Annotated in this window: 52 protein-coding genes, 1 tRNA gene and 1 pseudogene (2 of these 54 only partly in view); 23 read left to right on the top strand and 31 right to left on the bottom strand. The window is 39.7% G+C overall.

The genetic code is table 11. The annotated features are described in order from the left end of the window. A pseudogene (locus tag ACP69Y_RS01350) lies at positions 1-27 on the top strand (endonuclease domain-containing protein); it begins 382 nt to the left of the window's first position. A gap of 51 nt (positions 28-78) precedes the next feature. Here the strand turns inward: ACP69Y_RS01350 and ACP69Y_RS01345 are convergent. Both ACP69Y_RS01345 and metH read right to left on the bottom strand, forming a co-directional pair. After that, positions 79-975 (bottom strand): DUF4145 domain-containing protein, encoded by an 897-nt coding sequence (locus ACP69Y_RS01345; RefSeq protein WP_425915487.1) that lies wholly within the window; start codon positions 973-975, stop codon positions 79-81. 83 nt (positions 976-1,058) lie between these two features. After that, complete coding sequence (gene metH, locus ACP69Y_RS01340) at positions 1,059-4,751, bottom strand: methionine synthase (RefSeq protein WP_425915485.1); 3,693 nt, start codon at positions 4,749-4,751, stop codon at positions 1,059-1,061. Between the two features lie 438 nt (positions 4,752-5,189). Between metH and ACP69Y_RS01335 the strand changes: the two genes are divergently transcribed. After that, positions 5,190-6,809 carry an inorganic phosphate transporter gene (locus ACP69Y_RS01335; RefSeq protein ID WP_425915483.1) on the top strand — a complete coding sequence of 540 codons (1,620 nt, stop codon included), beginning with the start codon at positions 5,190-5,192 and terminating at the stop codon, positions 6,807-6,809. A gap of 220 nt (positions 6,810-7,029) precedes the next feature. Here ACP69Y_RS01335 and ACP69Y_RS01330 read toward each other — a convergent pair whose 3' ends face one another. The 6 genes from ACP69Y_RS01330 to ACP69Y_RS01305 all read right to left on the bottom strand — a co-directional run bounded on the left by ACP69Y_RS01330 (position 7,030) and on the right by ACP69Y_RS01305 (position 10,470). Then, positions 7,030-8,580 carry a hypothetical protein gene (locus ACP69Y_RS01330; protein ID WP_425915481.1) on the bottom strand — a complete coding sequence of 517 codons (1,551 nt, stop codon included), beginning with the start codon at positions 8,578-8,580 and terminating at the stop codon, positions 7,030-7,032. Positions 8,581-8,818: 238 nt separating this feature from the next. Continuing rightward, positions 8,819-8,947, bottom strand: a complete 129-nt coding sequence (locus ACP69Y_RS01325; protein ID WP_425915479.1) for a hypothetical protein — start codon at positions 8,945-8,947, stop codon at positions 8,819-8,821. Between the two features lie 21 nt (positions 8,948-8,968). Next, a complete protein-coding gene (locus ACP69Y_RS01320) occupies positions 8,969-9,136 on the bottom strand; it encodes a hypothetical protein (protein WP_425915477.1) in 168 nt (55 codons plus the stop codon). 115 nt (positions 9,137-9,251) lie between these two features. Beyond that, the gene (locus ACP69Y_RS01315) at positions 9,252-9,422 is read right to left on the bottom strand and encodes a hypothetical protein (protein WP_425915475.1); all 171 of its coding nucleotides are present in this window, start codon (positions 9,420-9,422) and stop codon (positions 9,252-9,254) included. Then, the gene (locus ACP69Y_RS01310) at positions 9,410-9,580 is read right to left on the bottom strand and encodes a hypothetical protein (RefSeq protein WP_425915473.1); all 171 of its coding nucleotides are present in this window, start codon (positions 9,578-9,580) and stop codon (positions 9,410-9,412) included. The genes ACP69Y_RS01315 and ACP69Y_RS01310 overlap by 13 nt, the downstream gene beginning before the upstream one ends. Before the next feature lie 272 nt (positions 9,581-9,852). Then, entirely contained in the window at positions 9,853-10,470 is a 618-nt protein-coding gene (locus tag ACP69Y_RS01305) for a rhomboid family intramembrane serine protease (protein WP_425915471.1), read from the bottom strand. 159 nt (positions 10,471-10,629) lie between these two features. On the opposite strand from ACP69Y_RS01305, the gene nfuA reads away from it, so the two are divergent. Beyond that, positions 10,630-11,268 carry a Fe-S biogenesis protein NfuA gene (gene nfuA, locus ACP69Y_RS01300; protein WP_425915469.1) on the top strand — a complete coding sequence of 213 codons (639 nt, stop codon included), beginning with the start codon at positions 10,630-10,632 and terminating at the stop codon, positions 11,266-11,268. Positions 11,269-11,440: 172 nt separating this feature from the next. Continuing rightward, the gene (locus ACP69Y_RS01295; protein WP_425915467.1) at positions 11,441-13,495 is read left to right on the top strand and encodes a TonB-dependent receptor domain-containing protein; all 2,055 of its coding nucleotides are present in this window, start codon (positions 11,441-11,443) and stop codon (positions 13,493-13,495) included. A 39-nt stretch (positions 13,496-13,534) separates the two neighbouring features. Here ACP69Y_RS01295 and ACP69Y_RS01290 read toward each other — a convergent pair whose 3' ends face one another. Both ACP69Y_RS01290 and ACP69Y_RS01285 read right to left on the bottom strand, forming a co-directional pair. Next, positions 13,535-14,542: a hypothetical protein gene (locus ACP69Y_RS01290; RefSeq protein ID WP_425915465.1), complete on the bottom strand. Its 1,008-nt coding sequence runs from the start codon at positions 14,540-14,542 to the stop codon at positions 13,535-13,537. Positions 14,543-14,557: 15 nt separating this feature from the next. Next, positions 14,558-15,589, bottom strand: a complete 1,032-nt coding sequence (locus tag ACP69Y_RS01285; RefSeq protein ID WP_425915463.1) for an alpha/beta fold hydrolase — start codon at positions 15,587-15,589, stop codon at positions 14,558-14,560. A 309-nt stretch (positions 15,590-15,898) separates the two neighbouring features. On the opposite strand from ACP69Y_RS01285, the gene ACP69Y_RS01280 reads away from it, so the two are divergent. Next, positions 15,899-16,513, top strand: a complete 615-nt coding sequence (locus ACP69Y_RS01280) for a carbonic anhydrase (RefSeq protein ID WP_425915461.1) — start codon at positions 15,899-15,901, stop codon at positions 16,511-16,513. Between the two features lie 35 nt (positions 16,514-16,548). On the opposite strand, the gene ACP69Y_RS01275 is transcribed toward ACP69Y_RS01280, so the two are convergent. Beyond that, complete coding sequence (locus ACP69Y_RS01275; RefSeq protein WP_425916050.1) at positions 16,549-17,133, bottom strand: arylesterase; 585 nt, start codon at positions 17,131-17,133, stop codon at positions 16,549-16,551. A gap of 56 nt (positions 17,134-17,189) precedes the next feature. On the opposite strand from ACP69Y_RS01275, the gene ACP69Y_RS01270 reads away from it, so the two are divergent. Then, positions 17,190-17,918 carry an ABC transporter ATP-binding protein gene (locus tag ACP69Y_RS01270; protein ID WP_425915459.1) on the top strand — a complete coding sequence of 243 codons (729 nt, stop codon included), beginning with the start codon at positions 17,190-17,192 and terminating at the stop codon, positions 17,916-17,918. A gap of 1 nt (position 17,919) precedes the next feature. Further along, the gene (locus ACP69Y_RS01265) at positions 17,920-20,382 is read left to right on the top strand and encodes an ABC transporter permease (protein ID WP_425915457.1); all 2,463 of its coding nucleotides are present in this window, start codon (positions 17,920-17,922) and stop codon (positions 20,380-20,382) included. Between the two features lie 50 nt (positions 20,383-20,432). Here the strand turns inward: ACP69Y_RS01265 and ACP69Y_RS01260 are convergent, their stop codons facing one another. Then, positions 20,433-21,245, bottom strand: coding sequence for a rhomboid family intramembrane serine protease (locus ACP69Y_RS01260; RefSeq protein ID WP_425915455.1), 813 nt, complete (start codon positions 21,243-21,245; stop codon positions 20,433-20,435). A gap of 79 nt (positions 21,246-21,324) precedes the next feature. Here ACP69Y_RS01260 and mtgA point away from each other — a divergent pair, with 79 nt between their 5' ends. Both mtgA and ppk1 read left to right on the top strand, forming a co-directional pair. Further along, complete coding sequence (mtgA, locus tag ACP69Y_RS01255) at positions 21,325-21,999, top strand: monofunctional biosynthetic peptidoglycan transglycosylase (protein ID WP_425915453.1); 675 nt, start codon at positions 21,325-21,327, stop codon at positions 21,997-21,999. 112 nt (positions 22,000-22,111) lie between these two features. After that, positions 22,112-24,193, top strand: a complete 2,082-nt coding sequence (gene ppk1 / locus ACP69Y_RS01250) for a polyphosphate kinase 1 (protein WP_425915451.1) — start codon at positions 22,112-22,114, stop codon at positions 24,191-24,193. Positions 24,194-25,288: 1,095 nt separating this feature from the next. On the opposite strand, the gene oxyR is transcribed toward ppk1, so the two are convergent. The 4 genes from oxyR to rubA all read right to left on the bottom strand — a co-directional run bounded on the left by oxyR (position 25,289) and on the right by rubA (position 28,617). Continuing rightward, positions 25,289-26,194 (bottom strand): LysR family transcriptional regulator OxyR, encoded by a 906-nt coding sequence (oxyR, locus tag ACP69Y_RS01245; protein ID WP_425915449.1) that lies wholly within the window; start codon positions 26,192-26,194, stop codon positions 25,289-25,291. Positions 26,195-26,200: 6 nt separating this feature from the next. After that, entirely contained in the window at positions 26,201-27,148 is a 948-nt protein-coding gene (gene estB, locus ACP69Y_RS01240; protein ID WP_425915447.1) for an esterase EstB, read from the bottom strand. A gap of 56 nt (positions 27,149-27,204) precedes the next feature. Next, positions 27,205-28,383 carry an NAD(P)/FAD-dependent oxidoreductase gene (locus ACP69Y_RS01235; RefSeq protein ID WP_425915445.1) on the bottom strand — a complete coding sequence of 393 codons (1,179 nt, stop codon included), beginning with the start codon at positions 28,381-28,383 and terminating at the stop codon, positions 27,205-27,207. Positions 28,384-28,452: 69 nt separating this feature from the next. Continuing rightward, complete coding sequence (gene rubA / locus ACP69Y_RS01230; RefSeq protein ID WP_005179369.1) at positions 28,453-28,617, bottom strand: rubredoxin RubA; 165 nt, start codon at positions 28,615-28,617, stop codon at positions 28,453-28,455. A 530-nt stretch (positions 28,618-29,147) separates the two neighbouring features. Between rubA and ACP69Y_RS01225 the strand changes: the two genes are divergently transcribed. Then, positions 29,148-29,690, top strand: a complete 543-nt coding sequence (locus tag ACP69Y_RS01225; RefSeq protein WP_425915442.1) for an adenine phosphoribosyltransferase — start codon at positions 29,148-29,150, stop codon at positions 29,688-29,690. Between the two features lie 44 nt (positions 29,691-29,734). Here ACP69Y_RS01225 and ACP69Y_RS01220 read toward each other — a convergent pair whose 3' ends face one another. Then, a complete protein-coding gene (locus ACP69Y_RS01220; protein WP_131215502.1) occupies positions 29,735-30,241 on the bottom strand; it encodes a YqiA/YcfP family alpha/beta fold hydrolase in 507 nt (168 codons plus the stop codon). A gap of 300 nt (positions 30,242-30,541) precedes the next feature. Between ACP69Y_RS01220 and ACP69Y_RS01215 the strand changes: the two genes are divergently transcribed. Both ACP69Y_RS01215 and lysS read left to right on the top strand, forming a co-directional pair. Beyond that, positions 30,542-30,979, top strand: coding sequence for an SRPBCC family protein (locus ACP69Y_RS01215; protein WP_425915439.1), 438 nt, complete (start codon positions 30,542-30,544; stop codon positions 30,977-30,979). 124 nt (positions 30,980-31,103) lie between these two features. Further along, a complete protein-coding gene (gene lysS, locus ACP69Y_RS01210) occupies positions 31,104-32,630 on the top strand; it encodes a lysine--tRNA ligase (RefSeq protein ID WP_425915437.1) in 1,527 nt (508 codons plus the stop codon). A 387-nt stretch (positions 32,631-33,017) separates the two neighbouring features. Here the strand turns inward: lysS and trpS are convergent, their stop codons facing one another. Further along, positions 33,018-34,031, bottom strand: a complete 1,014-nt coding sequence (gene trpS, locus ACP69Y_RS01205; RefSeq protein WP_425915435.1) for a tryptophan--tRNA ligase — start codon at positions 34,029-34,031, stop codon at positions 33,018-33,020. A 198-nt stretch (positions 34,032-34,229) separates the two neighbouring features. Here trpS and ACP69Y_RS01200 point away from each other — a divergent pair, with 198 nt between their 5' ends. Both ACP69Y_RS01200 and ypfJ read left to right on the top strand, forming a co-directional pair. Then, positions 34,230-35,156, top strand: coding sequence for a DUF808 domain-containing protein (locus tag ACP69Y_RS01200; RefSeq protein ID WP_425915433.1), 927 nt, complete (start codon positions 34,230-34,232; stop codon positions 35,154-35,156). Between the two features lie 50 nt (positions 35,157-35,206). Further along, a complete protein-coding gene (gene ypfJ, locus ACP69Y_RS01195) occupies positions 35,207-36,109 on the top strand; it encodes a KPN_02809 family neutral zinc metallopeptidase (RefSeq protein ID WP_425915431.1) in 903 nt (300 codons plus the stop codon). Positions 36,110-36,157: 48 nt separating this feature from the next. Here ypfJ and ACP69Y_RS01190 read toward each other — a convergent pair whose 3' ends face one another. After that, positions 36,158-36,715, bottom strand: a complete 558-nt coding sequence (locus tag ACP69Y_RS01190) for a hypothetical protein (RefSeq protein WP_425915429.1) — start codon at positions 36,713-36,715, stop codon at positions 36,158-36,160. A gap of 235 nt (positions 36,716-36,950) precedes the next feature. Between ACP69Y_RS01190 and ACP69Y_RS01185 the strand changes: the two genes are divergently transcribed. Beyond that, positions 36,951-38,450, top strand: coding sequence for a cation:proton antiporter (locus ACP69Y_RS01185; RefSeq protein WP_425915427.1), 1,500 nt, complete (start codon positions 36,951-36,953; stop codon positions 38,448-38,450). A gap of 79 nt (positions 38,451-38,529) precedes the next feature. Beyond that, positions 38,530-38,865, top strand: a complete 336-nt coding sequence (locus ACP69Y_RS01180) for an MGMT family protein (protein ID WP_425915425.1) — start codon at positions 38,530-38,532, stop codon at positions 38,863-38,865. A gap of 71 nt (positions 38,866-38,936) precedes the next feature. Here the strand turns inward: ACP69Y_RS01180 and ACP69Y_RS01175 are convergent, their stop codons facing one another. Then, entirely contained in the window at positions 38,937-39,377 is a 441-nt protein-coding gene (locus ACP69Y_RS01175) for a universal stress protein (RefSeq protein WP_425915423.1), read from the bottom strand. A 677-nt stretch (positions 39,378-40,054) separates the two neighbouring features. Between ACP69Y_RS01175 and ACP69Y_RS01170 the strand changes: the two genes are divergently transcribed. Continuing rightward, on the top strand, positions 40,055-40,741 hold the full coding sequence (locus ACP69Y_RS01170) for a hypothetical protein (protein WP_425915421.1): 687 nt from the start codon (positions 40,055-40,057) through the stop codon (positions 40,739-40,741). Here the strand turns inward: ACP69Y_RS01170 and ACP69Y_RS01165 are convergent. The 5 genes from ACP69Y_RS01165 to carA form a co-directional block, all read right to left on the bottom strand. Beyond that, complete coding sequence (locus ACP69Y_RS01165; protein ID WP_425915419.1) at positions 40,725-41,351, bottom strand: CatB-related O-acetyltransferase; 627 nt, start codon at positions 41,349-41,351, stop codon at positions 40,725-40,727. The two genes, ACP69Y_RS01170 and ACP69Y_RS01165, sit on opposite strands and share 17 nt — an antisense overlap. A gap of 40 nt (positions 41,352-41,391) precedes the next feature. After that, complete coding sequence (locus ACP69Y_RS01160; protein WP_425915418.1) at positions 41,392-41,694, bottom strand: hypothetical protein; 303 nt, start codon at positions 41,692-41,694, stop codon at positions 41,392-41,394. Between the two features lie 104 nt (positions 41,695-41,798). After that, positions 41,799-42,275, bottom strand: coding sequence for a transcription elongation factor GreA (gene greA, locus ACP69Y_RS01155; protein ID WP_425915416.1), 477 nt, complete (start codon positions 42,273-42,275; stop codon positions 41,799-41,801). A 90-nt stretch (positions 42,276-42,365) separates the two neighbouring features. Continuing rightward, positions 42,366-45,596 carry a carbamoyl-phosphate synthase large subunit gene (gene carB / locus ACP69Y_RS01150; RefSeq protein WP_425915413.1) on the bottom strand — a complete coding sequence of 1,077 codons (3,231 nt, stop codon included), beginning with the start codon at positions 45,594-45,596 and terminating at the stop codon, positions 42,366-42,368. A gap of 14 nt (positions 45,597-45,610) precedes the next feature. Next, positions 45,611-46,750, bottom strand: a complete 1,140-nt coding sequence (gene carA / locus ACP69Y_RS01145; RefSeq protein ID WP_425915411.1) for a glutamine-hydrolyzing carbamoyl-phosphate synthase small subunit — start codon at positions 46,748-46,750, stop codon at positions 45,611-45,613. 309 nt (positions 46,751-47,059) lie between these two features. Here carA and ACP69Y_RS01140 point away from each other — a divergent pair, with 309 nt between their 5' ends. Next, a complete protein-coding gene (locus tag ACP69Y_RS01140; RefSeq protein WP_425915409.1) occupies positions 47,060-47,533 on the top strand; it encodes a hypothetical protein in 474 nt (157 codons plus the stop codon). A gap of 144 nt (positions 47,534-47,677) precedes the next feature. On the opposite strand, the gene ACP69Y_RS01135 is transcribed toward ACP69Y_RS01140, so the two are convergent. Together ACP69Y_RS01135 and yhbY are read right to left on the bottom strand one after the other, a co-directional pair. Then, a complete protein-coding gene (locus tag ACP69Y_RS01135; protein ID WP_425915407.1) occupies positions 47,678-48,217 on the bottom strand; it encodes a DOMON-like domain-containing protein in 540 nt (179 codons plus the stop codon). Positions 48,218-48,222: 5 nt separating this feature from the next. Next, positions 48,223-48,546, bottom strand: coding sequence for a ribosome assembly RNA-binding protein YhbY (gene yhbY / locus ACP69Y_RS01130; RefSeq protein ID WP_067868089.1), 324 nt, complete (start codon positions 48,544-48,546; stop codon positions 48,223-48,225). 195 nt (positions 48,547-48,741) lie between these two features. Here yhbY and rlmE point away from each other — a divergent pair, with 195 nt between their 5' ends. The 4 genes from rlmE (at position 48,742) to ACP69Y_RS01110 (ending at position 54,112) form a co-directional block, all read left to right on the top strand. After that, positions 48,742-49,392 (top strand): 23S rRNA (uridine(2552)-2'-O)-methyltransferase RlmE, encoded by a 651-nt coding sequence (rlmE, locus tag ACP69Y_RS01125; protein WP_131215462.1) that lies wholly within the window; start codon positions 48,742-48,744, stop codon positions 49,390-49,392. A gap of 132 nt (positions 49,393-49,524) precedes the next feature. After that, positions 49,525-51,414: an ATP-dependent zinc metalloprotease FtsH gene (gene ftsH / locus ACP69Y_RS01120; RefSeq protein ID WP_425915403.1), complete on the top strand. Its 1,890-nt coding sequence runs from the start codon at positions 49,525-49,527 to the stop codon at positions 51,412-51,414. A 137-nt stretch (positions 51,415-51,551) separates the two neighbouring features. Continuing rightward, entirely contained in the window at positions 51,552-52,409 is an 858-nt protein-coding gene (folP, locus tag ACP69Y_RS01115; protein ID WP_425915401.1) for a dihydropteroate synthase, read from the top strand. Between the two features lie 1,388 nt (positions 52,410-53,797). Beyond that, positions 53,798-54,112 carry a DUF5713 family protein gene (locus tag ACP69Y_RS01110; RefSeq protein ID WP_425915399.1) on the top strand — a complete coding sequence of 105 codons (315 nt, stop codon included), beginning with the start codon at positions 53,798-53,800 and terminating at the stop codon, positions 54,110-54,112. A 1-nt stretch (position 54,113) separates the two neighbouring features. On the opposite strand, the gene ACP69Y_RS01105 is transcribed toward ACP69Y_RS01110, so the two are convergent. The 3 genes from ACP69Y_RS01105 to ACP69Y_RS01095 all read right to left on the bottom strand — a co-directional run bounded on the left by ACP69Y_RS01105 (position 54,114) and on the right by ACP69Y_RS01095 (position 55,667). Further along, positions 54,114-54,533 carry a hypothetical protein gene (locus tag ACP69Y_RS01105; protein ID WP_425915397.1) on the bottom strand — a complete coding sequence of 140 codons (420 nt, stop codon included), beginning with the start codon at positions 54,531-54,533 and terminating at the stop codon, positions 54,114-54,116. 106 nt (positions 54,534-54,639) lie between these two features. Further along, positions 54,640-54,725, bottom strand: a tRNA-Leu gene (locus ACP69Y_RS01100). Positions 54,726-54,935: 210 nt separating this feature from the next. Beyond that, entirely contained in the window at positions 54,936-55,667 is a 732-nt protein-coding gene (locus tag ACP69Y_RS01095; protein WP_425915395.1) for a hypothetical protein, read from the bottom strand. 352 nt (positions 55,668-56,019) lie between these two features. On the opposite strand from ACP69Y_RS01095, the gene ACP69Y_RS01090 reads away from it, so the two are divergent. Beyond that, the gene (locus ACP69Y_RS01090; RefSeq protein ID WP_425915393.1) at positions 56,020-56,529 is read left to right on the top strand and encodes a hypothetical protein; all 510 of its coding nucleotides are present in this window, start codon (positions 56,020-56,022) and stop codon (positions 56,527-56,529) included. 417 nt (positions 56,530-56,946) lie between these two features. On the opposite strand, the gene ACP69Y_RS01085 is transcribed toward ACP69Y_RS01090, so the two are convergent. Then, a protein-coding gene (locus ACP69Y_RS01085; protein ID WP_425915391.1) for a hemolysin family protein crosses the window boundary here: on the bottom strand, positions 56,947-57,671 show its 3' portion. 604 nt of this gene lie beyond the right edge of the window; 725 of the gene's 1,329 nt are visible here — the last part of the coding sequence; its start codon lies off the right edge, out of view — the gene reads right to left on this strand; its stop codon occupies positions 56,947-56,949.

Genomic DNA, 57,671 nt, shown 5'->3' with positions numbered 1-57,671 from the left:
CTTCACACGAATTTAATAACGACATAAAATTCAAGGAGTTCCTCTCTTTTTAAAGGGAAGTTAGGAGGGATTGAATAGTTATTCGATTACTTCCATTTTGTGGATTATAAAATATTGTATTTCATCACCTTTTTTATTCTTTTCTTGTCGTCCAATTTTCAGAAGTTCAAAATTAGTTTTATTAATATTATCGATTAATTCTGTCTGAAAAAGAGAGATGCAATCTTGAACTCTTCGCCAATCTTTTTCAAAAAAGTGAGATAAAGGATATTCATCTCCATTATTAAAATTTGATAAATGCTTTTCAAGCAATTTTTCAAATAGTGTGTATTGATCAATTAAGGTGTCTAAGTATCCATTTGCTTGTTCAGGTAAAATAAAAACACTTTTAAGTAAGTGCTCGACAATTTCAAGAGCAATTTTTAAAGAAGCTTCTTTGGGGGCTTTAATTTCATGAGCAGAATCATTTCCCATAAATCTAATCGCGTGTAATCGTTCAGCATCTTTTTTTGAAATATAACCAACTGTAGCTAGTTTATTTATTCGTATAGCTAGATTCCCCCCAACTATTTCAAGATGATTACATACTGATTCAATACAGGCTCTAAGTCCTAAACTTGATAAATTTTTTGCATCTTCTTGTAAAGTTAGTAAAACTTCATTATAGATATTTCTGACTAACTTAGGTATGAGATAGTCATTATCAAATTTTTTATGATTCTGGAGTTTTTTAGGGTAACTCTTCGTTGTTATTGGCACTTCCCATTCATTATCAGTTTGATATGCCGATTCTATATCATGATCTTCAATCCTTAATGAAACATTATCACAGCCTAGACATTTGACTAATTTGTGGTACTGGGCATAACTATAATCGTCAGGATCAGAACGCCAATCATGTTGTGCTAAAACTGCATGATTTGTATTTTTATCACATTCATTACAATAATTTTTTAATATAACTAAATCTTTCATTTCACGCTCTAGAATTAATTTAAAAATTTTTATTGTTACTAAAATCCCCTCACTTAGAGGGGATTTTTTACATCTTAAACGTACTAAATATCAATCGAATCATCTAAGTTTGGCATTAACCAACGCTTCGCTTCATCCATCGACCAGCCCTTACGTTCTGCATAACTATCCAACTGATCCTGTGCAATCTTGCCAACATTAAAGTATTCAGACTGCGGGTTGCTGTAATAGAAACCGCTAACACTTGAAGGTGGCCACATTGCAAAACTAGAAGTCAGTTCAGTACCAATCGCATTGGTTGAATCTAACCAGCTAAACAAGGTCGCTTTTTCAGAATGTTCAGGGCAGGCAGGGTAACCCGGTGCAGGACGAATCCCGACATACTTCTCTTTAATCAGTTCATCATTCGACAACTGTTCAGACGCTTGATAACCCCAGAACTCTTTACGGATACGCTCATGCAAATGCTCAGCAAAAGCTTCTGCAAAACGGTCACCTAAAGACTGTGCCAAAATTGCAGAATAATCATCGCCTTTGGCTTTGTATTCATGTGCCATTTCTTCCGCACCAAAGATTGAAACCGTGAAACCACCCAAGTAGTCTTCAAGTTTGGTATCTTCAGGTGCAATAAAGTCAGCGAGTGAGAAGTTCGGTTTACCGGAAACTTTGTCAGACTGCTGACGGGTATGCTCGAACTTGTGCGTTGCAGTTTTATTTTCATCGTAAATCGAAACCGTATCTGCACCGGTACGTTTCGCAGGAGCAAGACTGAATACGGCACGTGCATCAAAACGCTTGTTCTCTACAATATCTTTCAACATGATCTGCGCTTGTTCGTACAAATCAGTTGCAGCTTCACCGACCACTTCATCCGTCAAAATTGCAGGGAACTTGCCCGCCAAACTCCAAGAGATAAAGAACGGTGTCCAGTCAAAATATGGCACCAAAGTTTCAAGCGGATAATTTTTTAGAACTTGCTGACCAAGAACATTTGGCTTAGGCGGCACATAGTTCGTCCAGTCAATTTTCATGCCATTGGCAATTGAAGCGGCATAAGTCAGTTTTGCTGCTTTTGGTTGCTTGTTGGCAATACGCTCACGTACTTTGGCATATTCTTCACGATAACCTTTAATAAACTCAGGTTTCATTTCAGGTGAAAGCAGAGAAGTCGCAACCCCGACTGCACGTGAAGCATCTGCTACATAAATCACCGCATCATTTGAATATTGCGGGTCAATCTTCACTGCGGTATGTGCTTTAGACGTCGTCGCACCACCAATCATAAGCGGTACATGGAAACCTTTACGCTGCATTTCTTTGGCAACAAAGACCATTTCATCCAGTGAAGGTGTAATCAAACCGGATAAACCAATAATATCGACTTTTTCATCAATCGCGGTTTGCAGGATTTTTTCTGCAGACACCATCACGCCTAGGTCAACAATATCGTAACCGTTACAGCCAAGTACCACGCCGACAATATTTTTACCAATATCGTGCACGTCGCCTTTTACGGTCGCCATCAGGATTTTACCTTTGGTCTGACCTTCGGTTTTTTCCGCCTCAATGTACGGGTTCAACCAGGCCACGGCTTGTTTCATTACACGTGCAGATTTCACCACTTGCGGCAGGAACATTTTACCTGCACCAAACAAGTCACCGACCACGTTCATGCCTGACATCAACGGACCTTCAATTACATCTAAAGGACGGGTGGCTTGTAAGCGTGCTTCTTCAGTATCTATATCAATATAAGCGGTAATACCTTTAACCAAAGCATATTCAAGACGCTTTTCAACAGACTGTTCACGCCATTCCAGGTTTTCAGCTTCGCGCTGCGCACCGCCTTTACCACGGTATTGTTCCGCGATTTCAAGTAGTTTCTCAGTGGCATCCTGACCGCTTTCGCCCTGATTCTGGTTCAGTACGACATTTTCAACCGCAGCTTTTAATTCAGCAGGAATGTCATCATAAATCGCCAGCTGACCCGCATTCACGATCCCCATGGTCATGCCTTGTTGAATGGCATGGTAAAGGAAGACTGCATGAGTCGCTTCACGAACCGGTTCATTCCCCCGGAAAGAGAACGATACGTTGGATACACCACCCGAAATCATGGCATGTGGAAGATTTTGCTTAATCCAGCCGGTTGCTTCAATGAAATCGACCGCATAGTTGTTGTGTTCTTCAATACCCGTTGCAATCGCAAATACGTTCGGGTCAAAAATAATGTCCTCAGCAGGGAAGCCGACATCATTCACCAACACATCATATGAACGTTTACAGATTTCACGTTTACGCGCAGCCGTGTCGGCCTGACCATCTTCATCAAATGCCATGACAATAACTGCTGCACCATATTGACGACACAGGCGTGCTTTGTGTACGAACTCGTCATAACCTTCTTTTAGGGAAATCGAGTTTACAACCGGTTTCCCTTGTACGCATTTCAAGCCCGCTTCAATAATTTCCCATTTCGATGAGTCAATCATGAGCGGCACACGGGAAATATCCGGTTCAGAGGCAATCAGATTCAGGAATTTCACCATTGCTGCTTGCGAATCCAGCATGCCTTCATCCATATTGATGTCGACAATCTGCGCACCGCCTTGTACTTGATCCAAGGCAACTTCCAAAGCTTCGGTATAGTTTTCTTCACGAATCAAACGCGCGAATTTTTTTGAACCGGTCACGTTGGTACGTTCACCCACGTTGACGAACAAAGAATTTTCATCAATGTTAAACGGTTCTAAACCACTTAAACGACAGGCTGGTTTAATCTCAGGAATCTGACGCGGCGCAATGTCTTTTACAGCATTGTAGATGGCACGGATATGATCCGGAGTCGTACCACAGCAACCACCGGTAATATTGATCAAGCCACTTTCTGCAAATTCTTTAAGGAATGCTGCAGTTTCTTCAGGGGTTTCATCATAACCACCGAAAGCATTCGGCAAGCCTGCATTTGGATGCGCTGAAACAAAAGTGTTGGCAATGTCAGATACGGTTTTAACGTGCGGACGCATGGCATCTGCACCCAAGGCACAGTTAAAGCCGATTGATAACAAGTCGCCATGACGAACCGAGTTCCAGAACGCTTCTGCAGTTTGACCGGTTAAGGTACGACCTGAAGCATCGGTGATGGTGCCGGAAATCATCAACGGCAATTCATAACCTAACTGGTTAAATACTTCTTTCACTGCAAAAATTGCTGCTTTACAGTTCAGTGTATCGAATACTGTTTCAATGAGCAGAATATCCGCACCGCCTTCAATTAAGGCATGTGCAGCTTCAATATAGTTATCGACTAATTCATCAAAGCTAATGTTACGAAATGCAGGGTCATTTACATTGGGTGAAATCGAACAAGTACGAGATGTAGGGCCAAGTACACCCGCCACAAAACGGGGTTTGTCTGGCGTTGAATATTTTTCGCAAGCTGCTTTGGCAACACGCGCTGCTTCAAAGTTAATTTCATGAACCAGATCTTCCATGTGATAGTCAGACATTGAAACACGTGTGCCGTTAAAGCTGTTGGTTTCAATGATGTCTGCACCGGCATCCAGGTAAGCTTCATGAATGCCTTGAATAATCTGGGGTTGAGTCAGGACTAACAGGTCATTGTTGCCTTTCAGGTCAGATGCCCAGTCAGCAAAACGCTCACCACGATAATCCGCTTCTTCTAGTTTATGGCGTTGAATCATGGTACCCATAGCGCCGTCAATAATCAGGATGCGTTTGGCGAGAAGCTCTTTCAGGGTGGCAAGCGTGGACATAAATAACCCCAATCCGATGGAATACAAAATGGGCATCATTTTAGCAGAATTACACTGCCTTTGAGGAATATTCAGTCGACATAGTGAGGCACAGCTTAAAATAAGCCCATTAGTGCCGAATTTTTCATCGAATTGAAATATCAGCAGGCTATGATCGGATACAGATAAAGACAAGCTGGGTAATTTGATTATTAGATTATTAGAAATATCTTGTCTAAAGGTATTCATGCATTTTGAAATATTGAGGCACAAACTATTTTTAGCTTTAAATAATGCAAATTGATGGATTTAAAACAGTTCGGCTCATCAAGATAAAGTTGAATGAGTTAAATTAAGCCAATTATTGAAATTTGGCTTTATATGGCACCTTTTTGTCATATAATTGTCACAATTAAATTGAACAATAAGGGGATTTTATTATCCCCTTGAACCGTCTGCATGAATTCTAATATTCCTCCCGTCCAAGACCAGGTGCCATCAGCGCCAGCAAAATCGACGAATGTGCATGTTGCTACGCCGAAATTTTTTATGCCGGTGTTTCTCACGGTTATTATTTCTACTTTGGTGTACATCGGATTTCAACTTTCAGCTGATTTGTCACATGTCCCGACATTAAGTTTATATTCCGTTATTCTTTTAGCGACTGCGTTGTTAATTGCTTTAGGCTTTGAATTTGTTAATGGTTTTCATGACACTGCCAATGCGGTAGCGACAGTCATCTATACCAATGCTTTATCTGCCCCTGTTGCTGTGATGTGGGCAGGCTTTTGTAATTTCCTTGGAGTGATGGTGGCAAGTGGGGCAGTAGCCTACGGCATCATTGCTTTATTGCCTGTCGAACTGATTATGAATGTCGGTTCTGGTGCAGGTTTTGCCATGGTTTTTGCCATGCTGATTGCTGCGATTTTATGGAATTTGGGTACCTGGTTCTTGGGTATTCCTGCGTCTAGTTCACATACTTTAATCGGTTCGATTTTAGGGGTGGGCATCATGAATTACCTCCTGCACATGGGTAATGGTGCCAGTGGTGTAGACATGGACCAAGTGATTAAAGTCGGTAAAGCACTGTTGTTTTCGCCTTTGATTGGTTTTGCTTTCGCTGCAATAGTATTCTTATTAGTAAAAAAAATCTTTAAAAAGCAAGTTGAACTTTTTAAACCCCCTGAAGGTAACAAACCACCACCGCCTTTAATTCGTGCCATTTTGATTTTTACCTGTACCGGGGTAAGTTTTGCGCATGGATCAAACGATGGTCAAAAAGGTATGGGCTTAATCATGCTGATTTTGATCGGGTGTGTACCTTTGGTGTACTCATTGAATAAAAACCTGGACACCCAGCATCTCCAATCATTTGAACAGTTATCTGTGCAAACTGCGGCAGTTATTTATCCAAATTATCAAGATATTCCAGATACACAAGCTCGTGACGTGTTGACTAAATATATTCAAACTAAAGAAATGTCACCAGAAGTGGTGCCTGCTTTGGCAAGTTTGACCGATCACTTGGGTAATCACGTTGCCAAATATGGTGATTTAAAAGATATTCCAGAAAAACAAGTTTCGACTATCCGTAATGATATGTACTTAAGCACGACTGCATTCAAGCGTTTAGATAAAACTAAGCAGCTTCCTGCAATGTCAGAAAGTCAAGCCAAGACAGTCAAGGAATACCGTAAAAACCTCGATTCATTCCTGCAATATATTCCGACCTGGGTAAAAGTCGCAGTAGCACTTGCGCTTGGTCTGGGAACCATGGTGGGCTGGAAACGTATTGTAGTGACTGTGGGTGAACGTATTGGTAAAGACCATATGACTTATGGGCAAGGCATGTCAGCTGAACTTGTTGCCATGACCACTATTGCAGCAGCAGATGGCTTTGGTATGCCGGTATCGACAACACATGTGTTAAACAGTGCGGTTGCAGGTACTATGGTGGCCAACAAATCCGGCTTAAACTTCCAGATGGTACGAACCATTCTTTCAGCATGGATTTTCACGCTACCTGCTACCATTTGTTTATCAGGTGGTCTGTTCTGGTTGTTCTTGCAGTTTGTTTAAAATATCGGTTTGAAATAAAAAAGCTGCAATTGCAGCTTTTTTTTTATGGCTCATATTTATTGCTCTCTCCCTTTGGGATGAGGAATATATTCCGTATGACGTGGAGAGAATTAAATATAAAATATGATTTAAGCCTCTCCCTTGCGATCCTAGAATATATTCTGAGGATTCTCATCTCCTAAAGGGAAAGGGAGTTTTTCTAAAATAATAAAGAATAATCCTACTTCTTAAACACTTTTAATAGCTTCTTGATGGGCAGTTTTTCATTGGCAAAGCCATACAGTGCAGCAAAAGGCAGTGCAGTACGGGCTAAATAAGCCACACGCCATAAACCGCCATGATTGGCGCCTTTCATCATCAATTCTAATGGATGACCCAAAGGCGTTTCCGGGTTCGCTACCGATTCTGGATGACGCAAGTCATAAATCCATAATGCAGCCATCAGCGCATTGGTGGTTTCCGGATTAAACGATTCCACATCAAACAGACTTGCCCCATTAAAAGCCGCTTTCAATAACGGATTTTTAGTGACTGAGCGGGTAGTGGTAGAGGGCGCGATATTGATGCTGACACGCTGTCCATAATGACGTGCCAGCGTTGCGCGCCATTGCTGAATTCGTTTTGCCAAAGCATAGTTTGGCCCTTGCTCAACCACCAGGCAGTCTGCAATACCATATTTTTGACCATTATCAGAGCTGATTAATGCATCCAGGTTTTTCTTGAAAAAGTGCTGGGCAGAAAGCATGGAAATGCTTTCACTGATAATACGTTGCGATTTTGAGCGCTGTAGGAGCTTGAGATTTGAAGCTTCTACAACTTCTTCAGGAATGGCATAAACATCGGTTGGGGTACACATAAACATTAAACTGGTGTCAGCCTTTTGCTCACTGACGTACTGCATAATGCTGTCCATGGCCATGGATACCCGGACGTGCTTTTCACCATCTAAATAGGCAATCGCTGCAAGGTCTAGCTGACGTTCACTTTGGATCAGCCAATGGGCAATTTCAGGTGTCTGAGTGAGTAAATCGGCCCCCAATTTTTCTTTCAGTGTAGCAGTTGGAGTATCTTCCGCCAATTTTTCCGCACAAGGTGCATACAGGGTTGCATTGCCTTGTTGAATGGTCTTTAAAATTCTGTCCCAAACGCGGCTATTGGGTAAATCGACGGCCACGATATTGGCTTTCCATTTGGACAGCCAGGTTAGGGGGCCGGCTTCAGAACCTGCACCAAATAAGACCATAGTGCGATCAGAAAGATCAAACCATTCGGGATGGGCATGTGCGGCACGTAAAGCATCCGCATGGCTTGGTTCTATAATGCCGGCATCTTGCCAGATTTGAATTTGATCCAGTAAAGCCTGACCCTGTAATTTTTGCCCTTTATAAGGCACATACCATTCAGGGGCAGTCTCACTTTCACCTTTTAGCTGAATGGTATACAAATTGGCTGTATCGATATCCTTCATAATATCTTTAAGTAAATAGCGCTGACCATTTCTATAAAAGTCAAAGCTATGATGGGCCTTGTGCAAGCCCTGTTTGGCAATGGTAATCGGATTATTGAGAGTGCGAATACCTTGTTCAACCAAGGCCTTAAAATAGATAGGATAATGCTTACGCCAGTTTTTTTCCGCGAGGGCGTTCATTGATGACTTGTTGTCAACAATAGATAAAGCTTCAGCAATAATTTCTTTGCCTGTTTGGGAGCTGCTGGCTTTATTGCTGGTTGGATTGATTGGAAATTGAAGACCATCTAATGAAGTGGACATGCAAAAAATCTCGTTTTTTTGATCATTAATATACGGATGTCTACATTATCTATGCCAAATTGATTTGATGGGTAGCATTTAATGACAAAATTGTGTAAATCTTTTTCAAAAAGCCCAGTAAAAAGGAAGCGAAGCTCCTTAATGTATAAATTTTATCATTTCAGTATTATTTCGAAATGCCTTCGGCGATTTCTTTCAGCATGAATGCAGTATTGTCCAGACCTGCGCCAGTAATATATCAGGCATCAACATTTACAAAAATAACCCGATTCTGTTTTACCGCTTGAGATTGCCCTAAAATAGGATAGGTTTTAATGCCTTCCTTGGTGGCATATTTCTGGGTATTCACCGCGCCACGATCCAGCACAATCAAATAATCCGGATTCTGTTAAATGGCAGACTTTAAATGTTCAGCATTTTTCTTTTGTGCGGCTAAAGCCTTAATTGATCCAGCTTCAGGGTGAGTAACATCGGTTTTTGCAGACAGTGGAAGAACAGATTTAAAACCCGTTAACTCATAGATAAAACCAAAACGGTCATTTGCTGCATGCGGCATGTAATTCTCTCCAACAGCAAAGAGCATTACTGCTGATTTATTAGCAGTCTGTTGCTGCACTTTTTGTTGTAGCTGCCCCAAAGCTTGTAATTTTTTATCGGCAAGATCTTCACGCTTAAAAGGCTTTTGCGAGATTCAAGGTGCGATTTTTTAAATCACTCATGTAATGGTTGGTGTTAGGAGAAAAGTCGACCGTTGATGCAATTGGGTGCAAGCTTTCAAGTGTTTTCGCTGAACGACCGCCTACGAAGATTAAATCCGGTTTTAACTGTTTTAATTGAGCCAAATCAGTTCAAAAAGACTGCCTGCTTTAATAAATTGTGCTTGATTATATAAGGTCAAGCTGCCTGTAAATGTGGTTTTGGGCACAATTTGAGCCTGAATGTTTAAGGCATTTAAGGGATCTAAAATGGAGAGCTCATACACTGCAATTTTTTTTGGCATTTGTTTGAGTTTAATGTTTGCTTTTCTGTCGCCAGATTGAACATGCGCTATGGGCCAAACTATTTAATCCCACTGAAGCGAAAATAACGCTTAAAAAATAATACCTTAGTTTCAATTTGAAAGTGATCTTCTCTTAAATTTGTGCAACAAGGTAACAAAGAACCGAAGATAATTAAGTAATAATCATTAGCAAATAGGAATTATTTTATTTTGCTATAAAAAAGACGCTGAAAATTCAGCGTCTTGAAATATGTCTAGGTGAACAATAAACTTTAGAAAGGTAATTGCATCAACTTATTCAAAAAGTGTGGAATAAGCCTTGGTTCAAGAATGATGGTCATGATCACCCCATATGCAGCTCCCCAAAGATGCGCACTATGGTTAATGTTGGAGTTGCCACGTTTGCCTGACCAGATACTGTAAGCAACATATAAAACTGCAAAAATAATTGCCGGTACAGGAATAAAGAATACAAAAATCAGTTTCCACGGTTCAAAAAGAATATAAGCAAACAAAACGGCAGAAACTGCACCGGAAGCGCCTAAACTTGCCCAACGATGGTCATTTTTATGTTTGAGATAACTCGGAATAATGGCAACAATCAAGCCGCCTAAGTAGAACAAGACAAAGCCAAGATCAAAAAAATACTGTCGGTAAAAACTTTCAATTACGCTACCAAAAAAGAATAGCGTAATCATGTTGAAGATCAGATGTGCGCCATCGGCATGAACAAAACCATGGGTAATAAAGCGGTCATATTGTCCACGCTGCATCGCAGGGGGCCAAAAAATAAGACGGCTCATGACCTTCTGATTTGAAAATGCAATCAGTGAAACTGCCACTGTAATCAGGATCAGGCAAACAGTATGGTTAAAAGGTAGATCTAGCATAAAGTGAAAGTTCAACTTTTAAATATTTATAGCTAATAATGCCATTAAATGAAGTATTAAGATGAACTTTTATAATAATTCCGACAATTTTAGTTGATTTTTTTTTATTACCCCGCATCTTCAGTTAAAATGATAACTTCAGCTTGAGGAAATATGATTATGTCGACTGATAACATCAGCGCTGCAGTTGCAGAAGAAATTCCAAATTTATTGATTACGCCAACGGCACAAGAGTATTTGTTTGATTTGCTTGATAAACAAAATACTCCGGGCATTGCTGTACGTATTTTTGTGGAAAATGCAGGTACGCCTCGTGCTGAATGTTGTATGGCATATAGTGCACCTGAAGAAGTGATTCCTACAGACTATAAACAAGATTATCCAAACTTTGCCGCATATATTGATGCGCCATCAATTCCATATTTGTTGGATGCGGTGATTGATTACAATAAAGACCGTTTTGGTGGTCAATTAACATTCCGCGCACCGAATTCAAAAGTGCCACGCGTAGGTGCGGATGCTTCGATTGAAGAGCGCATTAGCTATGTATTGCAAGCCGAAATTAATCCGGGTTTGGCTGGACATGGCGGTAACTGCGCCTTAGTCGAAATTATTGAAGATGAAGAACATGGCTTAACCGCTGTATTAAAATTTGGTGGGGGTTGCCAAGGCTGTTCAGCTATTGATGTAACCTTGAAGCAAGGTGTTGAAACGACGTTAAAACAGCATATTCCTGAATTATCGCGTGTGGTTGACCAAACTGACCACAGTCAGGCAGAGGGTGCTTATTTTAAATAAGACTTCATGTTTGAAAAAATAGCCTCCAATTTGTTGGAGGTTTTTTTTGCTTAAAATTTAATTGATAGTGAGAATAGTTATCAATACTAATTGCAATCTGTTTATTGTTTGTTACAATGCGCAACGAAAATTGCATTACTTATCCATTATTTTGCCACTTGGGGAAACTTGAATGACCAAGCGTATTGTTCGATCTGCACTATCACTTTCAATATTATCTGTTATCGCTTCGGTTACATTTGCGGCTGATCAAAATACATCTTCTGTTTCTAATCCGGTCAAGTTAGAAACAATAGTCGTTACAGCGGCAGGTTATGAACAGGATGTAAGCAAAGCTCCCGCATCCATGACTGTGATTACCAAGGAAGAACTAGAAGCACGACAATATAATGATATTACTGACGTACTCAGAAATACGCCGGGGGTGGTTATTTCGGGAGCCGGTTCCGCACAAACAGTCAGTATTCGTGGTATGAGTTCAAGTTACACATTATTTTTGGTGAATGGTAAACGTCAATATTCTAAAGATGTCAATCCGAATGGAGATGATAGCGGCTTTGAAAAAAATATCTTACCGCCGATTGCATCGATTGAGCGTATTGAGGTGATTCGTGGACCTGCATCTACTTTATATGGCAGTGATGCTATGGGGGGTGTAATCAATATCATTACCAAAAAAGTCAGTGATGAATGGTCGGGAACAGCTGAACTAGGAACGATTTTACAGGATTCGAATAATTCTGGAGATATCAAAAATGCTTCGGTCTATCTAACCGGGCCTTTGATTGAAAATAAACTGGGCATGCAGCTTGGGGTGAATAAGCAAAAGCGTGAAGAAGACAGCTATGTCGGCGGCTTCCGTGGTACGGAAGTAGAAAGTCTAAATTCCAGACTGACTTATTTAATCAATGACAATCATGACTTAGAATTTGATGCAAATTTTACCAAGCAGGAATCTGAGTCCACTGCAGGTCAAACCATTTTAAGTACAGGAACAGATTCATACGGTCGAAATTATCGTGAAGTATTTGGTTTAACGCATAATGGCCGATATAGCGATGTACTGAATAGCAGTTCTTATATTCAATATGAAAAATCAAAAAATCCGGATCGTAAAAATACCACGTCAGGTTTAAGCGGAATTGAGCTTGAAACATGGCTTGCCAATACGCAGTGGAATTGGCAGTTGAGTAATCATAATTTAATTTCGGGTCTATATTTTAAAAACGAGTCACTGGTTGACCGCGCGACCAATCAAAATTTAGAAATGCCGGTGACTGAATTAGACCGTTGGGCATTTGCAGTTTTTGCAGAAGATACCTGGTCAATTACCGATACTTTTAACTTAACCACGGGTTTGCGTTACGATCACGATGAAAATTATGATGGTAACTTGTCACCACGTTTGTATGGGGTATATAACCCGACAGATGCATGGACATTTAAAGGCGGGGTATCTACCGGTTATAAACAACCCGATTTAAGACAATCATCAAGTGATGTACATTCTGTGACCGGTAAAGGCAGTGCCTTTATTATGGGGAATGATGATTTAAAACCGGAAAAATCTGTAAGCTATGAACTTGGCACAGCATGGCAGGGTGACAAGTCTAAAGCCTCATTAACCGCATTCTATACTGAATATAAAGATAAAATTACTGAAGTGCGCGATTGTTCATCTCCAAATGGGAATAACAGTAATTCGGCAACCTGGACATGTGCCGACCCATTTGGTCGTATTGATTCAGCGACGGGGAATGTCCGCTTGTGGAACTTTATCAGTTCAAGAATTAATGTAGATGAAGCCACCATGCAAGGTGTGGAGGCTTCATTTGAAACCGAGCTTGCTGAAGGGGTAAATCTAAACACCAACTACACCTATACGGAAACCGAGCAGAAATCAGGTGATTTAAAAGGTCAGCCATTAAATCAAATGCCAAAGCATATGTTTAATGCAACCGTAGATTACAACCTCAATGATGCTTTGGATGTCTGGACACGCTTACACTATCGTAGTGAAACGTCTTCTTATTTAGGTCGTACTTCAATGTCTGAGCCAACACCAGCATATCAATTTTTAGATGTTGGTTTTAATTACCAATTTACTCCAAGCTTAAAAGGTAAATTCGGGGTTTATAACATCCTGGATGAAAAAGCAGAAGATGCAGATGGCGATCAGGTTCTAGATGGCCGCCGTTATGGCATCAGTTTTGTGGCCAATTTCTAATAAGTTGAATAAAGAAAAAGCCGCTTCACGCGGCTTTTTTTATGACTGAATATTTAAAATTTTCTGTGCGGTGTCTGCATAATAAAACTTTTCTAAATATGCTCGTGCACGCATCCGTAAGTATTCAGATGAAACTAACTTTTGAATTACAGGGTTTAGTAAATGCCGCAATTCATGCTGAATTAAAGCCTCATCAATATTTAAGTCGCGTAGTAACAAGTCAAAACTATGCTCCTGATTACGGGTATACCAGGCATAGACACCATCATGAACTTGCTGTTTTAGGTATTCTGTCTGGCGCAGATGATCCCAAATTTCATGCCCTAAGCCCACAGTATGAGGCAGGTCTTGAACTTCAATATAACTCTTCAAAACCGTTAAAGGCATATCTTTAATTTTATGCCACAGATTGGCCTGGAAGTGATACAGCTTTTCATCATCAAAATGTTGATTTAACACATGCTCACTCATTTGACTGAGCTTTAAGATATTCTTTTGCAGATAATGCCCAATGGTTTCATCCAGATTTGAGTCAGTCACAGTTTCTAAAACCGATTTCCCCATTTTCATAAAACGTGAAACACCCGGAACCCGTTTCGCCACCACCGAATTATCCAAATAATCCTGAATTGAATGTTGAATCAATTGCGTGATCATGGCTGAAAAAGCAGGGCTATTGACCACGGTTTTAATCAGACGTTGACGATGGCCACTTTTACTCGCGACATATTGGGCAATTTTATCGACGGTTAATACCGGAATCACATCCGCAATTTGAGTGTTTTCATTGGCAGGATGAATTAAAGCAAAACGAAGATGTTCGGTAATTTGTTCAATTAAAAAGTAACTCGCAGGGGTAGCTAAAATCTGCTTTTGCAATAGCGCATTGATTTGTTCAAATGACCAGATATCCTGCAAGGTCTGTTTTCTAAACCACTGATAGAAATTTAAAAATTCGCTTTGAAGAGTAGCAGTATGTGAAAACTCTTGTTCTAAAAATTCAAGATGAGCTTCGATCAATTGCTCAATCATCGGGTGTTTCGGCATACTGTCTCTATTAAGCTAATTTAAGGGGATAAGTTTATCAGCAAGTGGGTTTTTTAACTTTTGGGTTTTGGCTAGAAAAGGCAAATAGTGGTTCGCCACTTGTTGTTCTGCTTCTAAAATAGGCATGTGCCCAACATTATTTAAAATAACCGGCGTTTCGGCACGCTTCAATAAAGATTGTAATTCATTTGCTGCTTCCACATTAATAATTTTATCTTGCTTGCCCCAAAGAATGAGGGTGGGTGCTTCAATGGTTCGTGTCAGTCGGGCAAATGATTCAGGGGTATAAATACGATTTAGGGTGATCAATTGATCAATCATTTTACGGGTTTGCAATGATTGAGAGATCATTATTTTTTCTTGGGCTTTTTTAAAATAAATGGGTAAATCCGGTGGATTTTGCATTACTTGAGCCATGACATCGTCTAAATCACCCGGTTTGGACACAATCAGATGCTTTAAAAAATAAGGGTCTTTGGTATAGGCAGTATTGGCCTGTTTATAGATACCTGCGCTATTGAGTAAAAACAGACTTTGAGTATCAAATGGATATTGTGATGCGTAAACAGTTGCAATGGAGCCGCCTAGCGAGTGACCTGCAATATTCAGTTTGTCTTCCACACCAATGGCTTCAACAAAACGGCGCAAGCGTTCCGTGACATTGGGAACAGACAGATCAAAATTATCCGCAACTTTGGTTTCACCATTGCTTGGAAGATCTGGAATAATCACGTGGTAATAGGGGGTTAAAAAATGTGCCACGCCGTTCCAGTTGTCACGATTTCCCGCCAAGCCATGAATAAGCAATACCGCAGGCTTATTGCTGGAGCCACCTTCACTGTAGCTCCAGGTAATATCATCAATTTTAATCGTTTTACTACGTAAGCCGGCGGCACTACGCTCTTTCACTAAATAATTTTCGAATGAAGGTTGAGCAACGTAGATTTTTTTATTTATAGTTGCATGAGAAAAAAGCGGCACACTGATTGAAATGGCTAAGCAGGCCATCTGCAAACAGCGGGATAAAATCGAGTGAGGCTGTGTCATTGATCATTATCCTTATGTGTAAATGACGGTCATTTTTCTAGATTACCCTTTAAAAATCATCTGATTTTAACTGAATTCTATTTTTTTTAAAATGTCTGTATTTTATTGTAAGTATTATCGTGGAAATGTCACTGAATTGTTTCTTGAAGTCCGTTGCGTGAAGCTGTAAAAGTGTGCACCGGATCAAATTTATGAGCGAAATAAAATATTTTGTAACTTTGTTATTAATTAATCAGCTATTCTTTTTGCAAGTGACATTCCAATTTCATCGCATTAAAATATTACAACTTCAAACATTGGAAGACCAGCATGCTAACAGCAGAAGAAGCTTTAGATCGTTTAAAAAAAGGGAACCAGCGTTTTGTATTAGGGGAAACGACACACCCCAAACAACTTTCACATCAGCAAAGGGCAGAAATGGCAGAAAATCAAAACCCCTTTGCCATCGTCTTGGGCTGTTCAGATTCTCGCGTTCCTGCGGAAATGGTATTTGACCAGGGTCTAGGTGATTTATTTGTGATCCGTGTGGCGGGGAATGTGGTCGCACCTTCACAGGTAGGCAGTGTAGAATTTGCTGCAGAACGTTATGATTGCGCTGTTGTGATTGTATTAGGACATAGTCATTGTGGCGCTATTCAAGCGACCATTGATACCTTAATGAATCCGGATCATCCACCCTCATTAAATCTGATGTCTATTGTAAACCGTGTTCGCCCGTCGGTTGAAACATTGATGCAAACTGAATTAAAAAACGATTTATCTAAATTGTCGAAACATGCAGTTCGTTCTAATGTCTTTGCCTCTGTGAATCAGCTGCGTCATGGTTCTGCGGTTTTAGAATGCCTGATTGCCAAAGGTCAGTTGAAAATTGTTGGTGCAGAATACTCTTTAGAAACGGGTGAAGTTTTGTTTTTTGATTTTTAAAATTGAATCAAGCTTCAAACCGAACAAAAGGCGCTTTATAAAGCGCCTTTTATATAGGGATAGGCATTGTTCAGTAAAATGCTTTGTGCGCTGGCATTCGGGTGAACTAAATCCTGTTGCATCAAGTTTTTCTTGCCTGCAATTCCTTCTAGAAAGAAAGGCATCAATTTTACCTTGTACTGTTCACTCACAATCTGATAATTTTTTTCAAAGGCCTTGGTATAGGCTGTACCGTAATTCGGTGGGATTTTCATTCCAAAAACAATCACTGTGGCTTTAGCTTTCTGACTTTGTTGAATGAGATGAGCCAGGTTCTTTTGAATCAATAGCGGGGATTGACCCCTTAGACCATCATTTCCACCTAACTCAATCACTACAACATGCGGTTTATGAATTTGCAATAATTTAGGCAACCGCGCCAAAGCACCGCTGGTGGTTTCACCACTGACACTGGCATTGACCACTTTATGTTGTTTCGGATACTGTTGCTCTAGACGTTTTTGTAATAAATGCACCCAACCTTGCTGTGCCTGAATTCCATAACCCGCGCTAATACTGTCACCCAGAATCATAATGGTTTTAGCAGACACCATCACTGGAGCAAGACACAGGCTGAACATCGCCAAGCAAGCAAATACACGAGTTCTTAAATTGCGATTTTGCATATAGGGATTTTATGACCCAAGTTACGAGCGACCCTTCCATCATGCCACAAGTGATTATTTCTGCCCAGCAACTGACACAAAAGATAAAACTTGTACAAAAAGAACTGTGCATTTTTGAAAATTTAAACTTTGAAATCCAGACGGGTGAACAAGTGGCTATTACCGGACGTTCAGGTTCAGGAAAATCGACCTTGCTTGGAATTTTAGCCACTCTGGATCAAGCCAGCTCAGGAAAACTGCTGGTCTGTGGGGAATCCATCGCTGAATTGAACGAAGAACAACGTGCGTTGGTACGTTTAAAATATATCGGTTTTGTTTTCCAGTCTTTTCAGCTGCTGCCTCATTTGACAGCGGTAGAAAATGTGATGTTACCGCTACGTTTGCAACATCATTTTAATTTTGTCGAGGCTGAAAAAAAGGCATTGGCCCTACTTAAAAAAGTCGGTTTAGAACGTCAGGCGACCCAAACTCCCAAAGTGCTGTCGGGGGGCGAACAACAGCGTGTGGCCATTGCGCGTGCTTTAATTAGCGACCCGAAAATCATTTTCGCAGATGAGCCTACAGGTAACCTAGACACACAAACCGCCAGTGAAATTGAGCAATTGTTATTTCAGCTGAACCGTGAATTTGGGACGACCTTAGTTTTGGTAACCCATAATCCAAAACTGGCCGAGCAATGTCAGCGACATTTTGAATTGCTGGATGGTCATCTAATTGAACATCGTAACGGTGAGGGCTGAAATGAATCCACTCTTTCGACCTTTACTGACCCAGAGTTTTAAAAGTACAGGCGTTTACTTACTGATCATTGCTCTAACTTTGGCGATCAGTGCAACTACGGCACTAAAGTTTAGTAATGAACAAATCCAAAATGCCGTAGCATTACAGGCTGCTGAAATGCTGGCAGGCGATTTGGTCCTGAGCGACAATCAGCCGCTTGAAAAAAAGTGGCAACACAAAGCCCATCAATTGTCACTGCAACAATCTGAAGTCACCACCTTCAGTTCGATGGCGCATACCCATGAGCAATTTGTCATGGTCAATGTGAAAGCCATTGATGATGCCTTTCCTTTGCGCGGAGAAATTCGGGTTGCGCCCCCAGCAAAGAAAATTCAGCCAGGAGAGGTTTGGCTCAGTAATCGGGCCATGGATTTGTTGCATGTCAAAGTCGGGGATAGCCTTAATATTGCCGATGGAACCTTTAAGGTCACTGCTGAAATTGAACATGATTCCAATCAGGAACTGGGCTTTTCCGGCTTTTCACCTACGGTGATTATTTCCCAAGCCGATGTTGCACGTACCAATGCCATTCAAATTGGCAGTCGGGTTGAATACCGTTTATTGATGGCAGGGTCTGCCCAACAGACCAAACAGTTTGAACAAGATTTCAACCAGCTGCATGGGTCTGCTCAAAGCAAAATAGACAATGAACAGAATAGTCTAAAGTTACGTAATGCCAGTGAAGGCAATACCCGTTTAATGAAGCCGATTGCCAATCTAGATACCTTCCTACAACTTGCCAATATTTTGACCATTTTACTGTGCGGCATTGCGATTGCCTTAACCAGTCAGCGTTATGTGCAGCAAAATCAGGATAATATTGCGCTAATGCGCTGTATTGGTGCCACAAAAAATCAAATTCTTAGCGCATATCTGACTTTATTGGGCGTAGTATTAATTGTCGCAATGGCGATTGGTAGTCTGGCAGGGGTAGCGCTTGGATATGGTTTATTGCAACTGATGCTGCAACTGATTCCACATCTGCAAATTGAATTTTCTGCCTTGAATATGCTTCTTGGCCCCTTACCGATTGCGATGCTTACCAGTGCCGTGGTGTTGTTGGGTTTTATCGTGCCAAGTTTATGGCAGCTGCTCAATACACCGCCGATTCGGGTGATTCGCCAACAAGAAAAATCAGTTCAGTCCATGCTGTGGATGTTGCTGATGGGGACAGCCAGTCTGGTGCTGTTTAGTGTGGTACTGACTGAAAATATTGTGCTTACCGCCTGGGTCATAGGTGCAATGATCATCTTGTGTACTGTGCTGTATATGATCATTTGGGGCTGCTTAAAATTAATTAAAAGCCTGAAATGGTCCATTTCAGCCTATGTCCGCGCGCCTTATCAAACCGCCTTTCAAATTACTGCTTTAGCACTTGGGCTAAGCTTGATTACGGTGTTGGCTGTATTGCGAACGGACTTGCTCGAGCGTTGGCAGCAACAATTACCGGAAGGTACGCCGAATCAATTTGTTTACGGTTTACCGCCGTTTGATATGCCTTTATTCAAAGCCCAGATTGAGCAACATGGATGGCCAAGCACACCTTTATATCCCAATATTCGTGGGCGATTGGTGGCGAAGAATGACCAACCTTTTTCCAATGAATTGCTGGAAAGCAATAACTCTTTACGCCGTGAACTCAATTTAACCCAAACATCAGAATATCCTACCGACAATAAAATTGTGCAGGGAACTTCAGCATTGAAAAATGTCGGTGATGTGTCTGTTGAAGTGAAAACTGCGGAAGAACTGGGCATAAAAATAGGCGATCGACTGACCTTTAGTCTGCCTGAAGGATTAGTTCAAGCCAAAGTCATTAACTTACGTAGTGTGGAATGGGAAAGTTTTAGTCCGAATTTCTTCTTTATTTTTGCACCCAAAACTATGGATGAAAATGCGGGCAGTTATTTAGGCAGTTTTTATGTGCCCGAACAGGATAAAAAACAACTGGTATCCGTGATTCAGCAATTTGCCAATACGGTTTTTATTGATGTCAGTCTGATTCTGGATGAAGTCAAACGTTTGGTGAATGTGCTGGTGCAAATTATTACCATACTCGCGCTATTGGTCAGTGTCTCTGGAGTTTTGGTTTTGATTGCCTGTTTGAATCTGTTGATGGATGAACGCAAACGTGAGGTGGCTTTGTTGCGCTCATTTGGCAGTTCTAAACAGAAATTAAAACAGATGATGACTGTGGAGATCGGCTTTATAGGATTCATGGCTGGCGTAGTTTCATGCTTCTTTGCAGAAGTGATTAGTGCGATTGCCAGCTATAAAATGAATTTGCTGATTCAGGCGCATTGGGAAATCTGGCTGATTTTACCTATTTTAATGACCGTGGTGTGTGCCTTGATTGGTCGCTATCGCTTGAGTTATCTTTGTGATATTCCGCCATTACAAAGTTTGCGCGAGATGAATCAATAAACAACTCATCTCAACTAAATAATAGGTCTGAACTGGATAATTCATTCACCTTAAAAATGCAGCTGTGCACGCATGGCTGCAAGGATTTGACGCCAAACAGGTTCAAGGATTTGAACCTGTTGCATGCAGTAATCATAAAACACATAGCAAGTTGCAACGCCCACAATCAAACCTAAAATAAAGCCTAAATTAGGTTTATGCATCCGTTGTCCAAGGTACCAAATAGCCGCTAATACCGCACCCATTAACATGCCGCCAATATGGGCCGCATTATTAATTCCCGGCATGGTAAAGCCAATAAACAGGTTAATCCCCATCACCATGACCAAAGTTTTTTTATCTAAAATAAAACGTTGCTTGGGTAAGATGGGTAATAAAGACAAAACAGTTAAAGCGCCACCAATCCCCATAACTGCGCCAGAAGCACCCGCACTCACAGTTGGGAAAAGTTTGGGATCATTGGTTTGCAGCAGTTCCAAGGTATTTTGAATATCGATAAAGCCACTGAGCAAACTTCCCATCAGGCCTGCAAGAATATATAAACCCAAATAATAGAATCTGCCAAAAAGCTGTTCAGCCACACTGCCGAAAATATACAGTGCCCACATATTGAGCATTAAATGGATTAAACCAAAATGAAAAAACATGCTGCTAAACAGGCGAGTGGGTTCCTCTAAAAAGGTTAAAGGTGCATAATCAGCTCCCCAACGAATAGCATCGACCAGACTTGGGCTAGTAATATTGACGCCTGTGAGCACTTGCCAGAGAAATAAACCGACATTAATGGCAATAAAAACTGCAGTCAGCCACCAAAGGTGAACCTCGGGTTTAGTTCGAATGGGAGGAGGTGAAAGTTCAGCCATGCTATTCTTTTATAATCTTTGCTATATTCAGCTTCAAGCTTAGCACGAAAAAACAGATATTTTGGAGTAACTCACTGACATGAAAGCTTTTATTGTTCGTAGTTTGTTAATACTCGTCAGTTTGGTGCTTTTGATACAACTTTGGATTTTTTCAAGTCTGGTGTGGTGGCGCACCCATCCGGTTGACACCACCATGATGATGCGTCTGGATTATTGGGCTGAACCCTCTAAGCCGATCAAACACCAATGGCGTGATTACGATCAAATCAGTGACTACCTCAAACATGCAGTCGTTGCCGCAGAAGACGGTAAATTTTTGCAACATCACGGTTTTGACTGGGCAGGGATGCAATTTGCCTTAGAGCGAAATAAAGACAAAGGCAAAGTCGTGGCCGGCGGGTCGACCATTTCCCAACAATTGGCGAAGAATCTATTTTTATATAACAAGCGTTCATTTCTGCGTAAAGGCCAAGAAGCCGTGGCGACCTGGATGATGGAGCGGGTTTGGACAAAAGAACGTATTTTAGAAGTCTATTTAAACTCGGTTGAATTTGGCGACAATATTTACGGTGTGGAAGCGGCAACCCAGCATTATTTTGGCAAAAGTGCGAGAAGTTTAAGTCGTGAACAAGCCGCCTTTTTAGCAGCCATTTTACCCAATCCAAAATATTACCAAGACCATCGTGATGACCGAAAACTGCAATACCGCAAACGTATGATTCAAAAATACATGCGTTATAGCAATATTCCCTAATGAAAGACTGTACCAAAAAGCCCAAAATTTTGGGCTTTTTTTATGAAATTGTCATAATTTTGAAGCATACTTATGAAGATACGGATCACTTTCGAATAATCATAGGTTAGGTATGAATACTGCAGCAGGCCCATCTCCTACACAAACAGAATATACATATAACGATCGTTATATAAATCGTGAACTTTCTATTCTAGATTTTCATCTTCGTGTATTAGAACAGGCGGTTGACCCACTGCATCCTTTACTTGAACGCATGAATTTCTTGCTTATTTTCTCGCGTAATCTGGACGAGTTTTTTGAAATTCGTTTTGCAGGGTTGATGGAGCAACTCGATTTAGGCAATGAAAGTCACAGTCCAGATGGTTTAACCCCAAAGCAGGTATTGGAGATTATTTCTAAAACTGCGCATGTCGCGATTGAACGTCAGTATCGTATTTTAAATGAAGAGATTCTGCCGAAACTGCGTGAAGAAGATATCTGTTTTTTACGCCGTGGAGAACTCACACCTGCTCAATCTGCCTGGGTTAAAAAGTATTTCCAAGAGCAAGTCGCTCCAGTGCTGACTCCGATTAGTTTAGATCCAGCCCATCCATTTCCGCGTTTGGTCAACAAAAGCCTAAACTTTATTGTGACCCTCGAAGGGAAAGATGCCTTTGGTCGTCAGATTGATCTAGCGGTCGTTCCTGCACCGCGTTCATTGCCACGTGTGGTACGTTTACCGGATGAACTCACCGATGGCAAAGAGCATCATGTCATGCTATCCGCGATTATTCATGAGCATGTCTCTGATTTATTTCCCGGCATGACCGCCACAGGTTGTTATCAATTCCGTGTCACGCGCAATGCAGATTTAGCTTTAAATGAAGATGTTGAAGACTTGGCCAAAGCTTTAAAAGGAGAATTGAACTCACGCCGCTTTGGTCGTGCAGTACGTTTGGAAGTGACTCAAAACTGCCCTGAACATATCTATGAGTATTTGCTGGATGAGTTTGATCTCGAGAAAGATCAACTTTATAAAGTCGATGGTCCGGTGAATCTTGCCCGTTTATTGTCGAATTTTAAACGTCCGCATTTACGTTATGATTCACATACACCAATCATTCCAAAAGTTCTAAAGAAGTCTGAAAATATTTTCTCTGCCATGCAGAAGCAGGATATTTTATTACATCATCCATTTGAATCATTTGCACCTGTGATCAATTTGTTACGTGAGGCAGCACGTGATCCTCAAGTGCTTGCGATCAAGCAAACTTTATACCGTAGTGGACCGGATTCTGAAATTGTTCAAGTACTTGCAGAAGCGGCACGAAATGGTAAAGAAGTCACAGCAGTAATTGAATTACGTGCGCGTTTCGATGAAGAATCCAATATTGAAGTAGCAAATGTATTGCAAGAAGCCGGCGCCGTAGTGGTGTACGGTATTGTAGGCTACAAAACCCATGCCAAAATGATTCTGGTGGTTCGCCGTGAAAACAATAAACTGGTACGTTATGTACATTTAGGTACGGGTAACTATCATGCAGGCAATGCACGAATTTATACTGACTACGGCTTGCTGACCACAGATAAAGAATTGTGTGAAGATGTGCATCGCATTTTCCAAGAATTAACGGGTATGGGTAAAATGGCGAAGCTGAAAAAACTTCTGCATGCACCATTTACTCTGCATACTCAACTGATCAATTTCATTGATGAAGAAATTGCTAATGCTAAAGCAGGCAAGCCGGCACAAATTATTGTCAAAGTGAATGCCTTAACTGAAAGGCAGCTGATCAACAAGTTATATGAAGCTTCGCAAGTGGGTGTAAAAATTGATTTAATTATTCGCTCAATTTGCTGTTTACGTCCTGGTTTACCCGGGCTTTCAGAAAATATTCGTGTGCGTTCAATTGTTGGACGTTTTCTGGAACATACCCGGGTTTACTATTTTGGTAATAATGGTAACGCGCGAATTTACTGCTCAAGTGCGGACTGGATGGATCGTAATTTATTTAATCGCGTTGAAGCCTGTTTCCCAATTGAAGACCCAGCTCTGAAAAAACGTATTTATCAGCAAGGTTTACTGACGTATTTGAAAGACAATCAGCAAGCGTGGTTGTTGCAAGGAGATGGAACCTGGGTTCGTGCACAGGTTGCAGAAGGCCAAGAACCGCATAATGCACAAAGAATATTATTGGATATCATCAAATAATTCCTTCAACTCTCAAAGAAGAAATAAAGGAGTCTCTGGACTCCTTTATTTTTATACAACAGAAATATTGAAAATAAAAGATCTAACTTTTTAGGCATGCAATTTTTCGGTAATTGCTTTTAATAGAGCCTTCAATTTTATGAAGAGAAGTCTAAGTCTGTTCTACGACTTGCTGTAGGTTAATCCGCCACTGATACTAAATTTAAAATTTCATATTTGATTGCGTTTAAATATATTGGCTTGCTGAGTTAAATTGTTGATATTGATTGGTTAGGTTCTACTTGATGCGACAAAATATTGCGCTAAAACATGATGGATCGGCGCTCCACCGTGCAGAATACCTTTAATGTTATTTAATAATTCTGTCTCAGTATTTAGATGAAAAATCATCCTGCGCACTGTCTAAATAGCCTTTAACAGTAAAGAGGCTTGTTGTTGGCTAAGACCATTATCCTGCTAGTATCGGGATGGAGCTTTTTGAGTTGCTTGATAAATGTAAGCGTTGTTGTTTGATTGAGGGATAATCTATCAAAATCAGGTTGGGCAAATGTGGTTGTGATAAGTAGTCAGCTTCAATAAGATGAGTCATGCTCATCATTAATTCTGCACAATAGCCTAATCTAATGAGAATACTCTCTAAGAGATGATTGAAAGCGGGTTGATCTTCTATTAACAGGACGGGCACAGACGATATCAGTTCACCGACTAGACTATTCTCACACTGGTTTCGATTTTATTGAGCAACTTTGCTATACAACCCATAAAAGTACTATCCTAAGAATTAGGTAATTTATGAAAGTAAAGTAAACCTATGTATTTATAGAATAATAATTTAAAAAAATAATTTATTAAATGTGAATGAATTATAATATTTTTTAAAATTATTGAATAATTAATATCTTAGCTCATCCAAATAAGAGCCATTATATTTTAACTTCAAAATTAGTTTGGCGTAGGGCAAGAACCTTTTTACTTAAACAAAAAACATGGTTTTGTAGATTAAGTATTAGAATTTATTCGAGCAAAATATTGGCTAGGAAGATAATTGAGCAATAAAAAAAGGAGCGGTTGCTCCTTTTAATGTATAGCTTATTTTTAATGAAGATTTTGGGTGATTTTTTGCAAAATTTGCAATAACACATCAAATTCACTTTGCAATGGCGTACTTTTACGCGTGACCAAAGCTAACGTACGGCTTGGTGCAGCCTCAATAGATTTAACCATTAAATCTGAATTTGCTTTAATCATATTGGTATGAATGGCAATTTCAGGAAGTAGAGTAAAGCCTAAATCCGCAGAGACCATTTCAACCAATGTAGGTAATGAACTGGCCTTTAAACGATGATCATTTTTACGTTCACCAATTGGACATGCACTTAAAGTATGATTACGTAAGCAATGACCTTCTTCTAGCAAGACTAAACGGGATAAATCTAAGTCATCCAGCGATTTTGCTGTGTTGGCATTTTGATCGTTTTTGTGACAGACCAAATACAAATCTTCTTTGGCGATTTCAGCAACTTTTAAACCGCGAGTGTCAAAAGGGAGTGCCAAAACAATCATGTCGAGATTACCATGTTCCAGTTTTTCGACAATTTTTTCACTTTGCGCTTCATGCAAATGCAATTGAATTTTAGGCAGTTGCTTATGCACTTCATCTAAAAGTTTCGACAAAATGAAAGGTGCAATAGTCGGAATAATGCCTAAATGCAAATCACCCGTTAAAGGTTCACTCATTTCACGACTCAAACGCATCAAGTCTTGAGCATCTGCCAATAGAACACGGGCTCGAGCCACAACCTGTTCTCCAAGCGGAGTTAAACGTACATTTTGGCGGTCGCGTTCAACGAGGACTCCACCTAACAAACGCTCTAACTCCATGATCCCGCCTGACAAAGTCGATTGGGTCACAAATGAACGGCGCGCAGCTTCAGTAAAATGTAGCGTTTCAGACAGTGTTACGAGGTATGACAGCTGTCTTAAAGAGGGTAATGCAGCCATAGTGTCCTAATGTTTTAATTTAAAGTGATCAGCAAATAATCCGCTAAGATATGGAATAAAATGCGGAGGCATATCATGCCCCATTCCATCAATTAATTCAAACTTAGCATCTGTAATTGCCTTTGCAACTGCTTTGCCATGACTCGGTGGCAGTAAACGATCACGGGAGCCATGTACCACAAGGGTAGGTTGCTGAATTTGCTTACTCAATTGTAGCAAAGAACCGGTACATAATATTGCTAAAAATTGTTGAAGTACACCCGCTGGATAATAACTGCGTTGATATAATTTACGTGCGGTCTGAATAATTTCAAGTTGATTGATATATCCAGGTGAACCAATGATGTTAAAAACTTTTACACTATGATTGATAATGCCCTCTTCATCAGTAGATTCAGGTCGACCAATCAGGCTAAAAAGCTGTTTTGGAAAGGGCGGGGGTAATAGCGGCTGATTATTACTGGTAAACATTAAGCCCAGATTATTCACTTTTTCAGGATGTCGGGCTGCCAGAATTTGAGCAATCATTCCGCCCATGGATGCGCCAATTACAGAGACTTGTTCTAGTCCTAAATGCTCAATCAATAAGGCAGCATCTTCCGCCATATCATACAGGTTATAAGGTGCACCTTGATTTTGTAAGCCTAAAGCAAAACGCCCCATCAGTTTTAATGTGTTGAGTCGTGGTCCTAAATGTCGAATTTTTGACGACAGTCCAATATCGCGGTTATCAAAACGAATAACACGATAACCTTGATCAATCAGGGATTTACAGAAAAAATCTGGCCAAAACAACATTTGCGCACCCAAACCCATAATCAGCATGATCGCAGGATGTTCAGGATTTCCACCCATTTCAACATGCAGCTCAATACCATTGCTTAAAGTCACTTTGGTTTCGTGCATAAAAGAAGTATAGGGAGAGCCTGTAAAATTAAGTGCGCTATGATTCATCGTTGTTTTCCCCAAAAAGGACATTTTGCTTAAAAAATGTCCTTACTATTAAACCCTTAAACGGCTACAGGAATCAAGTCGGGTACCAGCTTAGTTAGACTTAAACGTTGTTTAGCTGCGGTTGCGCCCAATAAAACAAAACCACGCAAGGTGTTTTGACTATCTAAAGCTTTGGCAATCATGCCATCTTCAAGTTCTTCTGTATCCCAAGTGACATCAACGCCAACTGGTGCGGGAAGTACGGTCAGGGGAGCAGCAGGGGTTTTGACTGCAACGGGCATTGCTGGATAATGAACATGCGTTTGTTCACCATTCAAGGTTTTCGCTAGAGCGCGTGCTTGTTGCATGATCGGCATGACATAAGGCAACAGTAAGCCATTGACTTCTGCACAGTCGCCAATCGCGTAAATATCTGCCTGATTGGTTTCTAAATGACCATTGGTCAAAATACCGCGACTACAATCAATATTCGCTGCTTTTGCCAACTCCAAATTCGGTTGTAAGCCAATTGCTGAAAGTACAACATCTGCTACAACAGACTGACCGTTGGCTAAAGTGATTTGATAGTCACCCTTTTCAACTTTAATTACTTTTTCAACTGTTGTGCCCAAAACAAAGTGAATGCCAATAGCTTCAAGTTTTTCTTGGAATGAAGCGGCAACATAGTCAGGAATGAGACGTCCCAAAGGTTGGGCCGCCAAATCAATCACCGTCACTTGGTGTTCTGTATTTTGCAAGTCATTGGCAAATTCGCACCCAATCAGGCCTGCACCTAAAATGACCACGCGTTTATCGTGATGTTGATCCAGGTTTTTGCGGAATGCTTTGTAGTCATCCAAATTGTTAACCACATGAATGTCATCACTGCCATCGCCAGCAATCGCTAGACGAACCGGGTTTGCACCTACAGCTAGAACCAGTTTTGAATAGGGTTGAGTGGTTTGTTGTCCATCTTTTTCTAAAACGAGTTGATGCTGTTCAGCTTGAATTTCTTTAAGCCGAGTATGCGCTTCAATACGCATCCTCAGTTGATCACTCATTTTGCTGGCGTCACCTAACGCAATTTGCTCCGGTGCTTTTTTTCCGGCTAAAGCATTAGACAGCGTGGGTTTAGCATAGTTTACCGCATCATCTGCACAAATCATGACCAGTTCATGCTCGGGATTTAGCTTACGAAACTCACGTGCTGCGGTATATCCTGCCATACCCGAACCAATGATGACGATAGGATGCATAGTTTTCTCCAAACTGTTTTCTATAAGACGTAAAAAAAGACCATTCACTATGGTCTTTGATATCAATTGTTAGATTTCAACCATTTCAAAATCAACTTTTGATACACCACAGTCCGGGCATGTCCAATCATCTGGGATGTCTTCCCATTTTGTACCTGCGACAATACCATCTTGTGGCCAACCTTCAGCTTCGTCATAAATCCATCCACAAACGATGCATTGATACTTTTTCATTTGACTCTCCAAAACACTGACTTTTTAAAAAGTGAAGTCAGTAAAATTCCATATACAGCATGACTCTAGTAATATGACTTTCAGTGTACATATTCAACCAAATTTTTACGCAGTTCTAGTCTTAATGTAAAGCAAATATGCGAGTTTAATCAGTGAATTTGAAACCAGAATTGCAGAGCAGGACAAAACTTGTCATAAAATACGTAATTATGGTTTTTGTCTTACAAGTTGAACGGAATATGAATTCTAAAAGGTGCATAAATCAGAACCAGATAGAGAAGCTCAAGAAATAACTTTATGAGTTAAACGTCAGGTTTAGACTAAGGTCGAGGAGAGAAAATAGACAAAGTTTGTTAATTTAAGATCAGATAGATCTATATCTAATATTTATTAAAAAAATGAACATAATTAAATCAATAGCTTATAATTTTTTAGCATGTTTTGCTCGGTGCTAAGCATGACCATTTACTGGCCATGAACCTGATAAAGCGTTAAAATTGCCATATCCTCTTCTAAATTACTTTTCTCCCATGAGCAATTTGTCTACAATTTTGTGGTCTCACATTCGTACTGTCCAAGATTTCCCTAAACCGGGTATTTGCTTCTTCGATTTAACCCCTTTGTTTATGAGCAATATTGAACCGTTAACCGATGCTTTAATTGCCAGTATTCCTGCTGAAAAACTGGAACAAGTAGACAGTTTTGTTGCTGTAGAAGCGCGTGGTTTTGTACTTGCAAGTTTATTGGCTCAGCGTTTAGGCAAAGGCTTGTTACTGGTGCGTAAAGCAGGAAAATTGCCATCCCCGGTTGTGGGCGTAGGTTATAGCCTAGAATATGGTATGGATCGTTTGGAAATGTCGGCAAACATCCAACCGCAAAAAATCATTATTGTAGATGATGTATTGGCAACAGGCGGTACTTTAAAGGCGGTGAAACAGCTGGTCAGTAAATGCAACCATGAAATTTTGGGAGCGAGCATTTTCCTCGATTTACCCGATTTACATAATGATTTAGGTTTAGAGGTATGGTCGGTGTTGGATGATAAATCTCAGCCAGAACAAGCAGTCGCTTAATTAATTTTATGCCCTAAAAAAGCCTTGGTTAAACCAAGGCTTTTTTATTTTTTCAGAAAATGCGTTTGCATGTGCTGAATTAATTCATTTATGTTTTCTGGACTTGCTAAGCGATGATGTCCACCTTCTAAGGCTTGAACGATCATATAGGGTTCGAGCTGTTCTTGAACGGCATACATATCCAGTATTTCGTCACCTAATTCCAAATAGGCAATTTGAGCAATGTCATGTTCCAGATCATCTTCATTAATTGGGGGGTAGTCTTCGCGAAAGTTGGGACTAAGACTCGGGTTGGCAATAACCGTTGGAATTTTACACAAGGCTGACATTTTTAAGGCCCAATACGCGCCCAAACTATGTCCGACCAGTATTTCAGGTTTAATTTTGGCAATAATATCGCGATAAAAATCGGCAACGGTTTGAAAATTTAGATTGCGATAATCTATATCGATGCAATATTTTTGATTGGCATCAATGGCATGGAATTTTGTCGATTCACGAGAGGAATCGAGTCCATGTAAAAATAAGATTTTCGAAGTGCATGTATTCATTGTTTTATCGTTCAGACTGTCTTTAATCACAAAGATAGAAAGGGTTGAATAGTTTATTTTTCAACTATTTTGCTTGAATTTATTGTAGGTGACTATGCGGGAGAAACAACTTAGCTTTTGGTCTAAGAAACCTATTAACCAACCTAGAATAAAACAGCTTACAAAATAAATTGTTGATTAAAAATAGTCAGTTATAGATATTTTGAGATGAATTGATATTTAAGTAACAAATGATAAATATGCTGCAAAAATAAATATGGATAATTTTAAAGATATACGATGACTTTACGGAGCAGAGCCATGGAAATTTTAAAATATGAAATTTTGATTGCCGCAACGCCAGAAAAAGTTTGGCAGGTTTTATGGAGTCCTGAAACGTATATGCAATGGACACAATATTTTTCACCTGGTTCATCCATGCATTCCGACTGGACAGTCAATGGTAAAACGGTGTTTCTGGATGCCAATGGGGAAGGCATGGTGTCAACGATTACTGAACTTGATGAATTTAAAAGTGTGACCTTTAAGCACTTGGGCATGTTGCGAGACGGTATTGAAGATCTAGACAGCGAAGAAGTTAAACAATGGAGCGGTGTCATAGAAAAATATGAGTTTAAAGATTTCAATGGCCAAACAATATTGGGTGTGGAATTAGAAACCTCTAAAGATCATGTGGAGTTAATGAATAATGGATTAAAGAGAGGGTTTGAAATCGTTAAACAATTAGCCGAAGCTTAAAATATGAATTAAAGGAAGTAGGGGTTGGCAAATCAATGCTTTTGTTTGGCAATAAGTCATACGAAATTTTACTAAATCTGCTATGCTATGCAACTTCCGTTTTTTACACATATTCGAGGCAGAGATGACGCAACATAACGCTCAATCGACTTCTGAACAACATATTTCCGAAAACGATTTAATTGCACAGCGTCATGCCAAGTTAAAGCATATTGAACAACACGCTAAGGAAAAGGGAACCAGCCCTTGGCCGAATACATTTAAGCGTGAACACTACGCTCAAGATCTACAAGAACAATTTGCTGACAAGTCTAAAGAAGAAATTGAAGCAGATGATCGCGTCTATGTAAAAGTTGCAGGCCGTGTGATGTTGAACCGTGGTTCATTCCTAGTGATTCAGGATATGACTGGCCGTATTCAACTGTATGTTGCACGTAAAGAATTAGATCCAGAAGTCGTTGCTACAATCAAAGGTTTAGATCTGGGCGATATTATTGCGGTTGAAGGTTATATCGGTCGTTCGGGTAAAGGCGATCTTTATGTTCACATTGAACATTTCGAGCTTCTAACCAAGTCATTACGTCCACTTCCAGATAAATTCCACGGTTTAAATGACACCGAAGTAAAGTATCGTAAGCGTTATCTTGACTTGATGGTGAATGAAGAAACACGTAAAACGTTTGAAATCCGTGCCAAAGTGGTTGCGGGTATGCGTGCGTATTTAGCCAATGAACGCTTCATGGAAGTTGAAACGCCAATGATGCATGTGATTCCAGGTGGTGCTTCAGCGCGGCCATTTGAAACACATCATAATGCACTAGATATGCCATTGTATTTACGTATAGCACCTGAGCTTTACTTAAAACGCTTGGTGGTAGGTGGTTTTGAACGTGTATTCGAAATTAACCGTAACTTCCGTAATGAAGGGATTTCGACACGTCATAATCCAGAATTTACCATGATCGAATTCTATCAAGCCTATGCCGATTACAAAGACTTGATGGCTTTGACTGAAAATATGCTTGAAAAATTGGCGATCGATATTTTGGGCTCTACCGATGTGCCTTATCAAGGTGAAGTCTTCAGCTTCAAAGGTCCATTCAAAAAAATCTCGATGTTTGATGCGATTCTTGAACATAACCCTCAGCTTACCGCAGAAAATGTTTCTGATCGTGAATTCTTGGCTAAATTTGTTCAGGAAGAATTGAAAGAACAGGTAAAACCAGGTTTCGGTCTGGGTAGACTTCAAACCATCGTATTTGAAGAAACGGTTGAAACAAAAATTCGCCAACCGACTTTCATTACAGAATACCCAGCAGAAACTTCACCGCTTGCACGCCGTAATGACACCAATTCACACATTACAGACCGTTTTGAATTCTTTATTGGTGGTCGTGAACTGGCGAATGGTTTCTCGGAATTAAATGACCCGATTGACCAGGCTGAACGTTTCCAAGCGCAAGTTGCAGAGAAAGATGCAGGTGATGATGAAGCGATGCATTACGATGCTGACTTTATTGAAGCACTTGAATATGGTCTACCTCCTACAGCAGGTCAAGGTATTGGTATTGACCGCTTGGTAATGTTATTTGCTGATGCAGCAAGTATTCGTGATGTGATTTTATTCCCGCATATGCGTCATAAAAACTAAGTTGTGAATGTCAAAAACCCGCTTTAGAGCGGGTTTTTTATTTCACAGACAAAATATAGGTCAAATCTTTATAAATCTGATGATAGTCATTATAAATCTGATGATAGTCATTTGAATTTTAGACAAAAAAATACGCAATGATTGGGGTGACCACTGCGTAGAACAACGAATCTGTTTGCACAGTTTCGGTTAAGGAGAATGTTAGAACTCTAATGAGCCCTAAGCACTAAAAGTATAATAAAATGAATGGTGAGTCATTTCATGAGGTTTTCAGTTAAGTTGTGTAAATTCAGGTTAATAACTATTGGTTAGTGTGATTTATTGCTCATTATTTTAGCATAAAAAAGCCCTTCTCTATAAGAAAGGCATTTTTTTAGATGAGCTGCTTTAGAAGTGAAAAACGCCTAAACCCGATTTAATTTCATCAAGGGTTTGCTGGGTAATATCGCGGCATTTATCGGTACCCGTTTTTAAAATATCCATGATGTAATCAGGATCTTTTTGAAGTTCCATACGACGTTCGCGAATAGGGGTAATCAATTCTTTTAAAACCCCTTCAAGACGTTTTTTTACCGTACCATCCCCTAAACCACCACGGCGATAATGTTCTTTTAGCTCTGCAACAGCTTCTTGGTCTGGATCAAATGCATCAAGGTAAGTAAATACCACATTACCTTCAACCTGACCTGGATCTTCAACACGAAGATGGTTCGGGTCGGTATACATCGCATTAACTGCTTTTTTAATGTCTTTATCCGAAGCATCTAACACAATGGTATTGCCCAAAGATTTAGACATTTTGGCTTTACCATCAAAACCAGGCAAACGGCCTATATTTGAAAGCAACGCTTTACATTCGGGTAAAATTTCGTGGCCAATTTGACGATTTAAGCGACGGACAATTTCGTTAGTTTGTTCAATCATTGGAATCTGATCTTCACCCACAGGAACTACTGTCGCTTTAAAAGCGGTAATGTCGGCTGCTTGTGCTACAGGGTAACAAAGGAAACCTGCAGGAATATCACGTTCAAAACCCCGCATCTGAATTTCAGATTTAATGGTTGGATTGCGCTCTAAGCGTGACACCGTCACAAAGTTCAAATACAACATGGTCAGTTCATTCAATGCCGGTAAGCAGGATTGAACACAGATCGTTGTTTTGGTTGGGTCAATACCCACCGCTAAATAGTCAGTTGCCACTTCAATAATATTACGACGTACTTTTTCAAAGTTATCCGCGTTATCGGTTAAAGCTTGAGCATCAGCAAGGAGAAGATGTTGATGGTGAGAATCCTGTAGCCCTACACGTGAACGTAAAGAACCTACAAAATGACCTAAATGAAGTTGTCCAGTTGGGCGGTCGCCAGTCAAAATAACAGGACGCTTGTCTTGATTACTCATTATCTATCTATTCCAAAGTAGTTAGCACTACATTTATATGCCGATGAATTTGCCATATTGTACGGCATAATGTTTTTGAATGTCAGACACAATGAAAACAGAACATAGAAAAAAATAAGAATAATTTAATGAAGTTGATACAGTTTTTTTAACTATTTCTATTTAAGATATTGAATAGTAACTTTAAGGATAAAAAGAATGGCGAGTAGCTTATTAATATTATTAGATGATATTGCAACTGTTTTAGATGACGTTGCTGTCATGAGTAAAGTGGCGGCAAAAAAAACTGCAGGAGTATTGGGAGATGATTTGGCACTCAATGCTCAACAAGTCAGTGGTGTTCGTTCTGAACGTGAACTTCCGGTAGTTTGGAGCGTTGCCAAAGGTTCTTTTGTTAATAAGCTAATTCTTGTTCCTTTAGCCCTACTGATTAGTGTAGTAGCACCGTGGCTGATTACACCTTTATTGATGATTGGTGGTTTATTTCTATGTTATGAAGGTGTGGAAAAAGTACTGCACAGTTGGCAGCATAAAAAAGCCAAGACCAAAGAAGCTGCTGAAGCAGAACTCACTGCCATTGAAACCGATTTAGCGAAGTTCGAGAAAGAGAAAATTAAAGGTGCGATTCGTACTGACTTTATTTTGTCTGCTGAAATTGTGGTGATTTCATTGGGTACAGTAGCGGCGGCTACTTTTGCTACTAAAGTCATGGTGCTTTCCACCATTGCAGTTTTAATGACGGTGGGTGTTTATGGTTTTGTTGCCATGATTGTCAAAATTGATGATCTGGGATTGTATTTAACCGAGCAGGCATCTAGCTTCAAGCAAAGCATTGGACGTGGTTTACTGGCTTTTGCACCTAAACTAATGAAGACTCTCACCATTGTCGGAACCATTGCCATGTTTTTAGTGGGGGGCGGTATTATTACTCATGCTATTCCTCAATTACATCATTTTACTGAAGATTCAGTCGATCAAATTCAGCATATCCCTACGATCGGCAATATTATTGGTTCACTTACTCCGACTTTAATCAACTTTGTTATCGGTTTTGTAGCTGGCTTGCTGGTTTTTGTAGTGATCGCAACAATCCAAAAGTTTTGGCCAAAATCACAGCAGGCATAATTAGAAAAACTCGCTAAAATTAGTTAAAGCATACTAGAAGGAATATCACTATGCGCTGGAAAGGACGTCGTGTAAGTTCAAATGTGGAAGACCGCCGCGGTGGTGGTGCCAAAGCGGGTGGTATTAGTATTTTAGGACTTGTGGTTGCATTTGTAGCCTGGAAGTTTTTTGGCGTTGATCCTCAACAAGCCTATCAAGCCACTAAACAGGTGACCTCACAATCACAATCGGCTGAAACCAGAGGCTTGGATAATCCAACTCCAGAACAGCAAGAAGCGATGGATTTTGTTGGCACAGTGTTGGCTGATACCGAAGATACCTGGACTCAGGTATTCCAGCAGCAACTGAATAGCCAATATGTCGCACCTAAATTGGTGATGTTTAGCGGTGTGGTAAATTCCGGCTGTGGTACAGCACAATCTGCGATGGGGCCGTTTTATTGTCCAACAGACCAAAAAGTCTATATCGACACTGCCTTCTTTAAAGATATGCGTCAGCAAATGGGGATTTCCGGTGAGCAGAACAGCACTGAATTATCCCGCCAAGATCAGGCCGGCGATTTTGCTCAAGCCTATGTGGTTGCGCACGAAGTGGGGCATCATCTTCAAACGCTGTTAGGCATTTCAGATCAAGTGCAAAAAGCACGTGCTCGAAGTAGTCAAGTACAAGGCAATCAACTGTCTGTACGTCAGGAATTACAAGCAGATTGCTTTGCAGGAATTTGGGCCAATCATAATCAACAACGTACTCAATTCCTGGAACAAGGCGACATAGAAGAAGCAATGGATGCTGCCCATAAAATTGGTGATGATTATTTACAGAAACGTTCGACAGGGCAGGTCGTTCCCGACAGCTTTACCCATGGCAGTAGCGAACAGCGGATGAAATGGTTTCAAGCGGGTTTGAAATCAGGAACTATCAATGACTGTGATACCTTCAATCAAGCCATTTAAATAGAATAAAAAAAGAGGATTACACATCCTCTTTTTTTATTGGAATTTTCAGCGAGTTAAAAACTTTTTAAAGTTGCGGATAATTCGAATGGAGACGTAAAGGGCTGCAAGTGCAAACAGAACAATACTAAAAACAATGTATTTTAAACTGGCAATATCCGCCTGATAAAATTGCTGAATTTGTTGCTTGGAATAAGACCAGTTTTGCTGCTTTTGGGTACGGCTATCTTGATAAGTAATATTTTCAATATAAGACTGCTGACCCACTTTTAATAGCTCAAGCTGTTTAATTTGTCGGGTATGTGACTGGTTGTATTCATCGGTACAAATATCTTGCAGATAATGGGCGCAGTTTAATTTAGCAATATAGCCATTTTGGGCAATCAAAATAAAAATCGCTTGATCGGGTCGTTTATTATTGGAAACCAAAACCAATTGCTCTTGAGCACTCGACTTGAGTGAAATATGTTTGGCTTGCTGGAACTGCTGATCTGCTTGCAAAATTTCTTTGATTTTAGAATAGGCACTGAAAAATAAAGCCAAGGTAATGAGAAAAATGACTACTGCAAAAAAAAGTCGAAAGAGGGTTTTCACTGTTTGATGCATGAATAAATTCAACTTAATGTGGAGATTAAAGAAAGCGTTGCTACATTGAATACTTAGATGTAGGCCTATGTTAAATCATTGCTAAAAATATGTAAAAAAACTTAACTATTTTGTTTGCTCTGCAAAAAATCGTTAAACTGATTTAGTTAATAAATGTTATCTAATACAATATTTTACTTGGAAATAGTTGAATAAATTCGCTTTATTCCAATGAATTGCTAAAATTGGAACTTTAATGGGAAATTTCTTTTTTCTTCAAGTCTTTACTGTCATTTTTGCACTTTCTATTGCCACGACAATTTTTAATAAGCGTATTCTGGGTTTCCCGCAAGCGATTGGTGTACCGATTGTCTCGGCAATCTTTGTGTTTATTTTACAGTGGGGCGCAAGTTTACTCAGCGGTAATCAGTTTATAACAATTAACATTCACAACATTGAAGAAGCGGTTCGTCATATTGATTTTTATGACTTTTTAATTAATGGGGTAATTTGTTTTATTCTGACATCATCAGCTTTAAAATTTAAAGTCTCTGATTTAAAAAGCCATTGGAAGCCGATTAGTATCTTGGCCAGTATTGCTTTGGTACTTTGTGCAGTCTTTTTTGGCATGACTTTATATGGCTATCAATTCCTAATAGGCAAGCATGTCGATATACTGGTTCTGCTGTTATTAGGCGCTGCGCTTGGTGCGACTGACCCGATTGGGGTGAAAGGTGTTTTAAGTTCAGTACGTGCTCCTCATCATCTGATTGTGAAACTCGAAGGGGAGTCACTGTTTAATGATGCCATGTGTATCGCTGTATTCATGACTTTGTTGAATGTATTACAGGGTGAACACTTTACCATTCTTGGCACTTTAGAAACCTTGCTCTATGAAATCGTGGTGGCGGTCATTATTGGCTGGGCCTTTGGTCTGGGAATTTTAAGATTGCTTCGTGGTAAGCATGAAATGGAGTCTTTAATTCTAACTACAGCATTACTGGCCTGTGGTTCATATCTGGTTGCCCTATTTGCACATGCTTCTGCACCTATTGCCTGCGTCATTGGTGGCTTGGTGGTGGGGAATAAATGGAAAGAAATTCTGCAAGAACGTGAAATTCGTGAAGTTAACCATTTTTGGCATACCGTTGAAGGCATTATCAATTCATTCCTGTTTACGCTGATTGGTCTGGAACTGTTTATTTTAGATCTAAGCATTAGTCTCATTTTAGGCGGTATTGTTGCCTTTATTATTTTGCATGCTTCGCGCTTTGCTGCGAACTATCTTTCTTTTGCATTTTTCCCGAGTTTTAGAAACAAAAGTTATAACGGCAGTTTGGCTATTTTATCCTGGGGCGGGGTGCGCGGAGGAATCTCGCTTGCCTTGATCTTGGCAGTAGCCAATATTCCTGAACTGAGTGAATATAGCAGTATTTTAATTGGCTATACCTTTATTGCGGTATTACTTTCCGGGTTGGTCTGCGGACTTGGTTTACCCGCGGTTATGAATGCGTTCTATTATAACCCGAATGAAGAAACGACGGGGTTTAAAGGTTGGTATCAACGCATGTGCCATAAAATGAACAAGAAAGGTTTTCAGTATATTGTGGGTGAAGATGCCAATGGTAATGAAACCATTACAGTATATAACCCAGATGCTTTAATTGATGAAAAAGCCGAAGATGGAGTTGCGGTTATGCATAATCCAGAAAAGGTACAGGCTGTGAAACGCTTGGAAAGTCCAGATAATTTCTAATCGTTATCGCTGGTAAAAGAGCCTTTTAAAAGGCTCTTTTATGTTTGCAAGTTTAAATTGGATGATTTAAGGACAATCTATGCCACAACATTCAAGTCATTCTAGTGATGAATCAGCCCGTCAAATATTGCATGTAGTTGCTCTTATTCCTTATGGAAAAGTGGCCTCGTACGGACAAATTGCAAAGATGGCAGGATTGCCCAAACATGCACGTTTAGTAGGATATGTTTTAAAGCATTTGGATGCAGATGCAGAAATTCCTTGGCATAGAGTAATTAATTCACAAGGAAAAATTAGCCTAAGTAAACTCAATGATCGTGGTGACAATATTCAACGCTTAAAATTATTGGAAGAAGGCGTGAGGGTGATTGGAGACAAGATTAATTTAAAACAATATCAATGGATGAATGAGTAATAAAAGCAGTAAATCCTCAGGAGTGAGCGATTTCCCACCTTTAAAAAAGATGGGAAAGGCCAAGGTCACTATTATTGACGCACAATAAGTACAGGAATATGTGATTCTCCCAACAGGCTTTGTGCGACACTGCCGAGGAAAAGTTTTTTGAAGCCAGTACGACCATGTGAACCAATGATAATCAGGTCTGCATGATTCTCTTCTGCAGCTTTGACAATTTCACGATGAACCACTTGTCCTTCCAGTAGTTTGGTTTCTACTTCAATTCCTTGTTCATGAAATTTTGCTTTTGCAGCATCAAGGGATTCAATAATTGCCGTACGGGCACGTTCAATTAAATCGTTGGTTTGATTGGCAGAGATATATTCCGCTGCAATATAGGGGTCGAGTGATAAAACTTGAACCACTGTAACTTTGCTGCCAAATGCTTTTGCAAATTCAGCTGCTTTTGCTACCGCTGCATATGCAGTTTCTGAACCGTCAACTGGAACTAAAATATTATGATATGACATGTGTTTCTCCTTATAATCTTTACTTGCACGGATGCTTTTAACACTATGATTTATGGTTTATAAAAACAATTTACACTCCAATACTAGTCGTATTCTTGAGGGAATAAAACCTAGTAATTTCATAGGGATAATTAACTCCGCTAAATATTTTTTATAATTTAATCTAACATGGATTGAATAGAAAATTAGTAGGTTTAAAACTAAAGTCTGATGAAATTGTAAGCAGATTTTTAATTTGAAATTATATGTAAAAAAATAGGCAAAACACCTTTAAAAATTGTCATATGATAAGTTTAGTAAATTATTAATAATGAATCAGAAATGACTGAAATAAAGCAATTGAATTGGCAGCGTGATCATTTTGAAAATATTGAAGAGGCTTGGGATGGAGATCTGTGGAATAAGGAAGACTAAATTTTTAATTTTATGATTATTTCAAGGATAGCTCAGTTGCTTAGTGCACGGCATTTATAATGCGGGAGCATAAGTTCAAGTCTCGTCATAGCCATCATATTCTGAAAAAACCCACTCCGATTGAGTGGGTTTTTTATGCCTTAATTTTGAGGTGTACTTGGAGGAAGACCTGAAATACCTTACAATCGCTCAAATAAAACCATGCCAAGAATATTGATAATGATAAAAAAATCATTTTAAACATATTAATTTTATGTATTACTTTGCCTGTTTTTGCTGAAAATTCAATTCGATCATTGCCTTTTCAAAAAGAAGATATTTCTGCAACTGAAATAAGAAAAATTTGCCAACAATTAGAATCCGAATGTCGTGAAATAAATGCTCAACTCTGGTCAGTAAATATTGCAAAAAATAAATATTATTATTTGATAGAAGATAAATTACGAATCACACAGCTTTTAAAGCAGCGTGGGCAATATCGAATTATGCAGCATTGGGATTTGGATCAGCATCAACCTGTATTTGCAATTCAGGAAGATCATAAGTCGATCATTTATCTCCATCCTGCACTTTACCCTTTAAATAAGCATAATTATGCCGTTGCCTTGATTTATGGTGGGAGTTCAAACTCTTTGGGGAATGATAGTGGTGAGCAAAATGTGGACTTTATTCAATTACTTCCAAAAGGAAAAACAAAACTGGTCTTTGAGCATTTACCTTTTTACGAATACCAGAATCGACTCTCCTGCTACCAAGATCTGAAAGATGAAAAGAATAATTATTGTGAAGATCAGAAGGCGACCATACTTAAGATCAGCTATAGAGATGTAGGATTGGCTTATTATGAATGGCGTTTAAGTTATTTGAATATAAACTGGTTTAAAAATAATAAAATCGATGAATATAAACAGCGGAGTTTGACGCTAATCCCTTTTATTCAAGCGCATTAAAGGCATGCAGTAGCGATGTAACATCATCCGTCTGCAACTGCTCACGCATCTTTAAAAACTGCTTTTCATCTAAGTTATAGAGCTTAACTGAGAGTAGTTTTTTTATAGTGTCGGAAGGAAAACGGTATTTAATAATTTTCGCAGGAACCCCACCCACAACCGCGTAAGCTGGCACATCTTTGGTGACAACAGCACCTGTTGCCACAACTGCGCCTTCGCCTAGCTTCACACCTTGCATAATCATGGCACGCGAGCCAATCCAGCAGCCATCGCCAATGATCGTATCACCAGCAGGGACAAAACTGCGAGTATCAAAAGGAAAGGCTGAAATCCAGTCGGTACGGTGTAATTGGTTGCCACCCATCATAATCACGCATTCTGCGCCAAAACAGACAAAATTACCGATATAAAGCTGATCAATCGGTTTCTCTACAGTTGCAGGCTTGTCGTGTAAATAACGCACGACACAACGCTCAAAGCCTTGATCCCAATAAGCGCTGTAATAACTGTAATTTCCCTTAATGTGAATATTCGGATTCTTCACCGTTTTAGAGATGAATTCGAATTCACACCAGTGTTTGACAGGGGAATTAATCAATTGGTCAGGCATAGAAATACAGCGTAGAAAACTTTTGAGAATTATAACTTATCTAAGGGAAGCTTTCATGAAGACAGAAGGTTCTAGGCTGAAAGCTATCTTGAAAATAACTGGGTTCATTCTGAAAATTAGAAACGCTGTTGTATTTAAAGAAATTCCAGCATGCTCTAAACCAATACGGAACCAGACTAGGAAATAAAAAACCGCAAAGAGCTGAAATGCTTGCAGTGATTAAAATAATTTGTGTAGAACTGGTTTCGGTGCTTATATGAAAAGACCACACAATGGCAATCATGGTACCTAAGAAGATGCCGCCCGTCGCATAGTAAAAAGTTTGTATTAAGCGTTCATCCATCTTTTTAATTCTTTGTATGTGATGGATTAAATTATAATCGAATGATAGATAAAAGTACAAAAAACCCCTCAACTGAGGGGCTTTAAATTAAATAGCTTTAAATCTTAAAGATATTCAACTTTCACAATTTCGTATTCCACTTCACCTTGTGGTGTTACGATTTTTACTTCGTCGCCTTCGCTTTTGCCCAAAAGACCACGAGCGATAGGAGAGTTCACAGAGATCTTGTTGATCTTGAAGTCTGCTTCGTCATCGCCAACAATTTGATAAGTCTTTTGTGCCTCAGTGTCTAGGTTTTCAATCGTTACGGTTACCCCAAAAACGACACGACCGTTTTGTTCAAGTGTTTTAACATCAATCACTTGCATTGCACCGAGTTTACCCTCGATGTCTTGAATACGGCCTTCACAGAAACCCTGTTGCTCGCGAGCAGCATGGTATTCCGCATTTTCTTTCAAATCCCCATGTTCACGTGCTTCAGCAATTGCTGCAATAATACGTGGACGATCAATACTTTTTAACTGATGTAATTCTTTCTCTAAGGCAAGTTTGCCTTCAGGAGTCATAGGATAACGTTGCATTGTTGTCCCTCTAAGTGAGTATAAAAATGAATGGTTTATAAATGAAAAAATCCCGCCACCAATAAGGTGACGGGACTTATCGGTAATTTATTAACCTACTGTTAAATCTTGCAAGCGGTATACATCCATTGGCAATTTGATTGCTAAGGCTTGGCATACAGCATCAGCACCATTCAAGGTTGTGGTGTAATACACTTTACCTTGAAGCGCAGAGCGACGGATTGAGAACGAATCCTGCTGAGCTTGTTTACCTTCAGATGTATTGATAATGAGGTGAATCTCGCCATTTTTCAAGCGATCTACGATATGAGGGCGACCTTCAGTTACCTTATTCACACGTTCACATGCAATACCAGCTTCAGTAATCACTTTATGCGTACCACTTGTGGCTACAAGTTTGAAACCGTAATCAACAAGTTGTTGCGCAATGCGTGCAACATGCGGCTTATCTGACTCACGTACAGACAGGAATGCATGTTTTACTTCGCCTTCAGTTGGTTTACCAGGCAAGCGATCATTCGAGCCTAACACAGCTTTATAGAATGCTTCACCAAAAGTTGTACCTACACCCATTACTTCACCTGTAGATTTCATCTCAGGTCCAAGAATCGGGTCAACACCAGGGAATTTCGCAAATGGGAACACCGCTTCTTTTACAGCGAAGTGAGTCGGGATGATCTCTTTGGTAAATCCTTGAGATACTAAAGACTGACCCGCCATACAACGTGCAGCCACTTTCGCTAAAGACTCACCGATACATTTAGAAACGAAAGGCACGGTACGTGATGCACGTGGGTTCACTTCCAGAATGTAAACGTCATTGCCTTTAACTGCAAACTGTACGTTCATCAAACCAATTACGCCAAGCTCTTTCGCCATGGCAACAGTTTGACGACGCATTTCGTCCTGAATCTCTTGAGAAAGAGAGTAAGGAGGAATAGAACATGCTGAGTCACCAGAGTGAATACCGGCTTGTTCAATGTGCTGCATGATCCCGCCGATCACCACATCTTTACCGTCAGATACGCAGTCCACGTCAACTTCGATCGCATCATCTAGGAAACGGTCAAGTAGAACAGGGGCTTCGTTTGATGCTTGAACTGCATCGCGTAAGTAGCGTTTGAGTTCTTCATCGTTGTAAACGATTTCCATCGCGCGACCACCCAATACATAAGATGGACGAACAACCAGTGGGTAGCCGACTTTAGATGCTTCAGCCATACCTTCTTCAGCAGATTTTACAATGCTGTTATTTGGTTGACGAAGTTGCAGACGTTGAATCATTTGCTGGAAACGTTCACGGTCTTCTGCACGGTCAATCGCATCTGGAGATGTACCGATAATTGGTGCACCGGCTTCTTCTAAAGCACGAGCCAATTTAAGCGGAGTCTGACCACCGTACTGTACAATAATGCCTTTAGGCTTCTCTATACGCACGATTTCAAGTACATCTTCAAGTGTAATTGGTTCGAAATACAAGCGATCTGATGTGTCGTAATCCGTTGAAACAGTTTCAGGGTTACAGTTCACCATGATTGTTTCATAGCCGTCTTCACGCATTGCAAGCGCCGCGTGTACACAGCAGTAGTCGAACTCGATCCCTTGACCAATACGGTTAGGACCGCCACCGATCACCATGATCTTATCTTTAGTCGATGGATTCGCTTCACATTCTTCATCGTAAGTTGAGTACATGTAAGCAGTATCAGATTCGAATTCTGCAGCACAGGTATCCACACGTTTGTAAACAGGGGTTACACCCAAGTTCCAACGGTGTTTACGGAATTGTTTTTGTGAAATACCCATCAAATCCGCAATGCGAAGATCTGATAAACCTTTGCGTTTGAACGAACGGATATTGTCCGCATTCAAATCACCAAAACCTAAAGTTTTGATTTGGTTTTCAGTTTTGATGATATCTTCGATTTGGATCAAGAACCATTTGTCGATATTGGTTGCAGCAAACACTTCGTCTAAAGTGAAACCATGACGGAAAGCATCACCGATGAACCAAATACGTTCTGGACCAGGTACTTTAAGTTCTTGAAGAATTTTCTCGCGTGCGCCATCAGCACCGACTTCGAGTTTTTCGTCAAAACCACATACGCCCACTTCAAGACCACGAAGCGCTTTTTGCAAAGATTCCTGGAAGTTACGGCCAATCGCCATCACTTCGCCCACAGATTTCATCTGTGTAGTTAGAATTGCTTCAGCTTGCGGGAATTTCTCGAAGTTAAAACGAGGAATCTTGGTTACTACATAGTCAATTGCAGGTTCGAATGACGCAGGTGTTGCACCGCCAGTGATGTCATTTTTCAATTCATCAAGGGTGTAACCCACAGCCAATTTCGCTGCAATTCGTGCAATCGGGAAACCCGTTGCTTTTGATGCAAGTGCAGATGAACGTGATACACGTGGATTCATCTCGATCACAACCATACGACCGTCTTTCGGGTTAATACCGAATTGAACGTTCGAACCACCTGTTTCAACACCAATTTCACGCAGAACGGCAATCGATGCATTACGCATGATTTGGTATTCTTTGTCGGTCAATGTCTGTGCAGGGGCAACAGTGATTGAGTCACCTGTGTGAACACCCATAGGGTCAAAGTTTTCGATCGCACATACGATGATACAGTTGTCGTTTTTGTCACGAACAACTTCCATCTCGTACTCTTTCCAACCAATCAATGATTCATCGATTAAAAGTTGGTGAGTCGGTGACAGGTCGAAACCACGTTCACAGATTTCAATGAATTCGTCACGGTTGTAAGCAATACCACCGCCTGAACCACCCATGGTGAATGATGGACGAATAATAGAAGGGAAGCCAAGTTTTGCCTGAATCTCGAATGCTTCTTCCATGGTGCTTGCAACAGCAGCACGCGGACATTCAAGACCAATACGACGCATCGCGTCATCAAACAATTTACGGTCTTCAGCCATTTCAATGGCATCTTTACTCGCACCGATCAATTCAACATTGAATTTTTCTAAAATGCCGTGTTCATCCAGTGCAAGCGCACAGTTCAACGCTGTTTGACCACCCATAGTTGGAAGGACAGCATCTGGACGCTCTTTCTCGATGATTTGTGCAACAGTCTGCCAAGTAATCGGTTCGATATACGTTGCATCAGCCATTGACGGGTCGGTCATAATGGTCGCTGGGTTAGAGTTCACCAAAATAACACGGTAGCCTTCTTCACGAAGGGCTTTACATGCTTGCGCACCTGAGTAGTCAAACTCACATGCCTGACCGATCACAATCGGACCCGCACCAATAATTAAGATGCTTTTAATGTCTGTACGTTTAGCCATGATCGCTTCCTTAATTACTTCTTAGATGCTTCGATAAGTTCGATGAAATGATCGAACAAAGGGGCACAGTCATGTGGACCAGGACTTGCTTCAGGGTGACCTTGGAAGCTGAACGCTGGTTTGTCTGTGCGATGGATACCTTGGTTGGTGCCATCAAACAGTGAGCGATGCGTCACACGCAATACATTAGGCAGGTTGCTTTCATCTACTGCGAAGCCATGGTTCTGAGAAGTAATCATCACTGTACCATCTTCAAGATTTTGTACAGGATGGTTTGCACCGTGGTGACCGTGAGGCATTTTCACAGTTTTAGCACCAGAAGCAAGCGCAAGGATTTGGTGACCTAAACAGATACCAAATACAGGCAAGTTTGTCGTTTCAACAATGGTTTTTACAGCTTCAATTGCGTAATCACATGCCGCTGGATCGCCAGGACCATTCGACAAGAACACACCGTCCGGATTTAATGCGAGAACTTTTTCTGCAGGCGTTTGAGCTGGAACTACAGTTAGTTTGCATCCGCGATCAGTCAGCATACGTAAGATGTTGGTTTTGACACCGTAATCATATGCAACAACATGGAATTTAAGTTCAGGTTGAGAGAAGCCTTGACCAAGGGTCCAAGAACCTTCAGTCCATTCAAAACCTTCTGGGTCACAGCATTCTTTCGCCAGGTCTAAACCGTTTAGACCGCCAAACGCACGTGCTTTTTCTAAAGCCTCTTCTTCTGTAATGTTGTCACCGGCAAGGATGCAACCATTCTGCGTACCTTTGGCACGTAAAATTCGGGTCAATTTGCGTGTATCAATATCGGCAATCGCAACAACATTGTGCTGTTGAAGATATTCACCCAAAGATTGATTCGCGCGGAAATTGCTATGCAACAAAGGAAGGTCACGGATAATTAAACCGTTAGCCCATACTTTATGAATTCGACCTGACTCAGCGTCTTCATCATTACAACCTGTATTACCAATATGCGGGTAAGTCAAAGTCACAAGTTGCTGTGCATAACTCGGGTCAGTCAAAATTTCTTGATAGCCAGTCATTGCTGTATTAAAAACGACTTCACCAGTCGTACTACCCGATGCACCGATAGACGTACCTTTAAAGATCGTTCCATCTGCGAGGGCTAAAATGGCGGGAGTGCTCAAACCAAAGCTCCTGAAATTTAGGCTGTAAAAAAGCGAGAAGACGAAAAAAAAGGAAGGCTATTTTTTTAACCAACCCTCCCTATGTCTGCTCGCTTGAACTTAACACGGCATTATACGCAGTCGACCTGTTGAAGTCCATGCTATTTATGCTGAATATCTAAGATAAATACCTTGTGTTTTAAACAAAAGTCTGTTTGAGAGAGTGTATGTAAAATGTAAGCAAATAAGAATTGTCTGACAAATCAAAACTTAAATTTTATCAAATCGACTAGTCTATAGCTCTCATCCAATAACGATAGGAACAAGGCCATGACTACAGAACAAAAACATGTTAAAGCTAAACCTGCCTTAAAAGAGGTAGTTGCTGATAGTGCTGAAAAGTTGGAACAAGCGTCTAAAGAGGCAAAGCAAAAGGTAACCGAAACGGTAACTGAATCGGCTCAAAATGTTAAAGCAGAAGCGAAAGAACTGCAGGGTAATGTACAAGATCAAGTTCAAAATCTAAAACAGGATCTGCTACAACGCATTGATGCAATTAAGAAACAACTGAATTTTTCACAAAAAGATTTAACTGAGTTGAAAGAGTTTGTAAAAACTGAATTCAATGCAGTGATTGAGGATTTATCCAAACTGGGTAAAGAATTGAAAGAGGATGTCAGCCAAATTTCCGTTAAACATAAAGATCATTTAACTGAAACCTTCAAGCGTTCAAAAGAACATACCTTAGATGCATGGAAAAAAGTTTCTGTTAAAGCTGAAGAGAAACCAACTTTAAAAAGCTGATTTATTATTCAATGTAAAATACAAAACTAAGAGGGGGATATGCAATATTTCCTGAATCCAAGTATTGAAAACATAAAATTGAAAGCATAAAAAAGTGAGGTCGTCTGCCTCACTTTTTTATTTGTCGAATATCAGTGTTCTAGTTTAAAACTGATGTAGCCAATCACGTTTGTTGTGAAAGTCTGCATTCGGGCTGCTGTGTTGCATCGCGTAGTATTGATTACCTTGCGAGGTGTCAAGTACGGCACTTAAACCCAGGAACATATTCGACCATTGTAATTTGTGCTTTAACATAAACCCGGTCAAATCCAGGCTCACATTTAAACCGTAATGTGTACGTTTGAGTTGATTGAGTTCAATGTCATCTGCAGCTTGCGGAGGCATATCTTCAGGATAACGATATTCCTCGAATTGATACGCCTGCCAAGCTTGTGAAGGGGAGAGGTTGATCTCCCGATAAAAATCTTCACCATGCACGCCAATAAAAATTTCATAACAGGTATGTTCCCATAAGAAATCTTGACGTGGATTACCTTGTACCAAGTCAGGCCATTGCATGAATTGATTTGGATCACGTAACCAATAGCCCACATTTATACCATATGGACCTTGTTGTTCAATTGCTCCAACTAAAGAGATGGATTGAAAACGACGATCGAAAGCATTAAGTTCGTAACTGGCCATAAAGCTTAGTTAGACAAATGTGCGTGGCGTACAAGATTTGAAAGTTTTGGATTTTGTTTTGCAGCTTTTTTATAAAGCAATGCAATTTTACCAATCGTTTGTACTATTTCAGCGCCAGTCACTTGAGCAATTTCGTTAATTGCAGCAACACGTGCTTCGCGATCTTCACCGGCAATTTTAACTTTAATCAGTTCATGATCATTTAAAGCACGGTTTGTTTCTTCGATGACATTTTCAGTCAAACCTTGACCGCCCAACATAACCACGGGGTTAAGTGCATGTCCGATTTGACGCAAACGCTTGCGTTCCTGAATTGATAAAGCCGCCATAAAGATAACCTAATTTTAAAAACGGCCTAGTATAGCAAATCCCATATTTAAACGCTTTATATTCTGTTGAAATAATCGATTTCTGTTATTGAAAAAAACATACTAAAGAGCAGATTTAGATACAGATGTATACTGCAACTGTGGCATTTTTCACGTACAATCATGAATTAGAAGTTTTTTATTATTTAGAGAGTTATGGCAACACGCATTACCAACCAAAAGTTATCGAAAAGCAGTCGAGATTGGATGCGCGAGCACTTAGACGATCCGTTTGTGAAAAAAGCACAGAAGGAAGGCTACCGTGCGCGTGCTGCTTATAAGCTTCTTGAAATGCAAGAAAAATATAAAATTATTAAACCGGGCATGACAGTTGTAGACCTGGGTGCTGCACCAGGTAGTTGGTCACAAATTGCCGGAAAATTGGTCGGCGATAAAGGTTTGCTGATTGCTTCAGATATCTTGGAAATGGATGCATTGCCTGATGTAACTTTTTTACAAGGTGACTTTCGGGAAGAAGAAGTTTTCGAAAAATTGTTAAATCTTTTAAACGGACGGACCGTAGATGTTGTAATTTCAGATATGGCCCCCAATACATCAGGTAATAAGGCTGTAGATCAACCGCGTCAGATTTACTTGTGTGAACTTGCTTTAGATTTCGCCAACAAGGTTCTAGGACCTAAAGGGCAATTTGTAGTCAAGGTTTTCCAGGGCACAGGATTTGATGAATTCCGTAAACAAGTCGTAGATAGCTTTGATGTATTAAAAACATCAAAACCTGCTGCTTCACGTGCCCGTTCTAAAGAAGTATTTTTGATCGGACAAGGGCGCAAGAAGGCTTCTAAATAAAGTTTACTTGCCAAGACGTTAAAAATTGTGCATTTTGTACATTTTTAAAATATTGCAAAGCTGATCTTCAGCTTAAATTAGGGTCACCCGTTTTTGGGCATGATCAAATTAGATTGATATGGGAATAAAGCTTTGAGCGATCTCTTCAAGAATGCCGTTTTGTGGCTGGTTATACTCGGTGTGCTGATTCTGATTTTCAGCAACATCAGTGACCGCAATCAACCGACTGCAATGAATTATTCAGAGTTTGTTTCAGCGGTGAATGCTGGTCAAATTAAGCAAGTCACAATTGATGGTGAAAGAATTCGTGGTGAAAAAACAAACGGTTCAGAGTTTGAGAGTATTCGTCCTGCAATTCAAGACCCAGAACTTATGCCAAGCCTCATCAAACAGGGTGTGGTCGTAGAGGGTACTGCTCCTGCGCGTCAAGGCTTGTTGATGCAACTTCTTATCGCTAGCTTCCCTGTACTTTTAATCATTTTGTTATTCATGTTCTTTATGCGAAACATGGGTGGTGGTGCAGGTGGTAAAAGCGGCCCGATGAGTTTTGGTAAGTCAAAAGCCAAAATGCTTTCTGAAGACCAAATTAAAGTTACTTTTTCAGATGTTGCGGGTTGTGATGAAGCTAAACAAGAAGTGGTGGAAATTGTCGATTTCCTTAAAGACCCTACCAAATTTAAACGTCTCGGTGCAAGTATTCCACGTGGTGTTTTAATGGTCGGTCCTCCAGGTACAGGTAAAACTTTACTTGCGAAAGCCATTGCTGGTGAAGCAAAAGTTCCATTCTTTAGTATTTCTGGTTCTGACTTCGTTGAAATGTTCGTCGGTGTGGGTGCGTCTCGTGTCCGTGACATGTTTGAACAAGCAAAACGCCATGCACCATGTATTATCTTTATTGATGAGATTGATGCAGTCGGTCGTCATCGTGGTTCAGGTACAGGTGGTGGTCACGATGAACGTGAACAAACACTGAATCAGATGCTTGTAGAAATGGATGGTTTTGAAGGTAACGAAGGTATTATCGTAATCGCTGCAACCAACCGTGCAGATGTGCTCGATAAGGCCTTACTTCGTCCAGGTCGTTTTGACCGTCAAGTGATGGTTGGTCTTCCAGACATTAAAGGTCGTGAACAAATTCTCAATGTTCACATGAAAAAATTGCCTTCTGTAACAGGTGTGGATGTAAAAGTTCTTGCACGTGGTACACCGGGTTTCTCAGGTGCACAATTGGCGAATCTTGTAAACGAAGCGGCATTATTTGCAGCACGTCGTAACAAGAATACAGTCGATATGCATGACTTTGAAGATGCAAAAGATAAGTTGTACATGGGACCTGAACGTAAATCGATGGTGCTGCGTGATGAAGAACGTCGAGCTACGGCTTATCATGAAGCAGGTCATGCAATTGTCGCAGAAAGTTTACCCGGTACAGATCCTGTGCATAAAGTAACCATTATGCCGCGTGGTTGGGCTTTGGGTGTAACTTGGCAGTTACCTGAATTTGATCAAACCAGTCATTATAAAGACAAAATGTTGAATGAACTTTCAATTTTGTTTGGCGGTCGTATTGCTGAAGAAGTATTCATTAATCAGATGTCTACAGGAGCATCAAACGACTTTGAACGTGCAACGAAAATGGCACGTGCAATGGTAACCAAATATGGCATGTCTGACAAAATGGGCGTGATGGTCTATGAAGAAGATGCACAGCAATCTTTCATGGGCAGTATTGGTAGTCGCAGTATTTCTGAAACTACACAACTAGAAGTAGACCGTGAAATTCGTCGAATTTTAGATGAGCAATATAAAATCGCACGCGATATCTTGGAAAGTAAAAAAGATGTTGCTCATGCGATGGTTAAAGCGTTGATGGAATGGGAAACCATTGATCGTGATCAAATCCGTGACATTATGGAAGGTCGTGAACCTCAACCACCTAAGGTATATGTTGCTGATCATCCAGTGATTGATGTAACACCGACTGATGGTCCGGCAACACCTCCACCATTACCCGCAAACTAATGGTTTAGGTTTGGTGCAAAAAAGAGTCTCAAGTGAGGCTCTTTTTTATGCTTAAAAGTTGAGAGTTTGAAAAGATTTCAGCTAGAGTAAAACCAACTCTTGATACACTGTGAGTTAGATATTTAAGGAGAGTTATTATGCGGTTAATGCCATTACCAAAACGAGTATTGCAATGTGGACGGATAAGTCTGGATTTATCTCAACCGCATGTGATGGGTATTTTAAATGTTACTCCAGACTCGTTTAGTGATGGTGGAAAGCATAATGGAAAAGATCAAGCCGTTGCTTATGCGCTGCAAATGATTGCAGATGGCGCGACCGTTATTGATGTAGGGGGGGAATCAACACGTCCGGGAGCATCAACTGTAGAAGTCGAAGAAGAAATACGTCGTGTTGTGCCTGTGGTGAAAGAATTATCAAAGCATGAGGTGATTATCTCAGTTGATACTTCACAACCGGAAGTGATGCGTGCAGCAGTTCAAGTAGGAGCCCATATCTGGAATGATGTCCGTGCCTTAACACGTCCACAGGCGCTTGAAACCGCGGCTGAACTGAATATACCTGTTATTATTATGCATATGCGTGGTGAACCAACCACAATGAATGATTTAAACCAATATACTGATGTAACAGCGGATGTAATTAAAGAGCTGCAACAACGTGTCGATGATGCTTTAGAAGCAGGGATAAAACCTGAAAATATCATGATTGATCCAGGGTTTGGTTTTGCTAAGAATGCACACCAAAATTTAAAATTATTGAATGAATTCTATAGATTAAATGATATGGGTTATCCTATTTTATCTGCGCTTTCTCGAAAGCGTTTCATTGGTGAGGCATTAGGTGGGGCAGATGCACAAAATCGTGCTATAGGTTCGGTAGCAGGGCATTTGATGAGTATTCAACAAGGTGCATGTATGGTGCGAGCGCACGATGTCAAAGCGATGTCAGATGCAATTAAAGTGTGGAATGCAATGAATCATCTAGGTCTGTAAATGAGACAAAGCTCGATAAGCTATCGGGCTTTTTTGCTTTAAGATGTAATTATTTTCCTGTATGCTCAAGCGAAGAATGGTGAACAACAATTCGTAATTTACCTGCATTATCTTTTACAAATTTCCAGTTTTTATCTACAGTAGTGACTTGGCCATTCTTATTGGTGAAGTGAACTTTACCTAAAGTGGTTGCACTGTCATTCGATATATTTATAGCTATATTATTGACTTCACATTTTTGCCACCCACAAGTGCAAACCCTTTGTCACTCGGGAAATTTGGATCTCCTCCCACGAAATAAGACAAAGCACCTTCTTTTGTGGTTCTAAATGTTTGTGGTTAATTTGGGTTTAAATAAAACAGGACCATCTTGATAAAAATATGCAGTATCAATCACCTTGCTTGCGAAATCATTTGCTGCTTGTTTTCCGCTTTTATCGTATGTTGAGCTGATATCAAGTAATGATTTACACCAAGCTTGCTGTGCCGCTATTATTTCGGGTTCAGAAATAATATTTTTGTGAGTATCTTTGGTTTGTGTTGTAGGGCATGCGGCTAAGGTTATTCAAAGAAATGTAACTAAAATGGTTTTCATAACATTTCCCTATAAAAATTACGTTTTTATTTTATAAAGTAAGTTTTATTTAAATCATAGTAATGCTATTGAATGTATCGAAAACTTAACTAAATCCCTACATGGATTTAAAAGGTTAAATAAATTAGTGTCTCAGTTTATATGGGGAGAAAGATTGCAGGTCTCACTATCTTTTAGTATGCCCTAATTACAGAAACTAGAAGTAAATATGAAAATAATCTATTTTAGGTTTAGATAAGTCGTTAATATTTTAGAAAGGCTTTATTGCATTAATATTTTAAAAGCTAATAGTTGGTCATATCTATCAAATTTAATATACGAGAAACATTGTTTCGTTAGAGGTATGAGCTTTACCTAATCCTGTAAATTTTTAAGACAGCCATCCTTAAGTGTACTTTATTAACTTGGCCTTTAAAACATCCTTGATGTTGGTTTTTCCCTCATCATTCGATGCAGTACATTCGGGTTTTAATTAAACTTAGTTGATAGAAACCCGACCATTTTTTCCATAACCTCTTTCCTAAAAGTTTAACTATTTTTAGCAGTTCGTTTCCCTCAACTAAGCTTGTCCTGGAATCTTTCTAGAGTTTCGCATTTCGCCTAGGTGGAATCAGAGCACAAGCGTGCTAGTCAGCAATAGCCTGACGACATTTTTTGTATCCTCAGTACCCTTTGTCTAGACTAAGTGAATTGTAGGGGGGAATGCACACTCTTTTTTGTTGTAAGGTTTGGTAATTATGTTGCTTTATGTTATACAGGCTCGCTTTAATGCATGTTTTTTTTTGAGTGTTTTATGTTTGAAGATTTACTTCTCCCCATGTTTGATGACGAATATTATCCAGATATCCTTGTAGCGGAAATTAAGCAGATTATTAAACAGTTTGCGAAGAAAGTCGCAAAGCCAGATTTGTCTGAAGTAGAAATTTATCGCTTTGCTGCCGAAACAGTGGTCTTAATTAACAAGATGAAACCCCAGTTTGAAGATCTTGATTCATCATTAGATGATACTGCAGCGGATTATATTGCTGAAGCCATGATGATGGTGGTGCAGGATCACAGTTATATGGATATTGAAATGGAAGAATTGGTATCCAATAGAGAGTGGTAAGTCACTCTCTATTCGTTAGTTTAGTTTTGGGAAGTTTATCTAAATCGGACAATAAATCTGAAAGATGACAGCTTTCTTTGGGATGGATCTCTGCTATCCCATCTACACTTAGGTAGCGTTTTTCAGTTTTAAGGTAAGCACTTGCTCTTAAGTTAAGCCAAAAAATTGGCTCTTGTTGCAGGAGTGTGCGAATTCGTTTTTCATCTTGTGCATGATAAAATTCCAGCAGATACGGATCTTTGCCTAAAGTACAGTGATGTAAGATAAGCTGACCTTTATCTTGGGTAATCGTTCCAGAAAATAAAGAATAAATGACCTGAGTCGGTGCTTTAACTCCTGACTCTGCAGCATAAGTAAAGGATGAGATGAATAATATGAGCAGGCTGGAATATAGCATGCGTTGTAAGCTATTTATTTTCATTTTTATTATTTCTTTTTATTGGTTTTATTCTATTCTAATAATTTAGACATAAAAAAACCAGCATTAAGCTGGATCTTTTATTGCACCATTTTAATAAGACTTAAAATGGTGCCCGAGGCCAGACTCGAACTGGCACGCTTTGTGGGCGGGGGATTTTAAATCCCCTGTGTCTACCGATTTCACCACTCGGGCATGTGCGCAATAATAGAGGACGAAATAAAACTTGGCAAGTCTCTTTCGGTGTGTTTGCTTTCTTTTCAATCAATTCATGTGCTTATGGTTGTAAAATAATTCATTTTTACTATTTTTTGAAAAGATCAGCATCATTTTTCAGTTTAATAAGACCTAGAGAAATAAGTGTTTTTTAATGAAAACCGAGTGAGTAAACACGGCTTTTGAAGTTTACATCAAGCTATCTAAGTAAGTTTCGACATCGACATGTTTATGGGTTTTACAGAGTTCATTTTCATAACGAATCAGCTGAATATGTAACTCGATAAACTTTTTTTCTTGTCGTTGAAGGGCGTAACGGGTCTTTGAATTTTTTGCACTCAATAAAATTTTAAATTTAATTTTTAAAATTTGTTTATATGACCAGAAGCATATGCGACGTGTTTCTTGTAAATAAAAATACTGCTCATTTTGAGTGCCTTCACGGAACATATTTTCTTTATAAAAGCGTACAAAACCAAAACTTAAAGTAAAGAAAAACAGAATGATTTCTAAAAAAGTACTTTCAATATAAGCAATATTAATAGTTTGAAGAACAATCAGCACAGCAAGTTTAATTGGAGTGTGGCGTAGGTGCTGATATAGGGAAGTTGAACTATGCTTAATTTGCTTGATCACCACGGGAGTGTAGAGCATAAACAGCAACATAATGGCGAGAATAGCAATGCCGTGTGAGCGAAAGGCGGCAAATTGTGGAAATTGAATTGAAATAAAATGTCCCAAACTCATAGATAACGATACGAAAATCATCGCTGCAAGAACCCAAGGAATCAGTTCTTTAAGTTCATCTAAAATGCCTTTGGTTTTGATCATGCTATAAAGCAAATAATTTCTTTTAAACGCTGTCGGGTGTTGTTCCCGCATTTGTTTTAAAAAAAGGGCAGTTTGCTTATTGCTGATCATAAGAATCAAAGAGGGGAATATAAAAGTAAATGTAATATAAATGATTTAATAAAATTTTACAGAGAAAAAAGTAGGGTTATCTTCTATGAATAAGACCTAGTGGGATTTTCTGCTAAATTTGGCGGTTTAATCCGAGTTCAGTTTTTAGAGAGATTTAGCGTTATGAATTTAAAAAATGACAATTTTTAATTTACTAGTCATATTTTAGAGTGGCTATATCCCTAGCTTTATTTATAGGTATTATTTTTAGATCAGTAGTTAAAGAAGAATGAATAGAAGCAGATTTTATTCCTGTATTAAATGAGGATTTATGCGAAAATAGACTTTTATTATTTTTGTCCAAGGACAGTTCATGACTGATCAATCTCCTGAATCTTTAAGCGATATCGAAATTTTAGACATTTTACAGTCCATGAAAAACGATGAGCTGAATACTGAAGCGAAAGAGATTATCCGTAATGGGGGTAAAGCTGGTCGTCAAGAAGCGTATAAACTGGCAATTGTGGCTTTGCATGACACTTTTGAAAAAAACTTTGTTGAAGCAGTGACTTTGGCATTAGGATTAAATGCCGGACAAGCCAAAAAAATTAAATATAAAAAAGACCGTATCCGTATTTTGAAAGTGCGCGGTATTGATTACATGGCAATTGACGGTGCTGAAACAGCGCATGTTTTATCACAAGTTGCACAAGCGATTCTGCGTGAAGATGCAATTGTAACCCATGATCTACACAATATTTTCCCATTCTGGAAAGAAGGCTGGCCAATGGTTCAGTTTGACAATGCATACAATATTTTAGAAGAAGATATTGGTATTCACTATGCGCTTGTAATTGAACACTTGATTGAAAATTTTAAATAATTTTCATTAAATGCTCCTCATTGAAATTAAAAAAAGCACCTGTTTAATGGTGCTTTTTTATATTACATTTATTTTTTATTGATAAAGCCAAGTCAGTAACAGACTAATGGGCCAAATGAACAGTCTTCACTCTGTAATGAATGGATTCCAAAGAAACCTAACCCTACACAGGGTGGAATCATAACTTTTTCGATCACGTTCATAGCTATTGGGTGTAATCTACCGAGCGAAAATCAGCAGTGCAATCACAATGAGAAGGATCAGTGGCGGTGGTTGTTTTGAAAAAATAGTAAATCATATAAATGCTAGAACAGAAACTTAAGTAGCAAGTAATGCTGACCAGGAAATATTCATTCTCATCTTCCAAATTGATTGTTTTAGTATTGGTCGTATATTCAATAAAAAAGAAAAAGCAGATTACTCTGCTTCTTCCTGACTTTTATTTTCTACTGATTTTTCAAGTAAGCGTGTCACCAGTAATTGGTCAATTTTAAAATGATCGACATCGACTACTTCAAATTTATAAGCACCAAATATCACGGCATCAGCTGGACGTGGAATCTTGCGTAATTTATACATCATGAAACCTGCAATAGTTTCATAGTTTTCATCATCCGGCATTTCATCAATTTCAAGCGCATGCTTGATGTCTTCAATTGGCGTGCTGCCATCAATCAGCCAGGAATTATTGTCACGTTTAATGATTTGCTGATCTGCTTCAACCGTTGTTACCCAGTCACCCATCACGGTAATCATAATGTCGGATAGGGTAATCACACCGACCACTAAGGCATACTCGTTAATGACAACTGCGAATTTTTCCTTGGTTGAACGGAAGCGATCGAGTAATTCAGATAAAGTTAAAGTATCTGGAATAGTTAGTACACTACGAATAGTATTTTCATTGAGTTGCAATAAAGACTGATTGTTTAAAATACGAACTAAAATATCCTTGGCATCAATATAGCCAATCACCTCATCAATATTTTCACTACAAACTACAAATTTGGAATAAGGATATTCTGCCAGTTTTTGACGAATACTGGCTTCAGACTCTTTTAAAGTAAAGAACACCACATTTTCACGGGTGGTCATACTTGAAGGAACATTACGCTCTTCAAGTTCAAATACGTTTTCAATGA

Origin of the sequence: Acinetobacter sp. TSRC1-2 (genome assembly GCF_049895885.1) — a bacterium.
Lineage (GTDB): Bacteria > Pseudomonadota > Gammaproteobacteria > Pseudomonadales > Moraxellaceae > Acinetobacter.
The sequence above is the reverse complement of the archived record's forward strand: the minus strand, read 5'-3'. Positions and strand labels throughout refer to the sequence as shown.

Coding starts and splice junctions, on each gene's coding strand:
- ACP69Y_RS01310 (WP_425915473.1), bottom strand. CDS start 9,580: ATGCCAAAAAAAATTGCAGTGTATGAGCTCTCCATTTTAGATCCCTTA.
- ACP69Y_RS01270 (WP_425915459.1), top strand. CDS start 17,190: ATGACCCAAGTTACGAGCGACCCTTCCATCATGCCACAAGTGATTATT.
- estB (WP_425915447.1), bottom strand. CDS start 27,148: ATGAATCATAGCGCACTTAATTTTACAGGCTCTCCCTATACTTCTTTT.
- ACP69Y_RS01180 (WP_425915425.1), top strand. CDS start 38,530: ATGCCACAACATTCAAGTCATTCTAGTGATGAATCAGCCCGTCAAATA.
- folP (WP_425915401.1), top strand. CDS start 51,552: ATGCGGTTAATGCCATTACCAAAACGAGTATTGCAATGTGGACGGATA.
- ACP69Y_RS01185 (WP_425915427.1), top strand. CDS start 36,951: ATGGGAAATTTCTTTTTTCTTCAAGTCTTTACTGTCATTTTTGCACTT.
- ACP69Y_RS01095 (WP_425915395.1), bottom strand. CDS start 55,667: ATGATCAGCAATAAGCAAACTGCCCTTTTTTTAAAACAAATGCGGGAA.
- ACP69Y_RS01290 (WP_425915465.1), bottom strand. CDS start 14,542: ATGCCGAAACACCCGATGATTGAGCAATTGATCGAAGCTCATCTTGAA.
- ACP69Y_RS01220 (WP_131215502.1), bottom strand. CDS start 30,241: ATGAATACATGCACTTCGAAAATCTTATTTTTACATGGACTCGATTCC.
- trpS (WP_425915435.1), bottom strand. CDS start 34,031: ATGAGTAATCAAGACAAGCGTCCTGTTATTTTGACTGGCGACCGCCCA.
- yhbY (WP_067868089.1), bottom strand. CDS start 48,546: ATGGCGGCTTTATCAATTCAGGAACGCAAGCGTTTGCGTCAAATCGGA.
- ACP69Y_RS01215 (WP_425915439.1), top strand. CDS start 30,542: ATGGAAATTTTAAAATATGAAATTTTGATTGCCGCAACGCCAGAAAAA.
- rlmE (WP_131215462.1), top strand. CDS start 48,742: ATGGCAACACGCATTACCAACCAAAAGTTATCGAAAAGCAGTCGAGAT.
- ACP69Y_RS01165 (WP_425915419.1), bottom strand. CDS start 41,351: ATGCCTGACCAATTGATTAATTCCCCTGTCAAACACTGGTGTGAATTC.
- ACP69Y_RS01090 (WP_425915393.1), top strand. CDS start 56,020: ATGACTGATCAATCTCCTGAATCTTTAAGCGATATCGAAATTTTAGAC.
- ACP69Y_RS01190 (WP_425915429.1), bottom strand. CDS start 36,715: ATGCATCAAACAGTGAAAACCCTCTTTCGACTTTTTTTTGCAGTAGTC.
- oxyR (WP_425915449.1), bottom strand. CDS start 26,194: ATGGCTGCATTACCCTCTTTAAGACAGCTGTCATACCTCGTAACACTG.
- ACP69Y_RS01330 (WP_425915481.1), bottom strand. CDS start 8,580: ATGTCCACTTCATTAGATGGTCTTCAATTTCCAATCAATCCAACCAGC.
- ACP69Y_RS01320 (WP_425915477.1), bottom strand. CDS start 9,136: ATGCCGCATGCAGCAAATGACCGTTTTGGTTTTATCTATGAGTTAACG.
- greA (WP_425915416.1), bottom strand. CDS start 42,275: ATGCAACGTTATCCTATGACTCCTGAAGGCAAACTTGCCTTAGAGAAA.
- ACP69Y_RS01345 (WP_425915487.1), bottom strand. CDS start 975: ATGAAAGATTTAGTTATATTAAAAAATTATTGTAATGAATGTGATAAA.
- mtgA (WP_425915453.1), top strand. CDS start 21,325: ATGAAAGCTTTTATTGTTCGTAGTTTGTTAATACTCGTCAGTTTGGTG.
- ACP69Y_RS01105 (WP_425915397.1), bottom strand. CDS start 54,533: ATGAAAATAAATAGCTTACAACGCATGCTATATTCCAGCCTGCTCATA.
- ypfJ (WP_425915431.1), top strand. CDS start 35,207: ATGCGCTGGAAAGGACGTCGTGTAAGTTCAAATGTGGAAGACCGCCGC.
- ppk1 (WP_425915451.1), top strand. CDS start 22,112: ATGAATACTGCAGCAGGCCCATCTCCTACACAAACAGAATATACATAT.
- ACP69Y_RS01160 (WP_425915418.1), bottom strand. CDS start 41,694: ATGGATGAACGCTTAATACAAACTTTTTACTATGCGACGGGCGGCATC.
- ACP69Y_RS01305 (WP_425915471.1), bottom strand. CDS start 10,470: ATGCTAGATCTACCTTTTAACCATACTGTTTGCCTGATCCTGATTACA.
- ACP69Y_RS01110 (WP_425915399.1), top strand. CDS start 53,798: ATGTTTGAAGATTTACTTCTCCCCATGTTTGATGACGAATATTATCCA.
- metH (WP_425915485.1), bottom strand. CDS start 4,751: ATGTCCACGCTTGCCACCCTGAAAGAGCTTCTCGCCAAACGCATCCTG.
- ACP69Y_RS01235 (WP_425915445.1), bottom strand. CDS start 28,383: ATGCATCCTATCGTCATCATTGGTTCGGGTATGGCAGGATATACCGCA.
- ACP69Y_RS01265 (WP_425915457.1), top strand. CDS start 17,920: ATGAATCCACTCTTTCGACCTTTACTGACCCAGAGTTTTAAAAGTACA.
- ACP69Y_RS01175 (WP_425915423.1), bottom strand. CDS start 39,377: ATGTCATATCATAATATTTTAGTTCCAGTTGACGGTTCAGAAACTGCA.
- rubA (WP_005179369.1), bottom strand. CDS start 28,617: ATGAAAAAGTATCAATGCATCGTTTGTGGATGGATTTATGACGAAGCT.
- ACP69Y_RS01335 (WP_425915483.1), top strand. CDS start 5,190: ATGAATTCTAATATTCCTCCCGTCCAAGACCAGGTGCCATCAGCGCCA.
- ACP69Y_RS01280 (WP_425915461.1), top strand. CDS start 15,899: ATGCTAACAGCAGAAGAAGCTTTAGATCGTTTAAAAAAAGGGAACCAG.
- carB (WP_425915413.1), bottom strand. CDS start 45,596: ATGGCTAAACGTACAGACATTAAAAGCATCTTAATTATTGGTGCGGGT.
- lysS (WP_425915437.1), top strand. CDS start 31,104: ATGACGCAACATAACGCTCAATCGACTTCTGAACAACATATTTCCGAA.
- ACP69Y_RS01285 (WP_425915463.1), bottom strand. CDS start 15,589: ATGACACAGCCTCACTCGATTTTATCCCGCTGTTTGCAGATGGCCTGC.
- ACP69Y_RS01140 (WP_425915409.1), top strand. CDS start 47,060: ATGACTACAGAACAAAAACATGTTAAAGCTAAACCTGCCTTAAAAGAG.
- nfuA (WP_425915469.1), top strand. CDS start 10,630: ATGTCGACTGATAACATCAGCGCTGCAGTTGCAGAAGAAATTCCAAAT.
- ACP69Y_RS01275 (WP_425916050.1), bottom strand. CDS start 17,133: ATGTTCAGCCTGTGTCTTGCTCCAGTGATGGTGTCTGCTAAAACCATT.
- ACP69Y_RS01200 (WP_425915433.1), top strand. CDS start 34,230: ATGGCGAGTAGCTTATTAATATTATTAGATGATATTGCAACTGTTTTA.
- ACP69Y_RS01295 (WP_425915467.1), top strand. CDS start 11,441: ATGACCAAGCGTATTGTTCGATCTGCACTATCACTTTCAATATTATCT.
- ACP69Y_RS01135 (WP_425915407.1), bottom strand. CDS start 48,217: ATGGCCAGTTACGAACTTAATGCTTTCGATCGTCGTTTTCAATCCATC.
- ACP69Y_RS01225 (WP_425915442.1), top strand. CDS start 29,148: ATGAGCAATTTGTCTACAATTTTGTGGTCTCACATTCGTACTGTCCAA.
- ACP69Y_RS01260 (WP_425915455.1), bottom strand. CDS start 21,245: ATGGCTGAACTTTCACCTCCTCCCATTCGAACTAAACCCGAGGTTCAC.